General features: G+C 39.9%; 33 protein-coding genes, 2 tRNA genes and 2 pseudogenes. 22 read left to right on the top strand and 15 right to left on the bottom strand.

The window, feature by feature from the left end:
- The 3 genes from H7N69_RS06920 to H7N69_RS06910 all read right to left on the bottom strand — a co-directional run.
- Positions 1 to 2,102, bottom strand: a 2,102-nt coding sequence (locus H7N69_RS06920; protein WP_187885213.1) for a SabA family sialic acid-binding adhesin, incomplete at its 3' end; no start/stop codon positions are given.
- 634 nt (positions 2,103 to 2,736) lie between these two features.
- Positions 2,737 to 2,813, bottom strand: a tRNA-Met gene (locus H7N69_RS06915).
- Between the two features lie 26 nt (positions 2,814 to 2,839).
- A tRNA-Gln gene (locus tag H7N69_RS06910) sits at positions 2,840 to 2,914 on the bottom strand.
- 66 nt (positions 2,915 to 2,980) lie between these two features.
- Between H7N69_RS06910 and H7N69_RS06905 the strand changes: the two genes are divergently transcribed.
- Positions 2,981 to 3,502 (top strand): hypothetical protein, encoded by a 522-nt coding sequence (locus H7N69_RS06905; RefSeq protein ID WP_187885212.1) that lies wholly within the window; start codon positions 2,981 to 2,983, stop codon positions 3,500 to 3,502.
- Here the strand turns inward: H7N69_RS06905 and hypD are convergent.
- From hypD to pta, 6 genes and pseudogenes are all read right to left on the bottom strand, one after another.
- The gene (gene hypD, locus H7N69_RS06900; RefSeq protein ID WP_187885211.1) at positions 3,453 to 4,565 is read right to left on the bottom strand and encodes a hydrogenase formation protein HypD; all 1,113 of its coding nucleotides are present in this window, start codon (positions 4,563 to 4,565) and stop codon (positions 3,453 to 3,455) included. The two genes, H7N69_RS06905 and hypD, sit on opposite strands and share 50 nt — an antisense overlap.
- Positions 4,566 to 4,582: 17 nt before the next feature.
- Positions 4,583 to 4,819 (bottom strand): HypC/HybG/HupF family hydrogenase formation chaperone, encoded by a 237-nt coding sequence (locus tag H7N69_RS06895; protein ID WP_000335444.1) that lies wholly within the window; start codon positions 4,817 to 4,819, stop codon positions 4,583 to 4,585.
- Positions 4,819 to 5,547: a hydrogenase nickel incorporation protein HypB gene (gene hypB / locus H7N69_RS06890; protein WP_000003592.1), complete on the bottom strand. Its 729-nt coding sequence runs from the start codon at positions 5,545 to 5,547 to the stop codon at positions 4,819 to 4,821. Before hypB ends, H7N69_RS06895 begins: the two co-directional genes overlap by 1 nt.
- Before the next feature lie 181 nt (positions 5,548 to 5,728).
- Positions 5,729 to 6,028: a cupin domain-containing protein gene (locus H7N69_RS06885; protein WP_187885210.1), complete on the bottom strand. Its 300-nt coding sequence runs from the start codon at positions 6,026 to 6,028 to the stop codon at positions 5,729 to 5,731.
- Between the two features lie 97 nt (positions 6,029 to 6,125).
- Positions 6,126 to 7,326 (bottom strand): annotated as a pseudogene (locus H7N69_RS06880) (acetate kinase).
- Between the two features lie 17 nt (positions 7,327 to 7,343).
- Positions 7,344 to 8,899, bottom strand: a pseudogene (gene pta, locus H7N69_RS06875) (phosphate acetyltransferase).
- A gap of 249 nt (positions 8,900 to 9,148) precedes the next feature.
- Here pta and fliK point away from each other — a divergent pair.
- From fliK to alpB, 8 genes are all read left to right on the top strand, one after another.
- Positions 9,149 to 10,705 (top strand): flagellar hook-length control protein FliK, encoded by a 1,557-nt coding sequence (fliK, locus tag H7N69_RS06865; RefSeq protein ID WP_187885209.1) that lies wholly within the window; start codon positions 9,149 to 9,151, stop codon positions 10,703 to 10,705.
- Between the two features lie 50 nt (positions 10,706 to 10,755).
- Complete coding sequence (gene flgD, locus H7N69_RS06860; protein WP_187885208.1) at positions 10,756 to 11,640, top strand: flagellar hook assembly protein FlgD; 885 nt, start codon at positions 10,756 to 10,758, stop codon at positions 11,638 to 11,640.
- Positions 11,637 to 13,454: a flagellar hook protein FlgE gene (locus H7N69_RS06855; protein WP_078250953.1), complete on the top strand. Its 1,818-nt coding sequence runs from the start codon at positions 11,637 to 11,639 to the stop codon at positions 13,452 to 13,454. Before flgD ends, H7N69_RS06855 begins: the two co-directional genes overlap by 4 nt.
- A gap of 58 nt (positions 13,455 to 13,512) precedes the next feature.
- Positions 13,513 to 14,142 carry a restriction endonuclease gene (locus H7N69_RS06850; protein WP_187885207.1) on the top strand — a complete coding sequence of 210 codons (630 nt, stop codon included), beginning with the start codon at positions 13,513 to 13,515 and terminating at the stop codon, positions 14,140 to 14,142.
- Entirely contained in the window at positions 14,111 to 15,271 is a 1,161-nt protein-coding gene (locus tag H7N69_RS06845; protein WP_187885206.1) for an Eco57I restriction-modification methylase domain-containing protein, read from the top strand. Before H7N69_RS06850 ends, H7N69_RS06845 begins: the two co-directional genes overlap by 32 nt.
- Positions 15,265 to 17,292 (top strand): ATP-dependent helicase, encoded by a 2,028-nt coding sequence (locus H7N69_RS06840; protein WP_187885205.1) that lies wholly within the window; start codon positions 15,265 to 15,267, stop codon positions 17,290 to 17,292. The genes H7N69_RS06845 and H7N69_RS06840 overlap by 7 nt, the downstream gene beginning before the upstream one ends.
- A gap of 851 nt (positions 17,293 to 18,143) precedes the next feature.
- On the top strand, positions 18,144 to 19,691 hold the full coding sequence (gene alpA / locus H7N69_RS06835) for a Hop family adhesin AlpA (RefSeq protein ID WP_187885204.1): 1,548 nt from the start codon (positions 18,144 to 18,146) through the stop codon (positions 19,689 to 19,691).
- Between the two features lie 21 nt (positions 19,692 to 19,712).
- Complete coding sequence (gene alpB, locus H7N69_RS06830; protein ID WP_187885203.1) at positions 19,713 to 21,296, top strand: Hop family adhesin AlpB; 1,584 nt, start codon at positions 19,713 to 19,715, stop codon at positions 21,294 to 21,296.
- A gap of 789 nt (positions 21,297 to 22,085) precedes the next feature.
- On the opposite strand, the gene hofG is transcribed toward alpB, so the two are convergent.
- From hofG to H7N69_RS06805, 5 genes are all read right to left on the bottom strand, one after another.
- The gene (gene hofG / locus H7N69_RS06825) at positions 22,086 to 23,630 is read right to left on the bottom strand and encodes an outer membrane beta-barrel protein HofG (RefSeq protein WP_187885202.1); all 1,545 of its coding nucleotides are present in this window, start codon (positions 23,628 to 23,630) and stop codon (positions 22,086 to 22,088) included.
- A 330-nt stretch (positions 23,631 to 23,960) separates the two neighbouring features.
- Complete coding sequence (locus H7N69_RS06820) at positions 23,961 to 26,396, bottom strand: TonB-dependent receptor domain-containing protein (protein WP_187885201.1); 2,436 nt, start codon at positions 26,394 to 26,396, stop codon at positions 23,961 to 23,963.
- Positions 26,397 to 26,578: 182 nt separating this feature from the next.
- The gene (locus H7N69_RS06815) at positions 26,579 to 27,010 is read right to left on the bottom strand and encodes a Sua5 YciO YrdC YwlC family protein (RefSeq protein ID WP_127989808.1); all 432 of its coding nucleotides are present in this window, start codon (positions 27,008 to 27,010) and stop codon (positions 26,579 to 26,581) included.
- Between the two features lie 4 nt (positions 27,011 to 27,014).
- Entirely contained in the window at positions 27,015 to 30,272 is a 3,258-nt protein-coding gene (carB, locus tag H7N69_RS06810; protein ID WP_187885200.1) for a carbamoyl-phosphate synthase large subunit, read from the bottom strand.
- A 99-nt stretch (positions 30,273 to 30,371) separates the two neighbouring features.
- Positions 30,372 to 31,064 carry a Bax inhibitor-1/YccA family protein gene (locus tag H7N69_RS06805; RefSeq protein ID WP_187885199.1) on the bottom strand — a complete coding sequence of 231 codons (693 nt, stop codon included), beginning with the start codon at positions 31,062 to 31,064 and terminating at the stop codon, positions 30,372 to 30,374.
- 144 nt (positions 31,065 to 31,208) lie between these two features.
- Here H7N69_RS06805 and gap point away from each other — a divergent pair, with 144 nt between their 5' ends.
- From gap to hopJ, 3 genes are all read left to right on the top strand, one after another.
- A complete protein-coding gene (gene gap / locus H7N69_RS06800) occupies positions 31,209 to 32,207 on the top strand; it encodes a type I glyceraldehyde-3-phosphate dehydrogenase (protein ID WP_187885198.1) in 999 nt (332 codons plus the stop codon).
- A 166-nt stretch (positions 32,208 to 32,373) separates the two neighbouring features.
- Positions 32,374 to 39,486: a vacuolating cytotoxin domain-containing protein gene (locus tag H7N69_RS06795; protein ID WP_332246452.1), complete on the top strand. Its 7,113-nt coding sequence runs from the start codon at positions 32,374 to 32,376 to the stop codon at positions 39,484 to 39,486.
- 51 nt (positions 39,487 to 39,537) lie between these two features.
- Positions 39,538 to 40,641, top strand: a complete 1,104-nt coding sequence (gene hopJ / locus H7N69_RS06790; protein WP_187885196.1) for a Hop family outer membrane protein HopJ/HopK — start codon at positions 39,538 to 39,540, stop codon at positions 40,639 to 40,641.
- A 67-nt stretch (positions 40,642 to 40,708) separates the two neighbouring features.
- On the opposite strand, the gene H7N69_RS06785 is transcribed toward hopJ, so the two are convergent.
- A complete protein-coding gene (locus H7N69_RS06785) occupies positions 40,709 to 40,915 on the bottom strand; it encodes a 2-hydroxymuconate tautomerase family protein (protein ID WP_001115881.1) in 207 nt (68 codons plus the stop codon).
- Positions 40,916 to 41,069: 154 nt separating this feature from the next.
- Here H7N69_RS06785 and recR point away from each other — a divergent pair, with 154 nt between their 5' ends.
- The 10 genes from recR (at position 41,070) to H7N69_RS06735 (ending at position 48,577) form a co-directional block, all read left to right on the top strand.
- Positions 41,070 to 41,651, top strand: coding sequence for a recombination mediator RecR (gene recR / locus H7N69_RS06780; protein ID WP_001099598.1), 582 nt, complete (start codon positions 41,070 to 41,072; stop codon positions 41,649 to 41,651).
- Positions 41,648 to 42,793, top strand: a complete 1,146-nt coding sequence (gene truD / locus H7N69_RS06775) for a tRNA pseudouridine(13) synthase TruD (protein ID WP_187885195.1) — start codon at positions 41,648 to 41,650, stop codon at positions 42,791 to 42,793. Before recR ends, truD begins: the two co-directional genes overlap by 4 nt.
- On the top strand, positions 42,780 to 43,712 hold the full coding sequence (gene htpX, locus H7N69_RS06770) for a zinc metalloprotease HtpX (protein ID WP_232260221.1): 933 nt from the start codon (positions 42,780 to 42,782) through the stop codon (positions 43,710 to 43,712). Before truD ends, htpX begins: the two co-directional genes overlap by 14 nt.
- Complete coding sequence (gene folE / locus H7N69_RS06765) at positions 43,713 to 44,255, top strand: GTP cyclohydrolase I FolE (RefSeq protein ID WP_187885193.1); 543 nt, start codon at positions 43,713 to 43,715, stop codon at positions 44,253 to 44,255.
- Between the two features lie 15 nt (positions 44,256 to 44,270).
- Positions 44,271 to 45,185 carry a polyprenyl synthetase family protein gene (locus tag H7N69_RS06760; protein ID WP_187885192.1) on the top strand — a complete coding sequence of 305 codons (915 nt, stop codon included), beginning with the start codon at positions 44,271 to 44,273 and terminating at the stop codon, positions 45,183 to 45,185.
- Positions 45,182 to 45,985 (top strand): 5'/3'-nucleotidase SurE, encoded by an 804-nt coding sequence (gene surE / locus H7N69_RS06755; RefSeq protein ID WP_187885191.1) that lies wholly within the window; start codon positions 45,182 to 45,184, stop codon positions 45,983 to 45,985. Before H7N69_RS06760 ends, surE begins: the two co-directional genes overlap by 4 nt.
- A complete protein-coding gene (locus H7N69_RS06750; protein WP_127954866.1) occupies positions 45,982 to 46,641 on the top strand; it encodes a hypothetical protein in 660 nt (219 codons plus the stop codon). The genes surE and H7N69_RS06750 overlap by 4 nt, the downstream gene beginning before the upstream one ends.
- 1 nt (position 46,642) lies before the next feature.
- Positions 46,643 to 47,245: a 6-pyruvoyl trahydropterin synthase family protein gene (locus H7N69_RS06745; RefSeq protein WP_165533577.1), complete on the top strand. Its 603-nt coding sequence runs from the start codon at positions 46,643 to 46,645 to the stop codon at positions 47,243 to 47,245.
- A gap of 3 nt (positions 47,246 to 47,248) precedes the next feature.
- The gene (locus H7N69_RS06740; RefSeq protein ID WP_187885190.1) at positions 47,249 to 48,004 is read left to right on the top strand and encodes a 7-carboxy-7-deazaguanine synthase QueE; all 756 of its coding nucleotides are present in this window, start codon (positions 47,249 to 47,251) and stop codon (positions 48,002 to 48,004) included.
- A gap of 87 nt (positions 48,005 to 48,091) precedes the next feature.
- Positions 48,092 to 48,577, top strand: coding sequence for a GNAT family N-acetyltransferase (locus tag H7N69_RS06735; protein WP_165524350.1), 486 nt, complete (start codon positions 48,092 to 48,094; stop codon positions 48,575 to 48,577).
- Positions 48,578 to 48,739 lie beyond the last annotated feature (162 nt).

Here is a 48,739-nt window from a genome sequence, read left to right as displayed (position 1 = left end):
ATGGTAGGGATTTTAAGCCCTAGTTCAATCCCATGCTGAGCCACATGATCGCTGTCTTTTTTCTTAGGTCTGGCCAAATTCATCCTCACCCCCATGTTGAATAAGAATTGGAAGTTCGCCACATTCATTTTAGCGTTATAGACATTATTCACGGTGGCTAAATTCACATACTCAGAATTAAGCCATGAAGTGCCCGCTAACGCAATACCGCCAAAAAGCCCCACAGAAAGCTTGTTGTTTTTGCCTAAGAAATTGGTGGCTTTATCGTTGATGAAGTTATAGAGAGCGTCCGCTCCAAAGCCATAAGTCCATACATCAGAAGCCGAGTTGAAAAAGCTGGATTTGATGAACGCATGGTTGTAGTCAAAAAAGCCGTAGTATCTTGCGCCCCATTTCCTTTTTTGGCCAAAGAATTGTTTGTAGCCCACTTGAATACCGATCCCATTCATCGCGCCGTTGTTGGTTTGAGAGCCGACGATGCCCACTTTCCTAAAGGGGTTACGGCCTAGTTCTTGGTTGATGGTTTGGATTTGGTTGTAAGTGTTTTGATTCAAGTAGTAATTGGTTTCTATGCCTTGCGGGCTATAGGGGTTATTCTTTTTGCTCACCACATTTTGCAAGCTTTGCGCGTTAGGGACTTTGGAGAGCGCAGTGGTGATGCTGTTATAAGCGTTGCCCAATTCATTGTATCTAGATTTGAAATTCACCAAAGTGTCAGCGATGTTTTCGGCTTGCTGTATTTGCTGCTCTTGAGTGCCAAAATGAGCGATGCTGTTATTTAAAGCCGTTATCGTCTCTTCCACATACGCGCAACCGGCTCCCCAAGTGTTAGAAGTTACCCCTGCATTGGGTAATGTCCCACCCCCATTGTGGCATGATGCCAAAAAAGCACTAACAAAATTGGTTACTTTTCCATCAATAGTAACGTTATTGTTGTTTTGCATGACTTCCAAATTCTTTTTCACTTGCTCAGCTAAATTGAACATCTCTGCTTGCGCTCTAGCGTTAGCGAGCATGCTTTGCGCAAAGCTAGCGTCTGTGAAAGGGTTGAAGTTACTGGGGTTAGCTATTTCTGCTTGTTGGTTAGTGTTAGCGATCTTGCTTTGCGCGACGATTTCTTGGGCGTTTTTGATCATGCTAGTAACCTGGCTAAATTCTTGTTGGAAGATTGTGCATGCATTACCGGATGTCCCTAAACCCCATGGGCTGCCATCACCCGGAGCGTTTTCATTATTCCTAGATCGCACGAGAGGGCATTGCGTGTTAAGGACTTGCATGATGTTTGCCGCTTGATTTAAAAGCTGTCGAGCGTTATTGATGATATCAAACTTGACGGTGGCTTTGTTGTCACCATAAGTAGTGGTGATCGTTACGCCGTCTTGAGTAGTCGTTTGCATGCTAGTGCCATTACTACCGCTACCATTTTTAGCCTCGCAGAATTGGTTCACACCGCCGTTAATATTATTCTGCTGTTTGCATTCGTATCCATACTTCACGTTCACGCTTGTGCCGTTGTTGCCTAGTTCAGGAAACCCATTCCCGCTCTTTAAAGCTTGTTGGATGATTTGATAGGCTTCATTGAGTTTCTTGAATTCATCAATAGACATGCTTCTACCAGGCCTAGTCGATTCATACCGGTTGCAAGTAATGCTCGTGGAATACGATCCTGGTTGGTTATTAAAGATCACGCTGCCAGGCCCACTCCCTGTGTCATTCCCGTTCCCGCACATGACCGCATAGCCGATGGTATTCCACAAGCCCACTGCGGCGTTTAACGCCAAAGAGACGGCTTGATAGGCGGGGGAGTTGGTTTTTTCTTTGAGCAAACCCGTCGCGCCCGCATTCAAATTGTTGATCGCGCCAGATACAGCGCTCGGATCAGCGGACAATTTGATAAGGGTGTTTAGGGTGCTGTATCGGGTTAAAAGATTGCTCAAGTTTTCATAGTTGTCTGAAAGCTGTTGGATGCCTTTGGTGTTTTTCACCATTTGAGCGGCTTCACCGATCTGATAGCCTACGCTTGTGTAAAAGCCGTCGTCTTCAGCGCTCAAAGTGGAAACTAAAAGCGAGCCTAAAGTTAATGAAAGGATGTGTTTTTTCATGTTTTCTCCTTTTTAAATTGGATTGGATTTATTATTAGGGATTTCATACATTCATACATTATGCATTAGAAAGCATTTGCATTGGAATATATTTGGAGTATTATAGCATAAAGCGTTTTTTTTTTTTTTGTCATTTGGGGAAAATTTTGTCATTTTTTTGATTTTGACGCTTTTTGTTTCGTTTGGTGGTGGTGAAATCTATGGTTAGGCTTTTTTCTTAAGTTGGTGTCTTAAGAGAAATTCGTTTTCTTCATTTGAAATTCGTTTTCTTCATTTGAAATTCGTTTTCTTCATTTGAAATTCATTTTTTTCATTTGAAATTCATTTTCTTGCGTTAATGTCTCATGCGAAGCTTATTTTTTAATTGAAAACTCATTTTCTTCATTTGAAAATCGTTTTATTCATTTGAAATTCATTTTCTTCATTTGAAATTCGTTTTTTTAAGGGGATAGGGGGGTATTTTGAAATAACTCTCCCCCTACAACCCCCAATTAAATCCCCCTAACCCAAGAAGACCGCTTTTTAGTAAAGTTATCGCTTGCTTGAGCTCTTTTATTATTTATCTTAAAAATGCTAAAGCATTTTTTAAATTCTATAAATTCTATTAAACAGAGTTAAATTTAAAAAAAGGGATTGGTTGCGGAGAATGGATTTGAACCACTGACCTTTGGGTTATGAGCCCAACGAGCTACCGGACTGCTCTACTCCGCGATATAAGAATGCACTAAAAGGAAAAATGGCTGGGGTGCAAGGATTCGAACCTCGGAATGCCAGGACCAAAACCTGGTGCCTTACCGCTTGGCGACACCCCAAAAACTAAAGAAAGCATTATACAAAAGCTTTTTAAAAAAGTCAAGCTAAAACGCTATAATTCCATCATGGAAAATGGATTTAACCCCTTGATTTATAAACGCTATTTGAAAAAGAAAGAAACTTTTTTGCTGTTTAAAAGAATCGGCCAAATGTCTGCGTTTAAAAATTTAAAGCTCCAACTCAAGCGAAGAGAGGTGATCAATCGTTATGTCGCTGGAATTTTAGGGGATTTAAAAAAAGGGTTTAGATACGCCAAAATTGAACATCAAATCCTAAAAATCTATTTCACGCACCCGAGTTTCTTGAAAGCCTTTGAAACAGAAAAGGACCATTACACCAACCGCCTGAAAGCCCATTTTTTAGAAACGCAAAAAATCCTAAAAGCTTTGAATTACCCTTTTGATTTTAAGGCTATCCAAGCGAGCGTTAAAAAAAGGGCTTATCAAAAACCGGTTGTCAAAAAAGAAAACCCCCCTAAAAGCGTGAATGTCAATTGCGAGGGTTTGAGCGATTTCACCAAAAAGCAATTTTCAAAACTCAAACGCGCTTGTAACGATAATACGCCGCACACGCCCCCTCAGAGCTGACCATGCAACTGCCGATCGGGTTTTGTGGGGTGCAAGTTGTAGCGAATAATGAGCAGTCTAGGGGCTTAGCGATGCCTTTTAAAATTTCCCCACACTTGCATGCCTTGTTTTCTTTAGAGGTTTTGTGGCTTAAATATTCTTTAAAGACTTTTTCAGCGTCATAAGAGGCGAACGCTTCTTTGAGTTTGAGAGCGGAATGTTTGATATTCCCTAAGCCTCTCCATTCAAAATTTTCTCTCACTTCCATGCATGCATTGACCAACTCTTGCGCTTTTGTATTCCCTTCATAGCTCACCGCTCTTTTGTATTGGATCTCTAGCTTGGCTTCTTTGTTTAGGGCTTGTTTAGTGAGCATCAGCACGCTTTCTAATATATCCACCGGCTCAAAACCGCTCACAATAATGGGGAGTTTAAAGCGATCCACTAAAGGGGCGTAGATTTGAGCGCCGCTTACCACGCTCACATGGCTAGGGGCTAAAAGAGCGTTAATCTGGCAGGCTGGATCTTCTAAAATCGCGCTCACGCTGGGAGGCACTAGAATGTGGTTAATGTGGAAAAAAAGATTTTTTAATTTTTCTTTTTTGGCGTTCAGTAAAACGCTAGCACTCATCGGCGTGGTGGTTTCAAAACCGATCGCAATGTAAATGACTTTTTTATGCGGGTTTTCTTTAGCGATCTCTAAAGCTTGCATGGGCGAATACAAAAAGCGTGCATCTAGCCCCTTTTCTCTCGCTTGTATCAAACTCCCATAGCTCCCGGGGACTTTCATCATATCCCCTAAGCTTAAAACAATGCTATCTTTGATTGTGGCGAGTTCGTAAGCTTCATCAAGGCGCGCTCTTGGCATCACGCATACCGGACAGCCTGGCCCATGCACAAACTCTAAATTGTTAGGCATCAAATCTAAAAGCCCGTATTTCATGAGAGAATGCGTATGCCCTCCGCACACTTCCATGATGACTAATTTTTTTTCAAGTTTAAAAGCGAGTTTTTTGATTGCATTAGAGAGCGCTAAAAGGGTTCGCTTGTCCCTAAAGGGCGAAATGAGGTGATCAACGCTCATTGTTTTTATTCATGCATTTATTCATGCGTTTCGTTCATTTTGGCGATCATTTCTTGGTAAAGCTCAATGGATTCTAGGGCTTCTTTTTCATCAATCTTACTCATCACATAGCCGATGTGCAACAGCACATAATCGCCCACTTTAACGGACTCGCCCATTAAATCTAAGCTCGCTTCTCTTTGAACGCCCAAAGTTTCTAAAATAGCCACATTATCGTTAATGGCTATGACTTTAGAGGGGATCGCTAAACACATTAAAACGAATGCGTGGATTGGTAATTTTCACGCTTTTTTTCTAAAAGGAAGTTTTTAAAATCTTCCAAACTTTTAGGGTCTTTGGAGCTCATTAAAAAAATAGGCACTTCAGGCTTTAATTTTTGCATGTCTTCTTTGACTTGAGAAACCCTAAAGTTAAACACTTCAATCATATCCGCTTTACTGATAATCACAGCGTCCGCGCACATGAACATGGTAGGGTATTTTAGCACCTTATCATCGCCCTCTGGGACAGAGAGTAAAACGATATTCATCGCCGCTCCTAGATTATAGCTTGAGGGGCAAACCAAATTCCCCACGTTTTCAATGATTAAAAAATCGCTTTTTTCTAACGCTCCCTCATCTTTTAATAAATCAAACGCCCCCTCAATCATGCTCGCTTCCAAATGGCACGCTTCGCCGGTGGTGATCTGGTGCGCGCTCACGCCTTTTTTACGCAATCTGTCCGCATCTCTGTTGGTTTGCAAATCGCCCTCTACCACGCAAAACTTAAAGTCTTTAAAATCCGCTAGATTTTCTAGCATCGTGGTTTTACCGCTGCCAGGAGAGCTCATGAAATTCAGCACATACAGCCCTTCTTTTAAATAGCGTTCTTTCATTTCAGCGGCTTTAATGTCGTTCTTGCTCAAAATCTTTTCCACGATTTTGACGTCTTTTTTACTCAAATTAGGGTTATTTTGTAAAGATTCTTTTCGTTGCTCGCTCATGCTTGTTCCTTTCTTTTAAAATTTTCGTATCGTAGCGCGCTTAATTAAACGACTACCATTAAACGACTTCTTTTATCTTCTTAGCTCATCTTTTTAGATCAAAAACATGCTTTTACCCTAACCCCTTATCGTCGCTGTCGTCTTTACATTCATAAAAACAACTTTCATCATTTGATTTTCCTTATTTTTTACTTAAAGATAGCCTTATAACGCTATTTTCTAAAGCGTCCAAACGATGCAAAACTTGGGCTTCTAGGCTGATTAACGCTCCCTTTGGCATTTCTATTTTTTCATCTCCCACTTCAAAAACGATTTTACCCTCTAAAACCTGCACGCTAATCGCTCCCGGGGCCTTGTGTTTGTCCATGATCGCTCCCTTGGGCATGCAAATGTGCATTTCCTTATTGGAAGAATTTTCACTCAACGCTTCAATGTGGAGCTTTTCAAAATGAACGCCCTCTAAAAAATGAACCACTTCCATCAAAAACTCCTAGTGTGATATTTTCTTAATTTAGAACTTAATTTAAGAAAGCTAATTTTTTACCCAAAAATTTCTTATAGATTTCTTAAACAATCCTTTATTCTGTTTTTTCCAAAACCTTTTTGGCTTGTAAAGCGATCTCTAGCTCTTCATCAGTAGGGATGCGTAAAACCTGAATTTTGGTGTTAGGCTGGCTTAAATTCACCAACCCGTTGCCCGGATTGTCGTTGGTGGGCTTACATAAAGCGATCCCTAAATTTTCCAAGCCTTCACACACGCTCTCTCTTAAAGCGGGGTAATTTTCCCCTAATCCCCCTGTAAAGAGGATCGCATCTACTTTTTTTAAGACTACCATGTAAGCTCCGATATACTTTTTAATGCGATAAGCGTACATTTCAAAAGCGAGCTCGGCTTGCTTGTCGCCTTTTTCTTTTCTGGCTTCTATGTTTCTCATTATCCCCACAAATGCCTTTCAAGCCGCTTTCATGGTTTAACATTTTCATCACTTCTTCTAAGCTTTTATTTGCGCATTGCGCAGTATATTCCACCACAGTGGGGTCAATATCCCCACACCTTGTGCCCATAATCAAGCCTTCTAAGGGGGTTAGCCCCATAGAAGTGTCCACGCTTTTACCATTTTGAATGGCGGCCGCGCTTGAGCCGTTCCCTAAATGCAAACTGATAGCGTTAAATTCCTCATAAGCGATATTCAAAAACTTCGCCGCTTCTTTGGCCACATAATGGTGTGAAGTCCCATGGAAACCATAGCGGCGGATTTGATACTTTTCATACAATTCATAAGGCAACGCATACATGTAAGCGTAACTGGGCATGCTGGCATGGAATGCGGTGTCAAAAACAGCGATTTGAGGGATATGAGGGTGTGCTTTTTGAACGAACTCAATACCGGCCAAATTCGCCGGGTTGTGTAAGGGGGCTAAAATAGAAAGATTGCCAATTTCTTGCATGACTTTTTCATTGACTAAAACCGGGGCATGGAATTTATCCCCCCCTTGAACCACACGATGCCCTATAGCGTCAATTTGATTGAAATCTTTGATAATGCCCATTTTCGTTAAATTCTCACGAATCATTAAAAGCCCGCTCGCATGATCTTTAATCACAAGCTTTTCTTTTAATTCTTGATCGTTATGGTGCAAATGCGATTTGATTTTCAACTGCCCTATTTCTTCGCCGATTTTTTCGGCCAAACCGCTCGCTAAGGGCTTGTTTTCTTTCATGTCAAACAACTTAAACTTAATAGACGAACTGCCCAGATTCAAAACTAAAATTTCCATCAATTCCTCCTAATCAATCAATCTTGCGCTTGAAGGGCGCTAATCAAAACGGTGTTAATAATATCTTCCACTAAAGTGCCCCTACTCAAATCGTTAATGGGCTTGTTCAAACCTTGTAAGATAGGCCCTATCGCCACGGCTTTAGCGCTCCGTTGCACCGCTTTATAAGCGATGTTTCCGGCGTTTAAATCCGGGAAAATAAAAACGCTAGCTTGCCCGGCCACTTGGCTGTTAGGCATTTTTTTCTTCGCTACGCCTTTATCTATGGAAGCGTCAAATTGCAAAGGGCCATCAATTTCTAACTGCGGATCTAACTTTTGCGCGATTGTTAGGGCTTCTTTGATTTTGTCTATCATTCCGCCTTGAGCGGAATTTCCTGTCGCATAAGAGAGCAAGGCCACTTTAGGCGCGATATTGAATTGCTTAGCGCTCTGCGCGGAAGTGATAGCGATCTCAGCTAATTCTTTAGGGCTAGGGTTAGGGATAATCGCGCAATCCCCAAAAACTAACACTTGAGTGTCTAAACACATTAAAAACACGCTTGAAACCAGGCTCACGCCGGGCTTAGTCTTAATGATTTGTAAAGCGTGTCTAATGGTGTCAGCCGTGGTGTGATTCACCCCAGAAACCATGGCATGCGCATAGCCTAAATGCACGAGCATGGTCGCAAAATAAGTTTTATCCAACGCTAATTGCTCAGCTTCTTGCTGATTCAAGCCCTTTGATTTTCGCAATTCATACAAGCTTTTAGCGAATTCTTCTCTATAATGAGAAGTGTTGGGATCAATGATTTCTACATTTTCTAAATTCAAGTTCAAATTTTTCGCTTGGGAGTTAATAACCTCTTTATCGCCTAATAAAATCAATCCCACCGCGCCCATTAAATTCAAACGATGCGCGGCTTTTAAAATCCTTTCATCTTCGCTCTCGGGTAAAACGACTTTTTTAATCTGCTTTTTAGCCTTTTTTTCCAAGCTCCTTTGAAAGGCTAAAGGGGTAATAATCCGCTTTTTGTTTGCAACACGCTTTCAATCACGCTCGCTTCTAATTCGCATTGTTGCTTGAAAGAGGTGCACTCAAAAAATGTGGTTTTTCAAGCGTTTCGCCCACAAATAGCCCTACAGCGAAAGGGGCTTCTTTCTTGAGAATATGAGAATGCATGGCTTTCAAATATTCCAAACTCGTTTGCGCGACAGCCACCACAGGAGCGTTTAAATGCTTGGCTAAAATGGTGTTTAAATCTAAAAGAGCGTTTAAGAAAAACTTCGGCACATACCCCAAGCAAACCACAAAATCATGCGTGGTTTGTAATTCATCATAGCGCTTGAGAATCGTTTCAAATAGTAACTCTTCTTGAGCAACGCTTACAAGCTCTAAAGCCTTTTGTCTGTCTATGGCGCTATGAAACTCTAAAGAGTTCAAGCCATAGCACTCCCAAAAACCCTCACGCCCCCCATCAATGGGCGAAAACAAGGCGATTTTTTGATAGCGTGGCTTTAGCGCTTTTAAAAGGCTCTTACAAGCAACCCCTAAAACTTCCGTATTCTTCTGGATAAATCCATAAACTTTGCATGCCAATCTCCCTAAAATCATCGTTTTTATTTAATTGTAGCAAAATTCACTTAAACCTAAGCGAAACCATAGTTTTAAAAACCTCTGTTCTCATTAAGCACGAATAACGACAACTTTTATTTTTAAAAAATGGGGTTTTTCGTTTTAAAAAACACCTTTAGCATTTTTTAGATTTGATCACGCATATTAAGGAACTCTTTTTGCTTGACTCCCACCATGTAAAATAAAAGAGCTGTTTTAAAGGATAGTCATGCCATCTCCTGTTAATCCCATTCACACCAACGCAAACGCTTTAAATAGCGGATCGAAAAACGAAGACGCCAAAAACGCCCCTAAAAGCGCATCAAAGGATTTCAGTAAGATCTTGAACCAAAAGATCTCTAAAGACAAAACCGCCCCTAAAGAAAATCCTAACACTTTAAAAGCCACGCCCAAAGACGCTAAAGAGGACGCTAAAAAGCTTGAAAAAACCCCTACCCTACCCTACCAACACGCTCAAAATCCCATTAAAGACCAACAAGCCCCTACCCTAAAAGATTGGCTCAACCACCAAAAAACAACAGCCCCACATAAGGCTCAACATGAAACCCATGAGACCAATGAAGCTAACCCCAAAAACCCTAACGAAACTTTAAACAAGAATGAAAAAAAGCCTAATGGAGTTACTTCTAACGCTCATCAAACAAACTTGCCTAATAAAAACCCTATAACCCCCACTAACCGTGCTAATAACGCTAACACTACCCAAAAACCCACCACCCCAACCCATAACGCTAAAAATCCAAAAACCCTTAAAGACATTCAAACGCTCAGCCAAAAACATGACCTAAACGCCAGCAACATTCAAGCGGCCACAACTCCAGAAAATAAAACCCCCCTAAATGCGAGCGATCAGCTCGCTTTAAAAACAACGCAAACGAGCATTAACCACACCCTTGCAAAGAACGACGCTAAAAACACCGCCAACCTTTCTAGCGTTTTGCAATCCTTAGAAAAAAAAGATCCGCACAATAAAGAACACGCAACCCCCCCTAATAATGAAAAAAAAACGCCCCCTTTAAAGGAAGCTTTACAAATGAACGCTATTAAAAGGGATAAAACGCTTTCTAAAAAAAAGTCAGAAAAAACCCCTACCAAAGCCCAAACTACAGCCCCAAGCGCGACGCCAGAAAATGCCCCTAAAATCCCTCTTAAAACGCCCCCTTTAATGCCTTTAATAGGAGCTAACCCCCCTAACGATAATATTCCAACGCCCCTAGAAAAAGAAGAAACAACTAAAGAAGCAAGCGATAATAAAGAAAAAACTAAAGAAACTAATAACAGCACTCAAAACGCACAAAACGCCCAAGCTAGCGATAAGACAAGCGAGAATAAAAGCATCGCCCCTAAAGAGACGATCAAGCATTTCACCCAACAATTAAAGCAAGAAATCCAAGAATACAAACCCCCCATGAGTAGGATCTCTATGGATTTGTTCCCTAAGGAATTGGGCAAGGTTGAAGTGATTATTCAAAAAGTGGGTAAAAACCTTAAAGTGAGCGTGATTTCTCACAACAACAGCTTGCAAACCTTTTTGGACAACCAACAAGATCTTAAAAACAGCCTGAACGCTTTAGGCTTTGAGGGGGTGGATTTGAGCTTTTCGCAAGATTCTTCTAAAGAGCAACAAGCCCCCAAAGATCAACCAAAAGAGCCATTCAAAGAGCAGGAATTAACCCCCTTAAAAGAAAACGCCCTAAAAAGCTACCAAGAGAATACAGACCATGAAAACCAAGAAACGAGCATGCAAATCACTCTTTATGCGTGATTTTAAGCGAGTTTGCTCTATAATAAGACATCTTTAATAAGGAAGAGATCATGGCTATTGATTTAGCAGAAGTTACAGGAGCTAAAGCCGCACAAGAAAGGAAAAAAGAGCAGCCCACCATCGCTAACGGGTTGGATAAAAACGCTTTCATGAAACTCTTTTTAGAGCAATTGAAAAATCAAGACCCCACCGCTCCTATGGAAACGGATAAAATCATCACCCAAACCGCGCAACTCACGCAAGTGGAAATGCAAGAAGAAAACAAAAAAACCATGCAAGAAGTCGCCAGCGCGATGAAATCCAATAAAGAAACTAACGAGTCTTTAAAAGACTTTCAGGGCGCTTTAAAAAACACCATGGAAAACTTGAATAAAGGCATGGACGATAGTTTGAAAGCGAATAACGCTTTAAGGGAAGTAAGTGCGCTTAATTCTGTGAGCATGATAGGCAAAATCGCTGAAACCGATGTGAGCGGGGCGAATTTTGACGGCAACAACAAGCTTTCTTTTTCGCTCTTTTTTGATGAAAAAATTGACGCTTCTAAAGGAGTGCCAGCGATTCAAATCTTAAACGAAAACAATGAATTAGTCAAAACGATTCCTTTAAAAGATTATAACGGGCAAAAGGGGTATATTAATTTTGAATGGGACGGCACAAATGAAAAGGGCGAAAAAGTCCCTAAAGGCAATTACAAAATCAAGGCTGAATATAATTTAGATTCTCAAAGCAAGCAGTATTTGCAAACGCGCATTGGTAGGGGCGAAGTGGAGAGCGTGATTTTTGATAAAGGCAAGCCCATGTTAAGAATGGGCGAAATGATTTTACCCATAGACAGCGCGATAGAGTTTTATAAACCGGATCAAAAACCGCTTGAACAAAAACTCTCGGATCAAAAACCACAGAAACCCCAAACCCCCCCTAAAGAGACAGCATGAACGACACCTTATTAAACGCTTATAGCGGGATTAAGACCCACCAGTTTGGTATTGACAGCCTTTCAAATAACATCGCCAATGTCAATACTTTAGGCTATCGCTCCAATGATCCGGAGTTTAAGACCCTGTTTTCTTCGCATTTAGACGCTTTAAACGCCAAATCCGTTGTGGCTAACGACCGAAATTACGGCGTTACAGGCTCAGGCAATGTCCTTTCTAATAAGGACGGCGAATACATGCCTAGTGAGGGGGAATTCCACATGGCGTATCAAGGCAAGGGCTGGTTTGTGATAGGGCCCAATAAAAATGGGGAAATGACCATCAATAAAGACGGCTTTAGCAAAAAACAGGATAATTTTCTCACGCGCGCCGGCAATTTCGCGCGAGACGCTGATGGCTATTTGGTAACCCCTGAGGGCTATTATGTTTATGGCATTGATTTGAAAAAAATCAAAGACGGCACACTCAATTCCACCGCCAGAGATGAAGACATTGAAAAATTGCATGGCAACACCCTTTCGCCCTTACAAATCCCCCAAGATTTGACTTACCAGCCCGTGCTTAGCACGAAAGTGGGTATTAGCGTGAATTTAAACCCTAAAGACCATTTAAAAGGCGTGCAAGATTTTTTCTTAAACGACAAGGGCGAGATTATTAAGGAGCGTTTTTTAAACCAGGATATTAACGCTTTAGCGAATAACGATAACGAGCCCATAGACGCGATCACTAATCGTAAATTAAATATCAGTATCCAAAAAGAAGATGGCAAAAAAGAGGATTTTGTTTTCACTTATGGGGACGCTGAAAAAGGCGAAAACCAGTTCAAAACTTTAGGCGATTTGCAAAAACTCCTTAAAGAAAAAACCGGGCTAGACCTAAACCTCATCAAAAGCGAAAAAGACGCCAAAAGCCCCCCCCTTTTATTAGAGATCGCTAATCCTAGCGAAACGCCTATCACTTTTAGCTTGAGTGGGGGCATTGCGGATAAATTGGGCTTGAACGCGAACGGAATGGAATTGAAAAAGGGCATCAGCAGGGATTCAGTAGCGATTAAAATCCCTTATTACAGCACAGAAGTGGATATTTATGATAAAGCCGGGGATAAATACTTGCTCCAAAGTGAATATTACATGACCAATTCCAACGATCCCACATCAAGCCCCACGAGTAAAAGGAAAAACCAGACTTGGGAAGTGAAAAGCTACATCGTAGATCCCAAAAACAAAACCCCTATCAATGATCCTACTTGGGAAATTGTCGGCTTTGATTCAGCCACGCATAAAATGAAATCCGCCCCCATGACTTTGGATTTTAAAGGCAATAAGCTCATCTATTCTTTAGATAAGAGCGAAAACCATGATTCTAGCGATTTGTCTTACCAAGATTCTAAACTCTTAGAAGCGAGTCAAGACGGCAAGCCTAGAGGCATTTTTAGAGACATGCGCATTGAAGAAAATGGCGTGATTTCTCTAGCCTTTAGTAACGGAGTGGTAGAGCCGGTCGCTCGCATCGGTATTTTGGCTTTCACTAACGATCAAGGCTTGAGAAAAATCGGCGGCAATCTCTATGAAATGCAAGAAGGCACCATTAATGGCGAAAACAGACCCCTAAGCGGTAACCCCATTTTAGGGTGGGACGAAGAGGGCAAGCTCAAGTTTGGGAAAATCAGGCATAAATATTTAGAAACGAGCAATGTGAATGCCGGGAACGCCCTAACCAATCTCATTTTAATGCAAAGAGGCTATTCTATGAACGCTAGAGCCTTTGGCGCGGGCGATGACATGATTAAAGAAGCTATTAGTTTGAAAAAATAAGGGGCTAAAATAAGGAGTAAGGAGTATGGTAAAATATCCTTTTTAATAAGGAGATTTAATGATACCCACACAGCTTAATGAAATTGCAAAATTTTTAAAAACAAACCCTTATAATTTGTCTCAACCCTTACAGGATGGACGCTTAAATTCATCTGTCAATGAAGAAGAAATTTTAAACACCATCAAACATTTTTTTCCTATCCAACTACCAAAAGCCAGAGAGTGGTGGGATTTTAGTTTTGAAGAAAACGATATTTTTTATCCTGTTAATATTAAAATCACCACCACAAAAACCGCTGACAATCTTAATTGTAAATTAGGGATTTATTATGCGTTGTGTGGCTTATTGCCGACTTTCAATAACGAAATTGCATGGGAAAAATACTTTCAAAAACTTCATAAAGACTTAGGCAAAAACACCGATAGAGACTATTATTTTTTGATTATCAACAAAAACGATCCTAAAGACGTTTTTATCAATTCCTTAAAAGGTATCCAAACCCTCCAACCCAATAACTTGCCCTTTCAATGCAAGTGGGATAACAACAGAGAAATCATTCAAAGAGACTTTGATGGGAGTAAAAACTTCATCTTAAGCGCTTTAGCTGAAAGTGTTAAGTTACGAGCTAATATTTATTTAGCATTCAAAGAATTTTTTGGAGGGTTTTTTGTATCAATTAGATATTAAAACTTTAGGGCAGGTTTTCACCCCTAAAAATATAGTGGATTTCATGCTCACTCTCAAACACAATCATGGGAGTGTTTTAGAGCCAAGCGCGGGCGATGGGAGTTTTTTAAAGCGCTTAAAAAAGGCTGTAGGGATTGAAATCGATCCTAAAATCTGCCCTAAAAATGCCCTTTGCATGGACTTTTTTGACTACCCTTTAGAAAATCAATTTGACACCATTATTGGCAACCCGCCCTATGTCAAACACAAGGATATTGCGCCAAGCACTAAAGAAAAACTCAATTACAGCCTTTTTGATGAAAGGAGTAATCTATACTTGTTTTTCATAGAAAAAGCGATCAAGCATTTAAAACCTAAAGGCGAATTGATTTTCATCACCCCAAGGGATTTTTTAAAATCCACTTCCAGCGTGAAATTAAACGAATTGATTTACAAAGAAGGCACGATAACGCATTTTTTTGAACTGGGCGATCAAAAGGTTTTCCCAAACGCCATGCCTAATTGCGTGATTTTTCGTTTTTGTAAGGGCAATTTCAGTAGAATCACCAACGATTGTTTGCAATTCGTGTGCAAAAAAGGCATTTTATATTTCCTCAACCAATCTTACACGCAAAAATTAAGCGAGGTTTTTAAGGTTAAAGTGGGGGCAGTGAGCGGGTGCGATAAGATTTTTAAAAATGAAAAATACGGGAATTTAGAATTTGTCACCTCAATCACGAAAAGAACCAATGTTTTAGAAAAAATGGTTTTTGTCAATAAGCCTAATGATTATTTACTCCAGCATAAAGATAGCTTGATGCAAAGAAAGATCAAAAAATTCAATGAAGCCAACTGGTTTGAATGGGGTAGAATGCATCACATATCCCCTAAAAAACGCATTTATGTCAACACTAAAACGCGCCAAAAAAACCCTTTTTTTATCCACCAATGCCCTAATTATGACGGCTCTATTTTAGCGCTATTCCCTTATAACCAAAACTTGGACTTACAAAACCTCTGCGACAAACTCAACGCTATCAACTGGCAAGAATTGGGCTTTGTGTGCGATGGGCGTTTTTTGTTTTCGCAACGCTCTTTAGAAAACGCTCTTTTGCCTAAAGACTTTTTAAATGAGGATAAAACTTGTTAGAAACTTTGCAATTAAACCCTGAGCAACTAAAAGCGGCTTCGGCTTTACAAGGGCATAATTTAATCATTGCGAGCGCTGGAACAGGAAAGACTTCTACCATTGTGGGGCGCATTTTATACCTGCTTGATAACGGCATCAAGCCTGAAGAAATCTTGCTTTTGACTTTCACCAATAAAGCGAGTAATGAAATGATTGCAAGGGTGGCTAAATATTTTAAATTAAGCTCCAAAATTGAAGCGGGCACTTTCCATGCGGTAGCGTATCGCTATTTAAAAGAGCATTACCCTAATTTAAGCCTAAAGCAACCTAAAGAATTGAGAAAACTTTTAGAAAGCATCGTGGACACTAAAAACGCCATAGATGACGATAAAAAGCCCTACACTTCGCAGCATCTCTACGCCCTCTATTCTCTTTACACTAACGCTCTAAAACAAGAAGATTTTAGCGCATGGCTTTCTAGTAAAAGCCCTGAACACATGCCATACGCCGCCCTTTATGAAAACATTTTAGAAGAGTTTGAAAACACTAAAAAAAAGCATGATTATATTGACTATAACGACTTACTGCTATTATTTAAAAAGGCGATGCTAGAAAGACCTAGCCCTTATAAAGAAGTGCTTTGCGATGAATTTCAAGACACTAACCCCTTACAAGAATCCATTTTAGACGCTATCAACCCCCCTAGTTTGTTTTGCGTGGGCGATTACGATCAGAGCATTTACGCTTTTAATGGGGCGGATATTTCTATCATTTCTAACTTCACCCAAAAATACAAAAACGCCCGAGTTTTCACGCTCACCAAAAACTACCGCTCTTCTAAAGAGATTTTAGATCTCGCTAATCAAGTGATACAGCACAACCAACGCATTTACCCCAAAAATTTAGAAGTGGTGAAATCAGGGAAATTCAATAAACCCACGCTTTTAAATTACAACGACAATATCGTGCAATGCCAAGACATCGCTAAACGCATTGTGATGCGAAAGAATTTTAAAGAAGTGGCAGTGATTTTTAGGAATAACGCGAGCGCGGATCAATTAGAAGCCGCTTTAAGATCTTACAATGTGCCAAGCAAACGAAAAGGGAGCGCGAGCTTTTTTGAATCCAAAGAAGTGGCGTTAGCGTTAGATATTTGCGCGCTCATCTTTAACCCTAAAGACATTATGGCAGCCATTCACATTTTAAGCTATATCAGCGATATTGGCTCTAACACCGCTAAAGACATTCATGAAGCCTTGATGCTTTTAGGCAATGGCGATCTCAAACTAGCCCTAACCCACCCAAGCAAAGAAGCCAAAATTTACACCAAGAAAAAAGAAATCACCTCTATGGGGCTTTTTGAAGAAATTTTTGCCCTAGAAAACAGCTCAAGGTTTAATAGCGTGATCGATAAAGCGTTTCATTCGCACCCGGTATTGATGCACCCTAAAATCTCACTCAATGGGGCTAAAACGCTGAGCGATTTTTTCACTCTTTACACCAAAGCCCCCACTCATTCCCCTAGCGCTTTAATCAAACACATTATAGAAAGCGCGTTTTTTCAAACCTTTAAAACACGCCTTTTAAAAGAGCGATCCAAAAATAAGGACGGCTCTTATAACGAATTTAAAAAACTCCAAGCGCAAAAACGCTTCAATGAAAAAATGGACTTGCTGAGTTCTTTGGCGAAAAATTACCAAAATTTAGGGCGTTTTTTAAACGGCACTTTAATAGGCTCAAATGAAGCCACGCAAGGCGAGGGCGTGAATCTATTGAGCGTGCATGCTTCTAAAGGCTTAGAGTTTAAAGACGTTTATATTATAGATTTAATGGAGGGCCGTTTCCCTAACCACAAGCTCATGAATACCGGTGGGGGCATTGAAGAAGAGCGGCGGCTTTTTTATGTCGCTATCACAAGGGCTAAGGAAAATTTATGGCTTTCTTATGCGAAAAACGAATTGAGAGAAAACGCCAAACCTAAAGAGCATAAGCCCTCGGTGTTTTTGTATGAAGCGGGGCTTTTGAAACCTGATTCAAAATAAAATTGGTTCTTGTATTGTTTGTTTAAGCAAAAGATGATATGATTATAGCGATGGTTAATTAAGTCCCTAAGAGCTAGGAACTCTTAAGAGCTTGTTTTAATAAAGTGGCAGTGTTAAGATAACCACTAAAACTATCGCTATAAGATGAATTTCCAAAAACGAATTTCATGGTAGTGTCTCCTAACGGAGTGCCACCCACTGCAATCTCCCAACCCATTAGATCAGAAACCACTAATTGCTCCAAATTCGCTTAACACTAGAATTACTACCATGTCATATCATTGGAGTATTATAGTATTATAATGGGATCTTTATGAGATGTAAGAAAAATACAAAAAACGCTAGCAACCATAGATTTTAGACTCTAGCTTGCGCTAGAGCCAAAATTTTAGTATAATGGCGTTGTGAGGACCATTAAAACTATGATCACTAATAGTAATTTCATAGTTGGTTATCTCCTTTCGGGGTAACCACCCACTATCACCCCAAGCCCTAACATGCTCCAAATTTTCGCAACAAAAGAGATAACTTAAAATGACTATTTGCGTTGGCGTGATTATAGTTTAAAAAACTAAAAATGCCAAAAAGCACTTTTAAAACCCCAAAAATTTAAGGCTAATCCCCCCATGAAATCTTGTTTTTTTTTTTTTTTGTAAAAAGCGCTCCAATTGTTGTAACTTTATTTCTTTATAAGGGGTCTTTAAGGGGATTTTTAAGGTTAGTTTAATTTTTCTTATGTGAAAATATCACAATTACATCTGACAATTTGTATTATTGAATATTATTTACTGATGTAACTTAAACCCCAAATTTAAACTCAATCAAGGAGCATCCCATTGACAAGGAAAACGATGATCAAGAAAAGTAGAACGCTGTTTCTTAGTCTAGCCCTTTGCGCTAGCATAAGTTATGCAGAAGACGATGGAGGGTTCTTCACCGTCGGTTATCAGCTCGGACAGGTTATGCAAGATGTCCAAAACCCAGGCGGCACTAAAAGAGACGAACTCGCAAGAGAGCTTAACGCTGATACAACGAACAACATTTTAAACAACAACACCGGAGGCAATGTCGCAGGGGCGTTGAGTAACGCTTTCTCCCAATACCTTTATTCGCTTTTAGGGGCGTATCCCACGAAACTCAATAGTAACGATGTGTCTGCGAACGCTCTTTTAGGGGGTGCGGTAGGCAGTGGGACTTGCGCGGCTGCAGGGACGGCTGGTGGCAATTCTCTTACCACTCAAAGCGCTTGCACCGCTGCGGGCTATTACTGGCTCCCTAGCCTTTCTAACAGGGTTTTAAGCACGATCGGCAGCCAGACTAACTACGGCACGGACACCAATTTCCCCAACATGCAACAACAGCTCACCTACTTGAATGCGGCGAATGTGTTTTTTAATGCGATGAATAAAGCTTTAGAAACCAAAAATGGAATTAGTGGAGCTAGCAGTGCGACTGGTTCAGATGGTCAAACTTACTCTCAACAAGCTATCCAATACCTTCAAGGCCAACAAAATATTCTCAATAACGCAGCGAACTTGCTCAAGCAAGATGAATTGCTCCTAGAAGCTTTCAACTCTGCCGTAGCCGCTAACATTGGGAATAAGGAATTCAATTCAGCCGTTTTTACAGGTTTGGTGCAAGGCATTATTGATCAATCTCAAAAAGTTTATAACGAACTCAATACAAACCCCATTAGCGGGAGTGCGGTTAGTAGCGCTGGGATAAATAGCAACCAAGCTAACGCTGTGCAAGGGCGCGCTAATCAGCTCTCTAACGCTCTTTATAACGCGCAAGTAACTTTGGATAAAATCAATGCGCTCAATAATCAGGTTAGAAGCATGCCTTACTTGCCCCAATTCAGAGCCGGGAACAGCCGTGCGACGAATATTTTAAACGGGTTTTACACTAAAGTGGGCTATAAGCAATTCTTCGGGAAGAAGAGGAATATCGGTTTGCGCTATTATGGTTTCTTTTCTTATAACGGAGCGAGCGTGGGCTTTAGATCCACTCAAAATAATGTAGGGTTATACACTTATGGGGTGGGGACTGATGTGTTGTATAACATTTTTAGCCGCTCCTATCAAAACCGCTCTGTGGATATGGGCTTTTTTAGCGGTATCCAATTAGCCGGTGAGACCGTCCAATCCACGCTCAGAGATGACCCCAATGTGAAATTGCATGGGAAAGTCAATAACACGCACTTCCAGTTCCTCTTTGACTTCGGTATGCGGATGAACTTCGGTAAGTTGGACGGGAAATCCAACCGCCACAACCAGCACACGGTGGAATTTGGCGTAGTGGTGCCTACGATTTATAACACTTATTACAAATCAGCAGGGACTACCGTGAAGTATTTCCGTCCTTACAGCGTTTATTGGTCTTATGGGTATTCATTCTAAGAAAGGGGGGAAGAGACAAACATGAAACAAAATTTAAAGCCATTCAAAATGATTAAGGAAAATTTAATGACACAATCTCAAAAAGTAAGATTCTTAGCCCCTTTAAGCCTAGCGTTAAGCTTGAGCTTCAATCCAGTGGGCGCTGAAGAAGATGGGGGCTTTATGACCTTTGGGTATGAATTAGGTCAGGTGGTCCAACAAGTGAAAAACCCGGGCAAAATCAAAGCCGAAGAATTAGCCGGCTTGTTAAACTCTAATACGACAAACAACACCAATATCAATATTGCAGGCACAGGAGGCAATGTCGCCGGGACTTTGGGCAACCTTTTTATGAACCAACTAGGCAATTTGATTGATTTGTATCCCACTTTGAATACTAGTGGTATTCATCAATGTGGTAGTAGTAACGCTAGTAGTGGCGCTACTACTACTGCTACTACTAGTAATTCTCCTTGTTTCCAAGGTAACCTGAGTCTTTATAAAGAAATGGTTAGCTCTATCAAAACTTTGAGTCAAGACCTCAAAAACAATATCTTTCAAGGCAACAACAACACCACGAGCGCTAATCTCTCCAACCAGCTCAGTGAGCTTAACACCGCTAGCGTTTATTTGACTTACATGAACTCCTTCTTAAACGCTAACAACCAAGCGGGTGGGATTTTTCAAAACAACACTAATCGAACTTATGGAAATGATGTTACCGCCCAACAAATCGCTTATGTCCTAAAGCAAGCTTCAATCACTATGGGGCCAAGCGGTAATGGCGGGGCTGCCGGTGCGTTTTTGGACGCCGCTTTAGCGCAGCATGTTTTCAACTCTGCTAACGCTGGGAATGATTTGAGCGCTAAGGAATTCACTAGCTTGGTGCAAAATATCGTCAATACTTCTCAAAACGCTTTAACGCTAGCCAACAACGCTAACATCAGCAATTCAACAGGCTATCAAGTGAGCTATGGCGGGAATATTGATCAAGCACGCTCTGCCCAACTATTAAACAACACCACAAACACTTTGGCTAAAGTTACCGCTTTGAATAACGAGCTTAAAGCTAACCCATGGCTTGGGAATTTCGCTGCCGGTAACAGCTCTCAGGTGAATGCGTTTAACGGGTTTATCACTAAAATCGGTTATAAGCAATTCTTTGGAGAAAACAAGAATGTGGGCTTACGCTACTACGGCTTCTTCAGTTATAACGGCGCGGGCGTGGGTAATGGCCCTACTTACAATCAAGTCAATTTGCTCACTTATGGGGTGGGGACTGATGTGCTTTACAATGTGTTTAGCCGCTCTTTTGGTAGCCGAAGTCTTAATGCGGGCTTCTTTGGGGGGATCCAACTCGCAGGGGATACTTACATCAGCACGCTAAAAAATAGCCCTCAGCTTGCGAGCAGACCTACAGCGACAAAATTCCAATTCTTGTTTGATGTGGGGCTACGCATGAACTTTGGTATCTTGAAAAAAGACTTGAAAAGCCATAACCAGCATTCTATAGAAATCGGTGTGCAAATCCCCACGATTTACAACACTTATTATAAAGCTGGTGGCGCTGAAGTGAAATACTTCCGTCCTTATAGCGTGTATTGGGTCTATGGCTACGCCTTCTAAAAAAGCTCAAGGCCTTTTATAGGCTTTGAACGAACCCTTTAACCCGTGCTTTAAAAACAACCTAAAACCCTTATCAAATAATGGAACTAACCCCCTAAGAACGCTTAAAAAATTTGTTTGCACAAGCTCTTTTATTATGTTTGTTTTAAAATGCGCCTTGGAGTGTTTTTAACTTTCTGCAATTAGGCTTTGATTTAACCCTCTTAACCCCCACTTCAAAAACAACCTAAAATCCCTATCAAATGTTGTCAAATATTGAGATTATCCCCCAAGAACGGCTTTAATGGTGAAGTGATCAAACGCTAAAGATATTTAGATTTCTGTGGTTAAAAACTTTGTTTTGTGGTTCTAAATTTTATGGTAAAACTCATTTTTTAAGGGGATAAGGGGCATTTTGAAACCCCCCCAAAACTAAATCCCCCTAACCCAAGAAAACCGCTTTTAAAACCCCAAGCAGAAATCCTAAACATCTTTAGTGTTTGGGGTGAATGCCGCTAATTTGCAGCATAACACCCCCATACATTTGCATCTAGCACAGGAAGCGCACAAAGTTACGCCTTTATAGATATGATGCGTGAGAGCTGTAAGGAATGCGTTGGAGCTCAAACTCTGTAAAATCCATTAGGCACACAGAACAAGAACCAAACTCTCCTCCAACATCAGCCTAGGAAGCCCAATCGTCTTTAGCGTTTGATCACTTCACAAAACTAGCTTTGCACAAAGTCTTTTATACTCAGATTTTAAAAAATGCCTTGGAGTGTTTTTAACTTGCTGCGGTTTGATTGAAAATCAAAACTTCAGCGTGAGGTTAGTCATCATGTAACTTCTATCTTGGTAATTCGCGCTAAAATCGCCATCTGGGTTATTGAATTTGGGCGCTCCAAAATACCCTGCTTGATACCCTTTATTGATCCTAGCCCCATAATAAGTGATCCTAAAGTTAAGGAGAACCGATTCAGTGAACGCATAGCTCGCATTGAATTGCAAAGAATATTCATTAGCCCTCCCCACTTGCCCTAACGCATTTTTATTCGCATGAGAGACGCGTCCAAAAACATGCCATGCAAAACGCTTATGGATCCCTCCAACCGAAGTGTAAAAAGTGAAAGTGTTCGCGTTAGTGATCGCATCAGCCAGCCCATCATAAGCCGTATTGTCCCAAAAATCATAGCCAATCATTCCGGCATGCCTAGTCGTTATGGAGATTTCACTACCGATATAGGAAGTGTTATTACCCCTTGGCATCGTGTGAGAGCCTAAAAAAGCGTCTGAATTGCCAAAGGTGTTATAAAAGCCAATGGACCAATTGAAATTATCCCACCAAAAAACCTGGCGGATATTTAAAGTAACGCCATTCCTCCCTAACAACGAGCCATGAGGCGTGCTGTCTTCTAAACTATAAGTGTTTGTCTCTGGGTTATACCACCCCCTATAATATAAGGGAAAGGTTGTCATGATCATGCTTTGAGAGCGAAAGCCTACGTTTTGAAAATTCCTATTCGTGTCATAGACTAGCTTAAAACCGGGAGCGTTATAAGTCTTAGGCGCAAAATAATAAAAAAATTGAGCGTCTAAACCTTTATAAGAATAGGTTGTGGTGATCCCATGCCAGCCGTAATTGATGAAATCGTTGCTGTTACTGGGATTGCCTCCCTTTTTCAAATAAGGCACCGTCGCAAAAAACTCATAAATCCAAGAGTTGAACGCTAAACCTCTCCCAAAAGAACTCCACCACCAAAACCTTAACCTTTGCGTTTCAGTCTTATAGGGCTGATAATACACTTCCCACCCCTGATTCGAACCGCTCATAAAATCAATATTCGCTTCATAACGCCCCGCTTTAAACCCAAAAACATCTTTGTAATCGTATCGTAAAAAAGCGGTATCCACCACATAAGGCCTTGCATGATAGCTCGCTGATTGAGAAGTCCCCGCATAAGCAGGGCCAAGATACTTATTATAAAAGTATCCATGATAGCCCCCAATGAAATTCTCCACAATTGAGCCAAAAATCTTCCCATTAGCCTGGTTAATATCATACTTAGTCTTATCATAAGGAATGGCTGCAATCGCTCCACCCAAAGAAACAGAAAGCCTGTGGTTTTCGATGCCTTTAGGGAGTAAATTGACTTTGACTTGCGCTAAAGTTACAATATCTATAAAACTTTCGGTAGGATAAATCCCTTTTTTGGTATTGATTTGAGAATTGTTAAAACCAATCTTAGAAAAGTTCTCCACACGACCACTAAACCGATAATCAAAAGCTTCTACAGGACACAATAAAAACGATAAAAGCGATAAAGAAGAAGTCAGAAAATACTTTTCTTGTCTCATTAAACTCTCCCTAATCTTAATTGTATGATCTTTTTTTGTTGAGATTATAATTATAATCAAAAAAAAAAAAAAAACAGCATGAAGTTAAAATATTAATTAAAACCCACAACCTTATTTTACAAAAAATAACCTTTCGTTGTAAATTGGTTTAAAATTAAAGGATTAAAATCATACATTTGTTACTTCTAAAGAGCGTTTTATTTTTGATAGACTCGCTGCTCATGAAATCCCCGCTTCTTTTAACCCTCCTTTTTTGTTTTTGCGCGGGCGTTTTTATTTCTTCACTTCTTTAACCGCTTCAAAGAAAATAGCCCCCCAAACGCTCAAATTTTAAAACTTATAAGAAATTTCAAATCTAGCGTTAAAGCCAGGCTCTGCCATGCCCCTTGCGTATTTGTCTTGATTAGGCTCATCAGGGCTCATCACCGGGCTCGCTTGATCGATATATTGTTGGTTAAAAACATTGTTAAACACCGCGTTCAGGCTCAACCCTTTAAGTTTTTTATAAGTGGGCTTATAAGTGATAAAGAAACTGCTCACCCCATAACCCGGCTTATGCACATGAAAAATCCCGGGCGTTTTAGGGCAATTGCTAGGCCGTCTGTCAATATCCGTAGGGCCGTTACGATAAGGGCTATAAGAGCAATAACTCAAATTAGTAACAAAGCGTGAAAGCCAAGTGATGCTAAGGCCGGTGCGTGGGATTGTATAGCTTGCCGTTAAAATAAACACATTGCCGGTCGTAGCCGCCAATTCATACACATCAGCGATCAAACGCCCCTTTAAAGAAGGCCATGATCGTGCCACGCTCAAGCCTAAAGAAAAGCCCTTGTATTTAGCCGTCCCTGAAACTTCATAACCCGGCACATAAATAATATCTTGCGCGGGCAAGTTGGTTACAAAAAGCGTTGAAGAAAATTGGTTGATGTAATTAGAAATCAATTGGACAAAACCGGCGGCTCTAAAATCAAAATACTTACTGCTGTATTCGGTGTTAAATTCCACATTTTGCCCGATCTCTGGCTTTAAATTGCGGTTATAGCGCAAATTATCTTGACGCATCCACACCAAACCTCCAGGCATAGGGCCTCTAGTTACATACGCGTAAGAAAGCCTGAAATTCAAATTTTCTAAAGGCGAGACGTTTAAAGCCGCGCTAGGGCTAAACCCTTGGGTTATGTGCAACTGCCAGTCTTTATCCACTAAAGTATAGACATCATAACGAGTCCCTGCCCCTAAAGTTACCATAGGGTGCAAGGTGTAATTCGCTTGCGCATACACCCCAACCACATTCGCCGTAGCACCATTCCTTTGACAACGCCCATTCATATTAGGATCATTAGGGCCCATAACCCTTAAGCATGCATCAGGGGCATCGCCGGGTTTGACTAATTCGCTATTAGGGATCGCTTTATCAAAAGTGGTTAAATTCTGGTAATTCAACCCGTATTCAAAAAGATTGTCATTCTTATGGTCTATGGTGTGGATCACATTCGCATTAAACCCAGAATTGATGATGAATAAATTTTTATTAGCCACCACAGAACCCCCTCCAAGGCTTTTAAAAGTGATGGAGCAAGTTTGTTTAGTAGCGTCATAAATACCCCCTTGCGCCACGCATTCATTCTCTTCGCCAAGTTTTGGGTTTGGGGTGAAAGGAATGATGGCCGCTATATCGCTAGGCCTAAAAAGCGGATCAATTTGGACATTCCTGATACTCGTATAGCCATTGATTTTTAATTTAGGATCGCCAAAGCGACTCCCCCCTTCCCTTTCATAATTCAAGCTCACGTTATGCACCAAATTGACGCTATAAGTTTTAAACAAACTGGCGTCATTTTCAAACAAACAATCATCAGGGTTTTGTTCGTTAGGGAAAGCGTTGAAATCGCCGCAAGAATAGGGTAAAAAAGTGCCGGTAAAATTCGCTCTTAAAGGGCGGTTAGCGTTGTCTCTGGTCATGTTATAGCTGAGCGTTAAGGTATCTCTATCGCTCAAATAACCATTGATCTTAGCCATCACATTGTTTTGTTCGCTAGGACTTCCTGTAACTTTATTCTCCGCTTTAGGATCAAAAAGATTTTTCATCGCATTATCCCCATCACGATAGTAAAAAATATTTTGATGCGTGTAATACAAAAGCGCATCAAAATGATGGTTACGATAAGCGCCCATAATGGTTTCCCTATCCCCAAAGTTGGTTAAAAAAGTGGCAGCCCCACTCATGGCGTAGTCTTTGCCTTTAGGGATAAAATCGCTTGCACTTTTAGTTTCCATTTTGATCGCACCAATCAAAGCCATAGGCCCCGCGCTCGCTTGAGCCGCCCCCTTAGTAACCACCACGCTTTTGAGCATTCCAGGATCAATAATCGTATTGCCTTGATGCCCATAGCTTGCGCCCATTTGCGCCGCCCCATCCACCGTAACCCGAGCCAATCTGTCTTCAATACCGCGCACATAAATTTTTTGCGCTATCACCGCGCCACCGCCCACATTGATATTGGGGTTTCTTCTAAACATGTCGCTGATTTGGTTGGCTTGCCTTCTTTCTAATTCTTTACTTGAAATGGTTGTCTGGTTGTTGTAATTAAAGATTTTAGCCGCTTGAGTGGTAACCTTGCCTAGAGTGTGTTGGGCGTTCTTTTCTCTTTTCCTTTCTGTCTTTTTTTCTTCTTTTTCTTCTTCTTTAGCCTCTAATTCAAACATGCCTAATAAGGACAAAAAAATAGAAAAACTACAATATTTCCTAAAACGCTTGTCATTCATTCTTAAAATCCTAAATATAATAATAATTTCTCTTAAAAAATAAAGGTGTTATTGTAATCAAAAAAATATTACAATCACCTTAAAAGAGCTAGCCATTTTTGATAAACAAATGATAAACTTTTAGAAAAATCCCACAAAAACCCCTTTCAAAACGCGCAGAATGCGAATTATAAAGGATAATTTTATCTCACTCTCACTTTTTTATTTTTATAAAGCCTAAATATTTTAGAACTAGCGCTTTCAAACAAACCCCTTTCATCGCTCACAATGACATCAGCGAGGCTGGAAGCGATTTCTTTATCATAAGCGCATCGGGTGAGGTTGGCTGAGGTGCTATAGAGCGTTTTAAAACGCTTTAAAAAATCCCCATGCCTGCCTTTAATCACACGAACGGCTTTAGAGTTAGGGTAAATAAAAGTGGTTTTAGCGCTTCTTCTAATGAGGCTTTTAAACGCATTGGGCGCGCGCACCAGGCTTTTTAGGATGCTAAAATCAGCGCTTTCTATTAAAACGCTTTGGTTTTTAGGGCGGCCTTTTAAGGCGTTGAGCTTTTCGCTGTCTTTAGAAAGTAGCCCAATAGTGGTATCGCTTTGAGCCAAATACACTAACGCCATCAAATTACTTCAAATAATCTTGTAAAGCTAACAACTCGTCTTTTTGAGAACTTTCTTCTAACGCTAAAAGTAAGACTTCTATCGCGCTTAAAGTCGTGAAATAACTCACATGGTTTTTAAGCACAGAAGCGCGTATGAGTTTGGCGTCATCTTGAGATTTATGATCGCTAGTGTTGATAGCCATGCTGATTTCCCCATTCATCATTAAATCCATGATATTGGGGCGGCCCTCAGAGATTTTAAGCACTTTTAAAGACTCCACACCGGCTTTTTCCAAAGCTTTATGCGTGCCTTCTGTAGCGCACAATTCAAAACCCAATTCAACCAATCGTTTCATTAAAACGCACGCTTCTTCTTTATCCTTATCTTTGATAGAGGCAAAAATAAGCCCCTTGTTTTTAATGGGGTTAAAGCAAGCCGTTTGAGCCTTGAAAAATGCAAGCCCTAAAGATCTAGCAATCCCCATCACTTCGCCGGTGCTTTTCATCTCAGGCCCTAAAATCAAATCCGATCCATAAAGCTTATTAAAAGGGAAAACCGCTTCTTTTAAAGCCACAAAATGGGGCATTTTAGGCTTATAAACGCCTTTAGAATATTCTACGATATTTTTTTTATCATAAAACTTCAAGGCTTCTTTCAAATCTTCTAACACCATAACCCTAGTCGCCACTTTGGCTAAAGGAACGCCTAAAGCCTTGCTTAAAAAAGGCACGGTTCGGCTGGCTCTAGGATTGACTTCAATCAAATAGAGCGTGTTGTCATGCACAGCAAATTGGATATTCAATAGCCCTACTACGCCTAAATGCAGAGCGATTTTTGCACTCACTCGCTCAATTTCATCTAAAATTTCAGGGTTTAAAGTGGAAGGGATAAAGCACGCCGAATCGCCTGAATGGATTCCGGCTTCTTCAATATGCTGTAAAATGCCGGCAATATAAACCTCTTTTTTATCGCAAATAACATCCACATCTAATTCCACCGCTTTTTCTAAAAACTTATCAATGAGAAGCGGATTTTTAGGGCTAATCTCCAAAGAATGCGTAACGCTTTCTAAATAATGGTGCAATTCTTCAATATTTTCTAAAATTTGCATGTGTTGGCCGCCTAGCACATAACTAGGGCGCACAATGATAGGGAAACCAATCACATTAGCGATGCTATAAGCTTCATCAACGCTCTTAGCCATGCCGTTTTCAGGCTGCTTGATGTCAAGCTCTTTTAAAAAGAGGGAAAATTTTTCTCTGTCTTCTGCAATATCAATCACCTTAAAAGGCGTGCCAATAATGGGGGCTTGCATTTTAGCTAGATCTTTAGCGAGTTTTAAAGGGGTTTGTCCCCCAAAATGCACGATAATACCATCCACGCGCTCCCTTTGAATGATAGTCTTCACGCACTCAAAATGAATGGGTTCAAAATAGAGCGTATCGCTGGTATCATAATCCGTGCTAACCGTTTCTGGATTGCAATTGAGCATGACGCTTTTAATGTTTAAATCTTTTAAAGCAAAGCTCGCATGCACGCAACAATAATCAAATTCAATGCCTTGACCGATGCGATTAGGCCCAGAGCCTATGATTAGGATTTTCTTTTCTTGTTTTTCTTGTTTGTTTTCAATAGGGGGCAAAGGGTTAGGGGCATAGGTGGAATACAAATAAGGCGTGAGCGATAAAAACTCCGCTGCGCAAGTGTCCACTTCTTCAAAATTGGGCGCGATTTGTAAATTAGATCTAGCTAATTCCACTTCAAAAGGGCTGACCTCTAAATTTTCATTTTCTTTGATTTTAGCGGCAATCCTGGCATCGCTAAAGCCTAAATTTTTAAGCCCTCTTAATTTTTTGGCGTCCGTTAAAACGCTAGAATTGATGCCCTCTTCTGCTTTGACTAGCTTTTGAATTTGAGATAAAAACCACCTGTCAATCTGGCATAATTCAAAAACTTCATCTACAGAAACGCCGAGCCTGAACGCGTCAGCGATATAGAGCAAGCGCTTGGGATTGGGCCGGCGGATTTCCTTTTTGATCGCTTCTAAATCTTTGCTTAACGATTCAAACCCTAGCCAATTGTTTTCCAAAGAGCATAACGCTTTTTGTAAGGCTTCTAAGAAATTCCCCCCTATCGCCATCACTTCGCCAATGCTTTTCATAGAAGTCCCTAAAGTGCTAGAAACACCGGCAAATTTTTCAAACGCAAAGCGAGGGATTTTCACCACGATATAATCCAAACTAGGCTCAAAACTCGCCGGGGTGTTGGTAATATCGTTTTTAATTTCATCTAAGCTAAAACCCACCGCAAGCATGGTAGCCACTTTTGCAATAGGAAACCCGGTCGCTTTTGAAGCTAATGCGGAACTGCGGCTCACTCGTGGATTCATTTCAATCACGACCATTCTTAAAGTCTCTGGGTGGATCGCAAATTGCACATTACTCCCGCCCGTATCCACGCCAATTTCTCTCAAAATCGCAAAGCTCGCATCGCGCATGCGTTGGTATTCTTTGTCGGTTAGGGTGAGGCTTGGAGCGATCGTGATGCTATCGCCGGTATGAACGCCCATGGGGTCAATGTTTTCAATACAACACACAATGATGCAATTATCCTTGCTGTCTCGTATGACTTCCATTTCGTATTCTTTCCACCCCAATAAGGACTCTTCAATCAAAATCTCATTAATGGGCGAAGCGTCTAGGGCGTTTTTAGCCAATTCTTGAAACTCTTCAATATTATAAGCGACCCCACTCCCCCCCCCAGCCAGCGTGAAACTCGCTCTAATAATGGCTGGAAAGCCAATTTCACTAATGGCCTCTAGGGCTTCTAGCTCGCTATAAGCGTAACGCCCTTTAGGCAAATCCATCCCGATTTTTAACATCGCTTCTTTGAAAGCCTGCCTGTCTTCGCCTTTTTTAATCGCTTCAATCTTAGCCCCCAAAAGCTCCACGCCTTCTAACATGCCCCTTTGGTGCATTTGCATGACCGCATTCAAAGCGGTTTGCCCGCCCATTGTGGGTAAAATGGCGTCAATCTTTTCTTTTTTGATGATAGCGGCGATATTTTCTGGGGTGATGGGCTGGATATAAGTTTGATGAGAAAATTCAGGGTCAGTCATCACGGTGGCCGGGTTAGAATTGATTAAGATCACTCTATAACCTAAAGATTTTAAGGTTTTACAACTTTGAGTCCCTGAGTAGTCAAACTCACAAGCTTGCCCGATCACAATAGGGCCTGAGCCTATCAGTAGAATGTTGGAAATATCGGTGCGTTTAGGCATAACCAATCCTTAAAGAAAGAATATAAAATGAAGCGTTATCAATATTTTAAAATATTTTTTATTAGGTTTTTGCGTGGCTTCCCCCCCTATTTTTTCAAACTATTTGTCTCTGTCTGAAAAAATACCAATGATTTGCAAGATAGAAATGAAGACATTCAAAAAGTCTAAATATAAGCTCACCGCCGCATCAATGGGGCTATCATACATGCCTTTAACGATGTTTTGGGTGTCATAAGCGATATAAAGACTGAATAAAATCGCACTCGCTCCCGCAATGACAACCTGGAACATGGGGCTACCCAAAAACAAGTTAATGAGCGAACACACCAACACCACAATCAAAGCGATAAAGAGCATTTTACCCATATTCGCTAGATCGTTTTTAGTCTTAAGAGCATACACGCTCATCAAACCAAAAACAATGGTTGTCATGCCCAAAGCCTGCCAAATCGCTCCTAAACCAGCTTTTGCAATCACCATACCCAACAAAGGCACCAGAGTAACCCCTGATAATGAAGTGAAAGCAAACAGCATGAATAGATTCAATCCAGGTTTGGATTTAGAAAACATCAAACCAAAAAGTGCCGCAATTTCAGCGATAAAAAACACCCACTTATACTGCACTACGGCTTGAAAATTCATTAAACCCAATAACGCCCCGATAGTCGCCAATAACAAACTGCCCGCAAAGAACTTGTAAGTCGTTTTAACAAAACTTACCAGCTCGCTTTCATGTAACACAGAATCTTCTGCATACGCGTTACGAGAATTCGCTCTGTCATACAATGCCATGTTTTACTCCTTGAATTTCAACTCAATAAATAATTTTAATTAACCTACAACTAGGTCCAACATAATAGCGCAAAATGTAGTAAAATACCAAACAAAACCCCCTAAAATTGAAATTGAAGTCTGAAAATAGGATATATAGTTACGATGAAAATTTTTATCAATGGATTTGGCCGCATTGGGAGATGCGTTTTAAGAGCGATTCTAGAGCGCAATGATACAAACCCTCAACTAGAAGTGGTAGGCATCAATGACCCTGCTAATTGGGAAATCTTGGCTTATCTTTTAGAGCATGACAGCGCGCATGGATTGCTCAATAAGGAGGTGCATTACTCTAATTACAAGCTTATTATCGGCTCGTTAGAAATCCCTGTTTTTAATAGCATCAAAGACTTAGAAGGCGTGGGTGTTATCATAGAGTGTTCAGGGAAGTTTTTAGAGCCTAAAACGCTAGAAAATTACCTTTTGCTTGGGGCTAAAAAGGTGTTGTTGTCCGCTCCTTTTATGGGCGAATACGATGAAAAACAATACCCCACTTTAGTGTATGGGGTCAATCATTTTTGCTATCAAAACCAAGCCATTGTTTCTAACGCCTCTTGCACGACTAACGCTATCGCGCCCATTTGCGCGATTTTAGATAAAGCTTTTAAGATTAAAGAAGGCATGCTAACGACTATTCATAGCTACACGAGCGATCAAAAACTCATTGATTTGGCCCACCCTTTGGATAAACGGCGCTCCAGAGCGGCTGCAAGCAACATTATCCCTACCACCACTAAAGCCGCTCTAGCTTTGCATAAAGTTTTACCCAATCTCAAAAACAAAATGCATGGGCATAGCGTGAGAGTGCCTAGCCTTGATGTGTCCATGATAGATTTGAGTTTGTTTTTAGAAAAAAAGGTCTTTAAAGATCCGATCAATTATTTATTGATTGAAGCTTCCAAAGGGGCTTTAAAAGGCGTGCTAGAAATAGATTTAAAAGAAAGGGTGAGTTCTGATTTCATTTCTAATCCGCATAGCGTTATCATCGCGCCTGATTTGACTTTCACGCTAGAGAATATGGTCAAAATCATGGGGTGGTATGATAATGAATGGGGGTATTCTCATCGTTTGGTGGATATGGCGCAATTTATGTATCATTATTAAGTCATTTTGCGAATCTTTTTGAGCTTGTTTAACATCAAGCTGTATAATGTGGGGTTCATAAAAACGATTGGAGTTTTAAATGGCGTTTAAAAAGGCTAGATTGATTTCTAATCTTATTTCAAAGGGATCTTTCAAATTAAACAAGATCTCAAAGAAAATTTTCACATTGAATCAAATCTTAAAGCGTGAAAAGCCTTTAAAACGCCATAAAAAAACAAAATCCATTAAAAAGCTCTCTAATCGCAACAAATCTTTTTTAAAAGCTTCGGTTTTATTGATAGGAGCGTTAGGGGGATTATCCCACCTAAAGGCTAACGAATGCCGTTATTGGTCATGGTCGTCTTGGAGTTATCAAGACAATATTGAAAGCGGTCCTAATTCACCCACGCACAACTCTTATTGTCTTTTTAGCAGCGCTCAAGGCTCTGGGACTTATTATTTAAACACTCTTACCACTTATAGCGCTGGTGGGGCTAGTTTCACGCAAAAATTCAATGGTGGCACGCTTAATGTGGGAGGGAATATCCGCTTTGGAGGCACAGGTATTAATGGAGGTGATGTAGGCTATATCACAGGCACTTATGATGCGGCTAACATTTACTTGACAAGCCATTTAACAACCGGAAACTCATACGCTGATGGTGGTGGGGCCACGCTCAATTTTAATGCGGCTAACAATATCACTATCAATCAAGCGAGTTTGGATAACAGCGATGCAGGGACACAAAAATCTTACATGAATTTTAAAGGCTCTAATATCAAGGTCAGTGGCTCTAGCTTTACAGATGACACGAATGGGGGCTTTAATTTCAGCGGTAATAACAATAATAGCGCCATCTCCTTTAATCAAACCAACTTCAATCAAGGCACTTATAATTTTAGTAACAGTGCAAGTTCAAGCTTTGGTAATAGTAACTTCAATCAAGGGACTTATCACTTTAATAGCACCCAATCCACTTTTGAAAACAGCAATTTCAATCAAGGCACTTATAATTTTAATGACAACGCCAGCTTTAATAACGACACCTTCAATCAAGGCACTTATAGCTTTAATACAAATAAGGTGAGTTTCTCAGGCATTAACACTTTAAATTCAAGTTCGCCTTTTGCTAGCCTTAAAGGTAGCGTGTCCTTTGGTTCTGATGCAATTTTTAACCTCAATCAAACCCTTAATAATAATCAAACCTATGACATTCTCACTACAAATGGGACCATTCAGTATGGGGTTTATCAAAGCTATTTGTGGGATCTAATCAACTATAAGGGCGATAAAGCCATCAGCCATGTTGAAGTGGGTAATAACACTTATGATGTAACCTTTGACATTAACGGGCAAGATGAAACCTTACAAGAAACCTTTAACAACCAATCTATCATTACCCAATTTTTAGGAGACGATTTACAACAACAAGCCCAAAAAACCTATCAAGAGGATGTAACCAGCTCCCAAACTGCTTTAAATAACGCTACTAGTGATAGTAAGATCGCAAATAGCGATACAGACTACACTAAAAGCAGTAATCCTACCATCAAAAAAGACGCTCAGAATTTAGAACACACCAACCAACAAATCGCTCAAGATGAACAAGCGTTACAAGGAGATTTAGACAAGCTCAAACAATTAGCCAACTCCACCACAGGCTTTAACGAACAAGCTTTCAATCAAGCTCAAAAACAAGAACAACAAGATGAACAAACCTTACAAAACGATGAAAACGCTTTTAATACGGAACAAGAGGGATTAGAACAAGCGATGGCTAACGCTAAACATGTAAGCCCCACACCAAATCCGACACCAAGCCCCACACCCACTCCTACAAAACACACAGCGCCAAACACTCCCCCTAGTCAAGTTCCGCCCACACCCCCTACTCAAAATTTACCCACAACGAATGTGTGGAATGGAGTCTATAACCTCCAAAATCAAACTTACTCAAACAAAGGGGTTTATTATATTGATCCCAATCTTTCAGGACAGAGCGGTCAAAGCGCTAACACGCTCAGCACCTATACAGCCAATTTGTTTGGAAGAAGTTTTGGCGTCAATATCCAAAATGGCACTTTGATCATAGGGAATGACACAGAGAGCGTGAATGATAATGGGTTGATTTGGATAGGGCATGGAGGCTTTGGCTATATCACGGGAACTTTTGATGCGGCTAACATTTACTTGACCAATAATTTTAAAACCGGTGAAGGCGTTTCAAATTCAGATGGTGGGGGAGCGAACATTACCTTTAAAGCAAGCGATAATATCACTATGGATGGCTTGAATTATAATGACGCTGAAACCGTTACCAAAATGATTCAAACGGGGGCCAGTCAGCATTCCTATGCCGCTTTTGACGCTCTAAATAATATCAGCGTAATCAATTCCAGTTTTAGCGATATGACTTGGGGGAAATTCAGTTTTAGCGCTAAGAATATTTCGTTTTCTAACGCTTCGTTTAGTGGCTTTACAAACCCTGGAGGATCAAGCGTGATCAGTGCTAATGCCGCTAATTCTTTAAGCTTTATCAATTCTCGTTTGAATGGGGGAGCGGTTTATAATTTGCAGGCTAATAGCCTTATTTTCAATAACACGCAAGCGGTTTTCAATGTCTTGTATTCTAGGGGGACAAGCAATTTTAACGCTACGACACAGCTTTTGGGTAACACCAGTTTTACACTTAGCTCTCAAAGTTTGCTGAATTTTAATGGCGATACAACCTTGCAAAACAACGCTAATATCACGCTTGGCAATAAAAGTCAAGCCGCTTTTAAAAATTCTTTAACGCTTGATAATAATTCTAATTTGAGTTTAGACAATCAAAGCGTTTTGAATGCGAGTGGCGCGAGCGCTTTTAACAATCAAGCGAGTCTCAATATTTATAACGGGAGTCAAGCGGCCTTTAATAGCCTCTTTTTTAATGGCGGGACACTCAGTCTTAACGCTAGTAGCAAGCTCAACGCTTCTAGCGCTAGTTTTTCAAACAACACCACTATTAATTTAGACGATAGCGTTTTATCGGCTAGTAACACAAGCTCTTTAAACGCTAATATCAATTTTCAAGGCACAAGCCAGGCTGATTTTGGAGGCAACACGACTATTGATACAGCAAGCTTTAATTTTGACAGCGCAAGCTCATTGAATTTTAATAACCTTACGGCTAATGGGGCGTTGAATTTTAATGGTTATGCGCCCTCTTTAACTAAAGCTTTAATGAATGTTAGCGGGCAGTTTGTTTTAGGGAATAATGGGGATATTAATTTATCTGACATCAATATTTTTGACAACATCACAAAATCTGTAACTTACAATATCCTAAACGCTCAAAAAGGGATTACTGGCATTAGTGGGGCTAATGGCTATGAAAAAATCCTTTTTTATGGCATGAAAATCCAAAACGCTACCTATAGCGATAATAACAACATTCAAACTTGGTCGTTTATAAACCCTCTCAATTCCTCTCAAATCATTCAAGAGAGCATTAAAAATGGGGATTTAACCATAGAAGTTTTAAATAACCCCAACTCGGCTTCTAACACTATTTTTAATATCGCTCCTGAGCTTTATAATTACCAAGCTTCTAAGCAAAATCCTACCGGTTATAGCTATGATTATAGCGACAATCAAGTAGGCACTTATTACTTGACAAGCAACATTAAAGGTCTTTTCACGCCTAAAGGCTCTCAAACTCCTCAAACCCCAGGCACTTATAGCCCGTTTAACCAGCCTTTGAATAGTTTAAATATCTACAATAAGGGTTTTTCTAGCGAGAATTTAAAAACGCTTTTAGGGATCCTTTCTCAAAATTCCGCTACCTTAAAAGAAATGATTGAATCCAACCAATTAGACAATATCACTAACATTAATGAAGTGTTGCAACTCTTAGATAAGATTAAAATCACCCAAGCGCAAAAGCAAGCGCTCCTAGAAACGATCAACCATTTGACTGACAACATCAATCAAACCTTTAATAATGGGAATCTAATTATAGGCGCTACTCAAGATAATGTTACAAACTCTACCAGCTCTATATGGTTTGGGGGCAATGGCTATAGCAGCCCTTGCGCGCTAGATAGCGCCACTTGTTCTTCTTTTAGGAACACTTACTTGGGGCAATTATTAGGCTCAACTTCCCCTTATTTAGGCTACATTAACGCTGATTTTAAAGCTAAAAGCATTTATATTACCGGGACAATTGGAAGTGGTAACGCCTTTGAAAGCGGAGGGAGCGCGGATGTAACCTTTCAAAGCGCTAATAACTTAGTGTTGAATAAAGCTAATATAGAAGCTCAAGCCACAGACAATATCTTTAATCTTTTGGGCCAAGAAGGGATTGATAAAATCTTTAATCAAGGGAATTTAGCGAATGTTCTCAGTCAGGTGGCTATGGAAAAAATCAAGCAAGCCGGCGGTTTAGGGAACTTTATAGAAAACGCTCTAAGCCCTTTGAGTAAGGAATTACCCGCTAGCTTGCAAGATGAAACCTTGGGCCAACTTATAGGTCAAAATAACTTAGATGATTTATTGAATAATAGCGGAGTCATGAATGAAATCCAAAACATTATCAGTAAAAAACTAAGCATTTTTGGCAATTTTGTTACCCCATCCATCATAGAAAACTACCTTGCTAAGCAGTCTTTAAAAAGCATGCTAGACGATAAAGGGCTTTTGAATTTCATCGGTGGGTATATAGACGCTTCTGAATTAAGCTCTATTTTAAGCGTGGTTTTAAAAGATATTACTAACCCCCCTGCAAGCCTGCAAAAAGACATCGGCGTGGTGGCGAACGACTTGTTGAATGAATTTTTAGGACAAGATGTCGTTAAAAAGCTAGAAAGTCAAGGTTTAGTGAGCAATATCATCAATAATATCATTTCTCAAGGCGGGTTGAGCGACGTTTATAATCAAGGTTTAGGGAGCGTGTTGCCACCCTCTTTACAAAATGCACTCAAAGAAAACGATTTAGGCGCTCTTTTATCGCCTAGAGGCTTGCATGATTTTTGGCAAAAAGGGTATTTTAACTTTTTAAGCAATGGCTATGTTTTTGTCAATAACAGCTCTTTTAGCAACGCTACAGGGGGCAGTTTGAATTTTGTCGCCAACAAGTCTATTATTTTTAATGGCGACAATACGATTGACTTTAGCAAGTATCAAGGCGCATTGATTTTTGCTTCTAATGGTGTTTCTAATATCAATATCACAACCCTAAACGCTACTAACGGCTTAAGCCTCAATGCGGGTTTGAATAATGTGAGCGTTCAAAAAGGGGAAATTTGTGTTAATTTAGCCAATTGCCCCACAACAAAAAACAGCTCTTCTACAAACTCTAGCGTAACCCCCACTAATGAATCTTTAAGCGTGCGTGCTAATAACTTCACTTTCTTAGGCGTAATCGCTTCTAATGGGGCTATTAATTTGTCTCAAGTAACAAATAATAGCGTTATAGGCACGCTCAATCTCAATGAAAACGCGACCTTGCAAGCCAATAATTTAACGATCACTAACGCTTTTAACAACGCCTCTAACTCCACAGCTAACATTAATGGTAATTTCACCTTAAACCAACAAGCGACTTTAAGCACTAACGCTAGTGGCTTGAATGTCATGGGGAATTTTAACAGCTATGGCGATTTGGTGTTTAACCTCAGCCATTCGGTTAGCCATGCCATTATCAACGCTCAAGGCACAGCCACGCTTATGGCTAATAGCAATAACCCTTTAATCCAGTTCAACACTTCTTCAAAAGAAGTAGGCACTTATACGCTTATTGATAGCGCTAAAGCCATTTATTATGGGTATAACGACCAAATCACAGGAGGCAGTAGCCTGGATAATTACCTTAAGCTTTATGCGCTCATTGATATTAATGGCAAGCACATGGTGATGACTGACAACGGATTAACTTATAACGGGCAAGCCGTGAGCGTTAAAGATGGCGGTTTAGTTGTGGGCTTTAAAGACTCTCAAAATCAATACATCTACACTTCCATTCTTTATAATAAAGTGAAAATCGCTGTTTCTAATGATCCTATCAATAACCTACAAGCCCCCACTTTAAAACAATATATCGCTCAAATTCAGGGCGTTCAAAGCGTGGATAGTATTGATCAAGCTGGAGGCAATCAAGCGATTAATTGGCTCAATAAAATCTTTGAAACTAAGGGAAGTCCTTTATTCGCTCCCTATTATTTAGAGAGCCATTCCACAAAAGATTTAACCACGATCGCTGGAGATATTGCTAACACTTTAGAAGTCATCGCTAACCCTAATTTTAAAAATGACGCCACTAATATTTTACAGATCAACACCTACACGCAGCAAATGAGTCGTTTAGCCAAGCTCTCTGACACTTCAACCTTTGCCAGTGCTGATTTTCACGAGCGATTAGAAGCCCTTAAAAACAAGCGATTCGCTGATGCGATCCCTAACGCTATGGATGTGATTTTAAAATACTCTCAAAGAAACAGAGTCAAAAATAATGTGTGGGCGACAGGAGTTGGAGGGGCTAGTTTTATTAATGGAGGCACTGGAACTTTATATGGTATCAATATAGGGTATGACCGATTCATTAAGGGTGTGATTGTGGGGGGTTATGCCGCTTATGGGTATAGCGGGTTTCATGGAAATATCACTCAATCAGGCTCTAGCAATGTCAATATGGGCGTTTATAGCCGAGCGTTTATCAAAAGAAGCGAATTAACGATGAGCTTGAATGAGACTTGGGGATACAATAAGACTTTCATCAACTCCTATGACCCCCTACTCTCAATCATCAATCAGTCTTACAGATACGACACCTGGACGACTGACGCTAAAATCAATTACGGCTATGATTTCATGTTTAAAGATAAAAGCGTTATTTTTAAACCCCAAGTAGGCTTAGCCTATTATTACATTGGTTTGTCTGGTTTAAGGGGCATTATGGATGATCCTATTTATAATCAATTCAGAGCCAATGCTGACCCTAATAAAAAATCCGTTCTAACGATCAATTTTGCCCTAGAAAGTCGGCATTATTTTAATAAAAACTCTTATTATTTTGTGATTGCGGATGTGGGCAGAGACTTATTCATTAATTCTATGGGGGATAAAATGGTGCGTTTTATTGGTAATAACACCCTAAGCTATAGAGATGGCGGCAGATACAACACTTTTGCCAGCATTATCACAGGTGGGGAGATAAGGTTATTCAAAACCTTTTATGTGAATGCGGGCATTGGGGCTAGGTTTGGACTTGATTATAAAGATATTAATATTACCGGAAATATTGGTATGCGCTATGCTTTTTAATGGTATCATTAAACCTATTTTTAACAAGCCCAATTCATAGCAGGATCAACCATGCAAAAAGCCTTATTATATTCATCATTCTTTTTACCTTTGTTTTTATCTTTTTGTAGTGCTGAAGAAAATGGGGCGTATGCGAGCGTGGGGTTTGAATATTCCATTAGTCATGCCGTTGAGCATAATAACCCTTTTTTGAATCAAGAACGCATCCAAATCATTTCTAACGCTCAAAATAAAATCTACAAACTCAATCAAGTCAAAAATGAAATCAAAGGCATGCCCAACACCTTTAATTACATCAACAACGCTTTGAAAAACCATGCTAAATTAACCCCCACTGAAATGCAAGCCGAACAATACTACCTCCAATCCACCCTTCAAAACATTGAAAAAATAGTCACGCTCAGCGGTGGAATTGCATCTAACCCACAATTAGTTCAAGCGTTAGAAAAAATACAAGAACCCACTAATAGCCCTTTAGAATTTGAAGAAAACTTAAGAAATTTAGAATTACAATTCAATCAATCTCAAAACCGCATGCTTTCTTCTTTATCTTCTCAAATCGCTCAAATTTCAAATTCCTTAAACGCGCTTGATCCAACCTCTTATTCTAAAAACATTTCAAGCATGTATGGGGTGAGTTTGAGCGTAGGGTATAAGCATTTCTTTACCAAGAAAAAAAATCAAGGGTTTCGCTATTACTTGTTCTATGACTATGGTTACACCAATTTTGGTTTTGTGGGTAACGGCTTTGATGGTTTAGGCAAAATGAATAACCATCTCTATGGGCTTGGGATAGACTACCTTTTTAATTTCATTGATAACGCACAAAAACATTCGAGCGTGGGGTTTTATCTGGGCTTTGCTTTAGCGGGGAGTTCGTGGGTAGGGAGTGGTTTAGGCATGTGGGTGAGTCAAATGGGTTTTATTAACAATTACTTGACCAATTATCAGGCTAAAATGCACACGAGTTTTTTCCAGATCCCTTTGAATTTTGGGGTTCGTGTGAATGTCAATAGGCACAATGGCTTTGAAATGGGCTTGAAAATCCCTTTAGCGGTCAATTCCTTTTATGAAACGCATGGCAAAGGGCTAAACACCTCGCTCTTTTTCAAACGCCTTGTGGCGTTTAATGTGAGTTATGTTTATAGTTTTTAGGGGGGTAGAAAATAAGCACCCCCTTACATGTTTTAGCGTATCGCAATCTTTGAATTTCAAAAACTCTTCAGTTTTTTTGCCTCAAATGATGGACACTCTCGCCCCCAAGACCATAATTATTAGAATCGACCTCATCTATAATAACCACAATAGAAGCCTTATTTTTGTTTAACACCTTCACCATCAAATCTGAAACCCCTTCAATCAATTGCTGTTTTTGCTCGTTTGTTGGCCCTCCATTTTCTGGCACAAGTTTGATATTGATAAACGGCATGTTATTCCTTAAAATTGAGATAGCACATTATAACGCTTTTATTTAAACGCTTCATTAAGCGCTTTTTCATATTGTATTAATTAAACCCCCTTTTAAAAACAATAAAAGCTTTTTAATCTCTTTCAAGTCAAGTTAAGTTTGATATACTAACAGAATGAATACTTATAAAAACAGCTTGAACCACTTTTTAAATTTAGTGGATTGTTTAGAAAAAATCCCCAATGTGGGTAAAAAGTCCGCCTTTAAAATGGCGTATCATTTGGGTTTGGAAAACCCTTATCTGGCACTAAAAATCACGCACGCTTTAGAAAACGCGCTAGAAAACCTTAAAACATGCGCATCTTGTAACGCGCTCAGTGAGAGTGAAGTTTGTGAGATTTGCTCTGATGAAAGCCGACAAAATTCTCAGCTTTGCATGGTTTTACACCCAAGAGATGTGTTTATTTTAGAAGACTTAAAGGACTTTTTAGGGCGCTATTATGTGTTAAACTCTATAGAAGAAGTGGATTTTAACGCCCTAGAAAAACGCCTGATTGAAGAAAACATTAAAGAAATCATTTTTGCTTTCCCTCCCACTTTGGCTAATGATTCTCTAATGCTTTATATTGAAGATAAATTGCAGCATTTCCACCTCACTTTCACTAAAATCGCTCAAGGTGTGCCTACTGGAGTGAATTTTGAAAACATTGACTCAGTCTCGCTCTCAAGGGCGTTTAATTCAAGGATCAAAGCATGAATTTGAATTTTATGCCCCTATTGCATGCTTATAACCATGCGAGCATTGATTTTCATTTCAATTCTAGCGCTAGGGATTTTTGCGTGCATGAAGTGCCTTTGTATGAGTTTAGTAACACAGGCGAACATGCCGTTATTCAAGTGAGGAAAAGCGGTTTAAGCACTTTGGAAATGCTTCAGATTTTTTCTCAAATTTTAGGGGTAAAAATCGCCGAATTGGGTTATGCGGGCTTGAAAGATAAAAATGCGCTGACGACTCAATTCATCTCACTCCCTAAAAAATACGCCCCTTTATTAGAAAAAAATACGCATAATTTGCAAGAAAGAAACCTTAAAATCCTATCCTTGAATTACCATCATAATAAAATCAAATTAGGGCATTTAAAGGGGAATCGCTTTTTTATGCGTTTTAAAAAAATGACCCCCTTAAACGCTCAAAAAACAAAGCAAGTTTTAGAACAAATCGCGCAGTTTGGCATGCCTAATTATTTTGGCTCGCAACGCTTTGGGAAGTTCAATGACAACCATAAAGAGGGTTTAAAAATCTTGCAAAATGAAACGAAATTCGCTCATCAAAAATTAAACGCTTTTTTAATTTCAAGCTATCAAAGTTATTTGTTTAACTCGCTTTTAAGCAAACGATTAGAAATCAGTAAAATCATTAGTGCTTTTAGCGTCAAAGAAAATTTAGAATTTTTTAAACAAAAAAATTTAAGCGTCCATTCAAACGCCCTAAAAGCCCTTAAAAACCAAGCCCACCCCTTTAAAATCCTAGAAGGCGATGTGATGTGCCATTACCCTTATGGGAAGTTTTTTGACGCTTTAGAATTAGAAAAAGAAAGCGAAAGGTTTTTAAACAAAGAAGCTGTGCCTACGGGGTTACTAGATGGCAAAAAAGCTCTTTATGCAAAAAATTTGAGTTTAGAAATTGAAAAAGGATTCCAGCATAACCTTTTAAGTGGCCATGCTAAAACGCTAGGATTCAGGCGGTTTTTTTGGGTGTTTGCAGAAAATATAACTTCTCAATACATCAAAGAAAAAGCGCAATTTGAATTGGAATTTTACTTGCCTAAAGGGAGTTATGCGAGCGCGTTGCTCAAAGAAATCAAGCATGAGAAAGGAGAAAATGATGACGAATTTTGAAAAGATTATCGCGCAAAACAGGCTCAAAACGAACGCGGTTTTAACCACTTACTGCGCGATTTTTGCTTTTATCGGGTTGTTGGTGGATGCTATTAGAATCAACGCTAATGATTTAGGCATAGCCCTTTTTAAACTCATGACTTTTCAAATTTTTCCTACGATTACTATTGTCATGTTTGTGGTGGCTTTTGTCATTATTCTTGTTTGTATCCAAAATTTTAGCTCCATCATGTTAAGCGGCGATGAATACAAGCTCATTGACCCAAGCAAGGTTTTAAGCTCTAAAGAAAGTCAAATCCATCGCCTTTTATTAGAGCTTTTAGAAGAAGCTAAGCTTCATTTTGAGCCTAAGCTTTACATCATTAACGCCCCTTACATGAACGCTTTTGCGAGCGGGTGGGATGAATCTAATTCCCTTATCGCTCTTACAAGCGCTTTAATAGAGAGGTTGGATAAAGATGAATTAAAAGCCGTGATCGCTCATGAGCTCAGCCACATCAGGCACAACGACATCCGCTTGACCATGTGCGTGGGGATTTTAAGCAATATCATGCTGTTGGTGGCTAATTTTAGCGTGTATTTTTTCATGGGGAATCGCAAGAATAGTGGGGCGAATTTAGCCCGAATGATTTTATTACTCTTACAGATCGTTTTGCCTTTTTTAACGCTTATTTTACAAATGTATTTGAGCCGCACACGAGAATACATGGCCGATAGCGGGGCGGCGTTTTTAATGCATGACAATAAGCCCATGATTAGGGCCTTGCAAAAAATTTCCAACGATTACACCAACAACGATTATAAAGAAATAGATAAAAATAGCACCCGATCAGCGGCCTATCTTTTTAACGCTGAAATGTTTAGCACCCACCCTAGCGTTAAAAATCGTATCCAATCCTTAAGAAAGCGTGTGATTTAAATGGAAAATTTTTTCAACCAATTTTTTGAAAACATCGGCGAAGATAAGAATCGAGAAGGCTTGAAAGAGACGCCTAAAAGGGTTCAAGAATTATGGAATTTCTTGTATAAAGGCTATAAAGAAGATCCTAGAGTGGCTTTAAAAAGCGCGTATTTTCAAGGCGTTTGCGATGAAATGATAGTGGCTCAAAACATTGAATTTTACTCCACTTGCGAGCACCATTTGCTCCCTTTTTTTGGGAATATTAGCGTGGGATATATCCCTAAGGAAAAGATTGTAGGCATTAGCGCGATCGCCAAACTCATTGAAATTTATAGCAAACGCTTGCAAATCCAAGAAAGGCTGACCACTCAAATTGCAGAAACCTTTGATGAAATCATAGAGCCAAGGGGCGTGATCGTGGTTTGTGAAGCCAAGCATTTGTGCATGAGCATGCAGGGGGTGCAAAAGCAAAACGCGATCATTAAAACAAGCGTGTTAAGAGGCCTCTTTAAAAAAGACCCTAAAACCAGAGCTGAATTTATGCAACTCTTAAAATCTTAGGTTATAATTCTATGCATGAGTAGCCCTAATTTATCCTTTTATTGTAATGAGTGCGAGCGTTTTGAAAGCTTTTTAAACCACCATCATTTACACCTTGAAAGCTTCCACCCTTATTTGGAAAAAGCCTTTTTTGAAATGGTGCTTAATGGAGGCAAAAGGTTCCGCCCTAAGCTTTTTTTAGCCGTGCTTTGTGCGTTAGTGGGTCAAAAAGATTATTCTAACCAACAAACAGAATATTTTAAAATCGCTTTAAGCATTGAATGCTTGCACACTTATTCGCTCATCCATGACGATTTACCATGCATGGATAATGCCGCTTTAAGGAGAAACCACCCCACTTTACACGCTAAATACGATGAAACCACAGCCGTTTTAATCGGCGATGCGCTCAACACTTACTCTTTTGAATTGCTTTCAAACGCTTTATTAGAAAGCCATATCATTGTGGAATTGATCAAAATCTTAAGCGCTAATGGGGGGATTAAAGGCATGATCTTAGGGCAGGCTTTGGATTGCTATTTTGAGAACACGCCCTTAAGTTTAGAACAACTCACTTTCTTACACGAGCATAAAACCGCTAAATTGATTAGCGCAAGCCTGATGATGGGGCTTGTTGCAAGCGGTATTAAAGATGAAGAGCTTTTTAAATGGCTTCAGGCTTTTGGGTTAAAAACGGGTCTTTGTTTTCAAGTGCTAGATGATATTATAGACGTTACACAAGATGAAAAAGAAAGCGGTAAAACCACTCATTTAGACAGCGCTAAAAACAGCTTTGTGAATTTATTGGGGCTAAAAAAGGCAAGCGATTACGCTCAAACTTTAAAAACAGAGGTTTTAAACGATTTAAATCTACTAAAACCCGCTTATCCTTTATTGCAAGAAAATTTAAACGCATTATTGAACACTCTATTTATTAAAGGCAAGACATGAAAAAAATTCTACTCACTAACGATGATGGCTACCATGCAAAAGGCATTAAAGCTTTAGAACAAGCTTTAGAAGAAATGGCAGAAATTTATGTGGTCGCCCCCAAGCATGAAAAAAGCGCATGCTCGCAATGCATCACGATCACCGCGCCTTTGAGAGCGGAGAAAATTAAGGGCAAAGAAGGCCGGCATTACAGGATTGATGATGGCACGCCAAGCGATTGCGTGTATCTGGCGATCAATGAGCTGTTTAAACATGTTTGTTTTGATTTAGTGATTTCAGGGATCAATCTTGGATCTAACATGGGCGAAGACACGATTTATTCGGGAACGGTGGCCGGAGCGATTGAAGGCACGATTCAGGGCGTGCCTTCAATCGCGATTTCTCAAATCCTTTCTAACAAAAACAAAAACACTCCCTTAAGTTTTGATCTAGCTCAAAAGATCATCCAGGATTTAGTCCAAAACATTTTCACCAAAGGCTACCCTTTAAAAGGGCGCAAACTCCTGAATGTGAATGTCCCTAATTGCTCCTTACAAGAATATAAGGGCGAATGCATCACCCCTAAGGGCTATCGGTTGTATAAAAAAGAAGTGCACAGGCGCACAGACCCCAAAAACGAAAGCTATTTTTGGCTAGGGCTGCACCCCTTAGAATGGCAAAAGCGCGAAAATGAAGACAGGCTCTCTGATTTTGACGCTATCGCTTCAAACCATGCCTCTATCACGCCTTTAAATTTAGACTTAACCAGTTATGATGATTTAAAAAGCTTGGAATCTTGGCATGAGGGAATGTTAAAGTGATTAAAAATCGCCGCTTGGCTTTTTTAGGGCTAATTGTTGGGGTTCTATTCTTCTTTAGCGCATGCCAACACCGCCTGCACATGGGGTATTATTCAGAAGTTACAGGGGATTATTTGTTCAATTATAATTCCACTATCGTGGTGGCTTATGACAGAAGCGATGCGATGACTTCTTATTATATCAATGTGATCGTTTATGAATTGCAAAAATTAGGCTTTTATAATGTCTTCACGCAAGCGGAATTCCCATTAGATAAAGCAAAAAATGTGATCTATGCGCGCATTGTCCGTAATATCTCGGCTGTGCCGTTTTATCAATACAATTACCAACTGATCGATCAAGTCAATAAGCCTTGTTATTTTCTTGGGGGGCAGTTTTATTGCTCCCAAACCCCCACAGATTACTACGCTATCAATGGCTTTAGCGAGCAAATTTTGATGAGCGCTAATTCTCATTTTATTTTGGATTGGTATGATGTGGTGTTGCAAAAACGGGTTTTATATGTGGATGGGAGCGTGAGCGGGAGGACTTGCGGCTATCAAATGCTTTATAGGGATTTGATTAAAAGCACGATCAAACGCATTGATTTTAACCGCCCTGAACGCTACTACTACAATTTAAGACTGCCCCTTTATCAGCCATGTTATAGGCAATGAAATGGTTATCAGGCGATTGTATAAATTTTGCGCTAGCCATGTGGTGCGCAATTGCTCTTCTTTAAAATGCGCTCAAAATATCCATGGGCATAATTATGAAGTGGAAGTCTTTATTGAAACCAACCGCTTGGATAATGCGAACATGGCGTTAGATTTTGGGCTGATGCAACAAGAAATGCAAACCTTTATAGACTCCTTTGATCATGCCCATCATTTTTGGGACAAAGAAAGCGATGAGTTTCAGCGTTTTATAGAAAATCATTGCGTTCGTTACGTGAAATGCTCGTTTAATTTGAGTGCGGAGAGTTACGCCCTCATGTTTTTATACTACCTTTCAAGGATTTTACAAAAAAGCGTTTTTTCTAATGATGAAGGGGAGTTAAAAATCTCTAGCGTGCGCGTGCATGAGACTAAAAACGGCTACGCTGAAAGCTTTTTAAACGATTTAGAAAACCCTCATTTTAAATCTTTAGTGCATCCAAATTGCGTCTCTTTTTCGCAAGGCATTCAAAGTTTGTGGCATGATAAAGACTTTTTCAATAAAATCATTAGCGATGAAAAACAATGCTTTTTTCATGCTAAGCCCTTACACCAGATCCCTTAAAAAATGAAACTCCCGGTCGTTGAGAGCTTTTTTTCCTTACAAGGTGAAGGAAAAAGGATAGGCAAGCCCAGTCTTTTTTTACGCTTAGGGGGGTGTAACCTTTCATGCAAGGGCTTTAATTGTAAAACCTTATTGCATGATGAAATCCTAACAGGTTGCGATAGTTTGTATGCGGTGCATCCTAAATTCAAAACATCTTGGGATTATTACAACGATCCTAAACCCTTGATTGAACGATTAGAGGATTTAGCCCCTAATTATAAGGATTTTGATTTCATTCTTACAGGCGGGGAGCCAAGCTTGCATTTTAATAACCCTATTTTATTGAGCGTTTTAGAGCATTTCTACCATAAAAAAATCCCTTTATTTGTAGAGAGTAATGGCTCTATTTTTTTTGAATTTAGCCCTATTTTAAAAGAATTGCATTTCACTCTAAGCGTCAAACTCTCTTTTTCTTTGGAGGAAGAAAGCAAGCGGATCAACCTTAAAGCCTTACAAAACATCTTAAATAACGCTAAAAGCGCGCATTTTAAATTCGTATTGGAGAGTCAAAACGCCGCTCAATCTATCGCAGAAATTCAAAGCCTTTTGAAGCAACTCTCCTTAAAAAATAATGAAATCTTTTTAATGCCCTTAGGCACAACTAACAACGAGCTAGACAAAAACCTAAAAACCCTAGCCCCCCTAGCCATAGAGCATGGTTTTAGGCTGAGCGATAGGCTTCATATCCGCTTGTGGGACAATCAAAAAGGGTTTTAAACTCATAATAGCGTTATTATTTTAAGATAAAAATTGTTATCATTACGCTCATTAAGGAATCATTTTATCTTTGGAAGTTAGGCAATCATGACCATCAAAGTTTTTTCGCCCAAATACCCCACTGAATTAGAAGAGTTTTACGCTGAGCGCATCGCTGATAACCTTTTAGGGTTTATCCAACGCTTGGATCTTTTGCCCAGTATTAGCGGATTTGTTCAAAAATTGCGCGAGCATGGCGGGGAATTTTTTGAAATGAGAGACAATGAAAAGCTCATTGGGATCTGCGGGCTTAATCATATCAATCAAACAGAAGCCGAGCTGTGCAAATTCCACATAAATACCGCTTATCAATCCCAAGGGTTGGGTCAAAAACTCTATGAGAGCGTGGAGCGATACGCTTTTATTAAAGGCTATACTAAAATCTCTCTGCATGTGAGCAAGAGTCAGATTAAGGCATGCAACCTCTATCAAAAGCTGGGTTTTACGCGCATCAAAGAAGAGGATTGCGTGGTGGAGTTGGGCGAAGAGACTTTGATTTTCCCTACTCTTTTTATGGAAAAGATTCTGTCTTGATTGGTGCATCCATTTGACACACGCCCAAGCGATGATTTACCTATCAAACTTTGATTAACACAGCCTAATTAATGATAAATAAACTATAATACAAACGCTCGTTGTTAAAAATTTGTTTCAATATGAAACACTAGTTCCTTGTAAAAGCGTTAAATTTCAAAA

This window comes from Helicobacter pylori (assembly GCF_014497725.1).
GTDB classification, from domain to species: Bacteria; Campylobacterota; Campylobacteria; order Campylobacterales; family Helicobacteraceae; genus Helicobacter; species Helicobacter pylori_DE.
This window is presented reverse-complemented; position numbering and strand designations above follow the sequence as displayed.

What these genes read in the sequence shown, in the direction of transcription:
- alpB (WP_187885203.1), top strand. Translation starts at nt 19,713, where the DNA reads ATGAAACAAAATTTAAAGCCATTCAAAATGATTAAGGAAAATTTAATG.
- alpA (WP_187885204.1), top strand. Translation starts at nt 18,144, where the DNA reads ATGATCAAGAAAAGTAGAACGCTGTTTCTTAGTCTAGCCCTTTGCGCT.
- carB (WP_187885200.1), bottom strand. Translation starts at nt 30,272, where the DNA reads ATGCCTAAACGCACCGATATTTCCAACATTCTACTGATAGGCTCAGGC.
- H7N69_RS06760 (WP_187885192.1), top strand. Translation starts at nt 44,271, where the DNA reads ATGAGTAGCCCTAATTTATCCTTTTATTGTAATGAGTGCGAGCGTTTT.
- H7N69_RS06805 (WP_187885199.1), bottom strand. Translation starts at nt 31,064, where the DNA reads ATGGCATTGTATGACAGAGCGAATTCTCGTAACGCGTATGCAGAAGAT.
- flgD (WP_187885208.1), top strand. Translation starts at nt 10,756, where the DNA reads ATGGCTATTGATTTAGCAGAAGTTACAGGAGCTAAAGCCGCACAAGAA.
- truD (WP_187885195.1), top strand. Translation starts at nt 41,648, where the DNA reads ATGAATTTGAATTTTATGCCCCTATTGCATGCTTATAACCATGCGAGC.
- hypD (WP_187885211.1), bottom strand. Translation starts at nt 4,565, where the DNA reads ATGAGCGTTGATCACCTCATTTCGCCCTTTAGGGACAAGCGAACCCTT.
- H7N69_RS06740 (WP_187885190.1), top strand. Translation starts at nt 47,249, where the DNA reads ATGAAACTCCCGGTCGTTGAGAGCTTTTTTTCCTTACAAGGTGAAGGA.
- H7N69_RS06905 (WP_187885212.1), top strand. Translation starts at nt 2,981, where the DNA reads ATGGAAAATGGATTTAACCCCTTGATTTATAAACGCTATTTGAAAAAG.
- H7N69_RS06815 (WP_127989808.1), bottom strand. Translation starts at nt 27,010, where the DNA reads ATGGCGTTAGTGTATTTGGCTCAAAGCGATACCACTATTGGGCTACTT.
- recR (WP_001099598.1), top strand. Translation starts at nt 41,070, where the DNA reads ATGAATACTTATAAAAACAGCTTGAACCACTTTTTAAATTTAGTGGAT.
- H7N69_RS06885 (WP_187885210.1), bottom strand. Translation starts at nt 6,028, where the DNA reads ATGGAAGTGGTTCATTTTTTAGAGGGCGTTCATTTTGAAAAGCTCCAC.
- fliK (WP_187885209.1), top strand. Translation starts at nt 9,149, where the DNA reads ATGCCATCTCCTGTTAATCCCATTCACACCAACGCAAACGCTTTAAAT.
- H7N69_RS06850 (WP_187885207.1), top strand. Translation starts at nt 13,513, where the DNA reads ATGATACCCACACAGCTTAATGAAATTGCAAAATTTTTAAAAACAAAC.
- hopJ (WP_187885196.1), top strand. Translation starts at nt 39,538, where the DNA reads ATGCAAAAAGCCTTATTATATTCATCATTCTTTTTACCTTTGTTTTTA.
- folE (WP_187885193.1), top strand. Translation starts at nt 43,713, where the DNA reads ATGGAAAATTTTTTCAACCAATTTTTTGAAAACATCGGCGAAGATAAG.
- H7N69_RS06745 (WP_165533577.1), top strand. Translation starts at nt 46,643, where the DNA reads ATGGTTATCAGGCGATTGTATAAATTTTGCGCTAGCCATGTGGTGCGC.
- htpX (WP_232260221.1), top strand. Translation starts at nt 42,780, where the DNA reads ATGACGAATTTTGAAAAGATTATCGCGCAAAACAGGCTCAAAACGAAC.
- H7N69_RS06785 (WP_001115881.1), bottom strand. Translation starts at nt 40,915, where the DNA reads ATGCCGTTTATCAATATCAAACTTGTGCCAGAAAATGGAGGGCCAACA.
- hypB (WP_000003592.1), bottom strand. Translation starts at nt 5,547, where the DNA reads ATGAGCGAGCAACGAAAAGAATCTTTACAAAATAACCCTAATTTGAGT.
- surE (WP_187885191.1), top strand. Translation starts at nt 45,182, where the DNA reads ATGAAAAAAATTCTACTCACTAACGATGATGGCTACCATGCAAAAGGC.
- hofG (WP_187885202.1), bottom strand. Translation starts at nt 23,630, where the DNA reads ATGAGACAAGAAAAGTATTTTCTGACTTCTTCTTTATCGCTTTTATCG.
- H7N69_RS06855 (WP_078250953.1), top strand. Translation starts at nt 11,637, where the DNA reads ATGAACGACACCTTATTAAACGCTTATAGCGGGATTAAGACCCACCAG.
- H7N69_RS06895 (WP_000335444.1), bottom strand. Translation starts at nt 4,819, where the DNA reads ATGTGTTTAGCGATCCCCTCTAAAGTCATAGCCATTAACGATAATGTG.
- H7N69_RS06735 (WP_165524350.1), top strand. Translation starts at nt 48,092, where the DNA reads ATGACCATCAAAGTTTTTTCGCCCAAATACCCCACTGAATTAGAAGAG.
- gap (WP_187885198.1), top strand. Translation starts at nt 31,209, where the DNA reads ATGAAAATTTTTATCAATGGATTTGGCCGCATTGGGAGATGCGTTTTA.
- H7N69_RS06820 (WP_187885201.1), bottom strand. Translation starts at nt 26,396, where the DNA reads ATGAATGACAAGCGTTTTAGGAAATATTGTAGTTTTTCTATTTTTTTG.